The sequence below is a fragment of the Klebsiella sp. KPN54798 genome (assembly GCF_021184225.1).
Taxonomy (GTDB): Bacteria; Pseudomonadota; Gammaproteobacteria; order Enterobacterales; family Enterobacteriaceae; genus Klebsiella; species Klebsiella pneumoniae.
Genome location: NZ_CP089234.1, coordinates 3,534,591 through 3,592,261, shown reverse-complemented (window position 1 = coordinate 3,592,261; position 57,671 = coordinate 3,534,591). Strand labels below are relative to the sequence as shown.

Sequence of the window (57,671 nt, the reverse complement as noted above, 5' to 3'; positions counted from 1 at the left end):
CCCGCCAGAGCGGGTCTTTTCGCAGAGGTGCAGGATGAAAATTGCCATATTATCCCGGGATGGAACGCTTTATTCATGTCGGCGCCTGCGCGAAGCAGCGCAACAGCGCGGTCATCAGATCGAGATCCTCGATCCGCTTTCCTGTTATATGAACGTCAGCCCGGTGGCCTCGTCGATCCACTACAAAGGGCGTCAGCTGCCGCACTTTGATGCGGTGATCCCGCGCATTGGCTCGGCGATCACCTACTATGGCACCGCGGCCCTGCGCCAGTTTGAGCTCCTGGGAAGCTATCCGCTGAATGAGTCGGTCGCCATCACCCGCGCTCGCGATAAGCTGCGCTCGCTGCAGCTGCTGGCGCGCCAGGGCATCGATCTGCCATTGACCGGCATCGCTCACTCTCCGGATGACACCAGCGATCTGATCGCCATGGTGGGCGGCGCGCCGCTGGTGGTGAAGCTGGTGGAGGGCACCCAGGGGATCGGCGTGGTGCTGGCGGAGACCCGCCAGGCGGCGGAGAGCGTGATCGACGCCTTTCGCGGACTGAACGCTCATATTCTGGTGCAGGAATACATTGCCGAAGCGAAAGGGTGCGATATCCGCTGCCTGGTGGTCGGCAATGAGGTGGTGGCGGCGATCGAGCGGCGGGCGAAAGAGGGGGATTTCCGCTCTAACCTGCACCGCGGCGGCATGGCCACGGTGGCGCAGATTAGCGACGAGGAGCGGGCCATTGCCATCAAGGCAACGCAAACTCTCGGGCTGGACGCCGCCGGTGTCGATATTTTACGCGCCGCCCGCGGGCCGCTGGTGATGGAGGTGAATGCCTCGCCGGGGCTGGAAGGGGTGGAAACCACCACCGGCGTGGATGTCGCCGGCAAGATGATCGCCTGGATCGAGCGCCAGGCGACGCCGGAATTCTGTTTGAAAATAGGCGGCTAACCGCCGGATGCAAGACGGCCATGGTATGCGGCGCTTTTTTTGCGTAAGCTATGGCGTCGTTTTTCCACTGTAAGAGGTCACAGGCACTATGGATTCACTGGTCGTTCCAGGTCTGGATACGCTACGTCGCTGGCTGGACGAAATCGGCATCAGCTTTTTTGAGTGCGATTCCTGTCAGGCATTGCACCTGCCGCATATGCAGAATTTCGACGGTATTTTTGATGCCAAAATTGACCTGGTGGACAACGTGGTGCTCTTTTCCGCCCTGGCGGAGGTGAAGCCGTCTGCCCTGCTGGCGCTGTCGGCGGATCTCTCGGCCATCAACGCCAGCTCGTTAACCGTGAAGGCGTTTATCGACATTCAGGACGATAATTTGCCCAAGCTGGTGGTTTGCCAGTCGCTGTCTATCGGCCCAGGGGTGACCATGGAGCAGTTCGCCTGGTTCTTCCGCCAAAGCGAAGAGCAGATCTCGATGGTAATCCTCGAAGCCGGCGCAAATCAGCTGCTGTACAAAGGCGAAGAAGAAGAGCCTGCGGCGGAAAACGTGCAATACCATTTTCTTCACTAAACCGGCCTAAAATTAGCGCAGCCACTACCGCAGCGGCTGCGTATTACCCGCTTTTATTCTGCATTTAACCTTTCTTTAAAGCATTATTCACCGCCATTCAGGCCGTTTTGGCTTATCACGTAGACCGTTATTGCATAAAAATTTGATAAAAGGCGTTTTTTTACCTGGGCTATAGCCTCTTATTCTGGCTACAGTTATTCTGGCGATGCTTCCAGTTGCGAGCAACCACTCCGGGAGAGATCCGCTCTCCTTTTCTCAGGCAATGAAAAAATATGCATGATTTTTGCATGCGTAGAAATGCGTATATTTGAGCCCGTAAGTTAACGGGCGTTGAGAAGGAAAAGAGATATGACCGCCTTTGGTAAAAAATGGTTAACAGGTCTGGTTACGGGTGCGCTGATGGCCGTCTCTGCCGGTTCGCTCGCCGCCGAACAAAAAACCCTGCATGTTTATAACTGGTCTGATTATATCGCGCCGGACACGGTAGCGAATTTCGAAAAAGAGACCGGGATTAAAGTGGTGTATGACGTTTTTGATTCCAACGAAGTGCTGGAAGGCAAATTAATGGCGGGTAGCACCGGTTTCGACCTGGTGGTGCCGTCGGCAAGCTTCCTCGAACGCCAGCTGGCGGCGGGCGTGTTCCAGCCGCTGGATAAAAGTAAGCTGCCCAACTGGAAGAACCTTGACCCCGAAGTGCTGAAGCTGGTCGCCAAGCATGACCCGGAGAATAAATACGCCATGCCTTACCTGTGGGCGACGACGGGCATTGGCTACAACGTGGATAAGGTGAAAGCCGTTCTCGGCAAAGATGCGCCGGTGGACAGCTGGGATCTGGTGCTGAAGCCGGAGAACCTCGAAAAACTGAAAAGCTGCGGCGTCTCCTTCCTCGACGCGCCGGAAGAGATTTTCGCCACCGTGCTGAACTACCTCGGCAAAGATCCGAACAGCAGCAAAGCGGATGATTACACCGGCCCGGCGACCGATCTGCTGCTGAAGCTGCGGCCGAACATTCGCTACTTCCACTCTTCGCAATATATTAACGACCTTGCCAATGGCGACATCTGCGTGGCGATCGGCTGGGCAGGGGACGTCTGGCAGGCGGCCAACCGCGCGAAAGAGGCGAAGAACGGCGTCAATGTCTCCTACTTTATTCCGAAAGAAGGCGCGCTGGCGTTCTTTGACGTCTTTGCCATGCCGGCCGACGCGAAGAATAAAGATGAAGCCTATCAGTTCCTTAACTATCTGATGCGTCCGGACGTCATCGCCAAAATCAGCGACCAGGTGTTCTACGCCAACGGCAACAAGGCTTCCACGCCGCTGGTCAGCGAGACTATCCGTAACAACCCGGCGATTTATCCGCCAGCGGATGTGTTCGCCAAACTGTTCACGCTGAAGGTGCAGGATCCGAAGATTGACCGCGTGCGCACCCGCGCGTGGACCAAAGTGAAGAGCGGCAAATAATTCCTGACGGCCCGTCGAATACGGGCCAAATCAGATCTGCACTCGCCGGGAAATAGCAGCGCGCCCGGCGAGCAGAAGCACCAGGATGGTGCAAATGCACTGTTAAGCACGAAGTATGGCACCGGACCATATGGTGATCGTTTTTTTGCCGGAGAGCACCCGATTGAACGACGTAATGCCCCGCCCACAGGCGAAAGCCCCCAAAGCGCTGACCCCGCTACTGGAAATCCGTAACTTAACCAAGTCGTTTGATGGCCAGCATGCGGTCGACGACGTCAGTCTCACTATCTACAAAGGCGAAATTTTTGCTCTGCTGGGCGCGTCAGGCTGCGGGAAATCGACGCTGCTGCGCATGCTGGCGGGCTTTGAACAACCGACCGCCGGGCAGATTATGCTCGACGGCGTGGATCTGGCGCGCGTGCCGCCCTATCAGCGGCCTATTAATATGATGTTCCAGTCCTATGCCCTGTTTCCCCATATGACCGTTGAGCAGAATATTGCCTTCGGCCTGAAGCAGGACCGCCTGCCTAAGGCGGAAATCACCGCCCGGGTGCAGGAGATGCTGGCCCTGGTACATATGCAGGAGTTTGCCAAACGTAAGCCGCACCAACTCTCAGGCGGCCAGCGGCAGCGCGTCGCGTTGGCGCGCAGCCTGGCGAAACGGCCCAAGCTGCTGCTGCTTGATGAACCGATGGGGGCGCTGGATAAAAAGCTTCGCGATCGCATGCAGCTCGAGGTGGTGGATATTCTTGAGCGCGTTGGCGTGACCTGCGTGATGGTGACCCACGATCAGGAAGAGGCGATGACCATGGCGGGCCGTATCGCCATCATGAATCGCGGCAAGTTTGTGCAGATTGGCGAACCGGAAGAGATTTACGAGCACCCGACCACCCGCTACAGCGCCGAGTTTATCGGCTCGGTGAACGTCTTTGAAGGGCTGGTGAAGGAGCGTCTGGAAGACGGTCTGGTGCTAAGCTCCCCGGGACTGATGCATCCGCTGAAGGTCGACCCCGACGCCTCGGTGGTGGACAACGTGCCGGTCTGGGTGGCGCTGCGTCCGGAGAAGATCATGCTGTGCGATGAACCGCCGGCGGACGGCTACAATTTTGCCGTCGGCGAGGTGATTCATATCGCCTATCTGGGGGATCTCTCTATCTATCATGTGCGCCTGCAAAGCGGGCAGATGATCAGCGCCCAGCTGCAGAATGAACACCGCCATCGGAAAGGGACGCCCACCTGGGGCGATGAGGTGCGTTTATGCTGGGATGCTGACAGCTGCGTTGTGCTGACGGTGTGAGGAGAGGGCGATGAATACCGTTGAATCCCCGTCAGGGGCGAAAAAACCGGGCGGCTTCGCGCTGTGGGCGGCGCGCCTGCAGATGGCGCATGGCCGCAAGCTGGTGATTGCGCTGCCCTATCTGTGGCTGATCCTGTTGTTTATGCTGCCGTTCCTGATCGTGTTCAAGATAAGTCTTGCCGAGATGGCGCGGGCGATCCCTCCCTACACCGAGCTGATGGAGTGGGCGGACGGCCAGCTGACGCTGACGCTTAACTTTGCCAACTTCCTACAGTTGACTGACGATCCGCTCTATTTTGAAGCTTATCTCCAGTCGCTGCAGGTGGCGGGTATCTCGACGATCTGCTGCCTGCTGCTGGGCTATCCGCTGGCCTGGGCGGTGGCGCACAGCAAGCCGTCGACGCGTAATATTCTGCTGCTGTTGGTGATCCTCCCGTCGTGGACCTCGTTTTTGATCCGCGTCTATGCCTGGATGGGGCTGCTGAAGAGCAACGGGGTGTTGAATAACTTCCTGCTGTGGTTAGGGGTTATCGATCAGCCGCTGGAGATCCTGCACACCAACCTGGCGGTGTACATCGGTATCGTGTATGCCTATCTGCCGTTTATGGTGCTGCCTATCTACACCGCGCTGACCCGCATCGACTATTCGCTGGTGGAGGCCTCGCTGGATCTCGGCGCCCGGCCGCTGAAGACCTTCTTCCAGGTGATCGTCCCGCTCACCAAAGGCGGCATTATCGCCGGCTCCATGCTGGTGTTTATCCCGGCGGTAGGCGAGTTCGTGATCCCGGAACTGCTGGGCGGGCCGGACAGCATCATGATTGGCCGCGTGCTGTGGCAGGAGTTCTTTAACAACCGCGACTGGCCGGTCGCCTCGGCGGTGGCGATTGTCATGCTGCTGTTGCTGATCGTGCCGATCATGTGGTTCCACAAGCACCAGCAAAAGCAGATGGGAGAGCAGGGATGAACGACTTGCCGGTAGTACGCTCGCCGTGGCGCATTCTGATCCTCGTGCTCGGGTTCACCTTCCTCTACGCCCCGATGCTGATGCTGGTGATCTACTCGTTCAACAGCTCGAAGCTGGTAACGGTCTGGGCCGGATGGTCGACGCGCTGGTATAGCGAACTGTTCCACGATGATGCGATGATGAGCGCGGTAGGATTGAGCCTGACCATCGCCGCCTGCGCGGCGACGGCGGCGGCGATCCTCGGTACCATCGCCGCGGTGGTGATGGTGCGCTTTGGGCGTTTTCGCGGCTCCAACGGCTTCGCGTTTATGATCACCGCGCCGCTGGTCATGCCGGACGTGATCACCGGTCTCTCGCTGCTGCTGCTGTTCGTGGCGCTGGGACATGCCATCGGCTGGCCGTCGGACCGCGGCATGTTGACCATCTGGCTGGCGCATGTCACCTTCTGTACCGCCTACGTGGCGGTGGTGATCTCCTCGCGCCTGCGCGAGCTGGACCACTCCATTGAAGAGGCGGCGATGGATCTTGGCGCCGCGCCGCTGAAGGTCTTCTTCGTCATCACACTGCCGATGATTATGCCGGCGGTGATCTCCGGCTGGCTGCTGGCCTTCACGCTGTCGCTGGATGACCTGGTGATCGCCAGCTTTGTCTCCGGTCCCGGGGCCACGACCTTGCCGATGCTGGTCTTCTCCAGCGTGCGCATGGGGGTCAACCCGGAGATCAACGCCCTGGCGACGCTCATCCTCGGCGTGGTCGGTATTGTTGGTTTTATCGCCTGGTATTTGATGGCCCGCGCAGAAAAGCAGCGAGTGCGCGATATCCAGCGTGCAAGACAAGGCTGAACCACCTAAAATCGGTACAGCAGCCTCCGGTCGGCGCCACCCTGTGGCGCCGTTTTCATGGAAGACATTACGTTGGGATTGTTTACGAAAACTCGCTCATCGCATGCCCGCCTTAACGTCCCTGCGCTGGTGCAGGTGGCGGCCTTTGCTATTATTTTGATTCGTGGCCTGGATCTGCTGATGATCCTCAATCTGTTGGGCCTGCAGGGGCTGAACGAATTCATACACCGCAGCGTTCAGACATGGAACCTGACGCTGGTCTTTCTCGGCAGCCTGGCGCTGGTGTTTATCGAAATCTGGTGCGCCTTCTCGCTGGTGAAAGGGCGCAACTGGGCGCGCTGGATCTATCTGCTGACGCAGATTATCGCTGCCGGCTACCTGTGGGCGGCATCGCTGGGCTACGGGTATCCGGAGCTGTTCAGCATTCCCGGGGAATCAAAACGAGAAATTTTCCACTCGCTGGTGATGCAAAAACTGCCGGATCTGCTGGTTCTGACGCTGCTGTTCGTGCCGGCGAACTGCCGTCGCTTTTTCCGCCTGCAATAACGGTGATACAATCCCCGCCCCTGGATTTTTGAAGGTCAATTATGCATTGCGCACTCTACGACGCCGGCCGTTGCCGCTCCTGTCAATGGCTGGAGCGGCCGGTCCCGCAACAGCTCGCCGATAAAATGGCCGATCTGCGCACGCTGCTGGCGGCGATCCCGGTCGCAGCCTGGGGCGAGCCGGTCAGCGGGCCGGAGGCGGCTTTCCGTAACAAGGCTAAAATGGTGGTCAGCGGCAGCGTTGAGCGTCCGCTGCTGGGGATGCTGCACCGCGATGGCACTCCGGTGGACCTCACCGACTGCCCGCTCTATCCCGCCGGGTTTGCCCCGGTTTTTGCTGCCCTGAAGCCCTTTATCGCCCGCGCCGGGTTAACACCTTACAACGTCGCGCGCAAACGCGGGGAGCTGAAATACCTGCTGCTGACCGCCAGCCAGCAGGGGGAGATGATGCTGCGCTTCGTGCTGCGCTCAGAGGCCAAGGTGGCTCAGCTGCGCGCCGCGCTGCCGTGGCTACAGGCACAGCTGCCGCAGCTCAGCGTGATCACGGCGAATATCCAGCCGGTGCATATGGCAATCATGGAAGGTGAGCAGGAGATCTTCTTCACCGAACAGCAGGCGCTGGGGGAGGTCTTTAATGGGGTGCCGCTGTGGATCCGCCCGCAAAGCTTCTTTCAGACCAATCCGGCGGTAGCCAGCCGGCTGTACGCCACGGCCCGCGACTGGGTGCGCGCGCTGCCGGTCCAGCATATGTGGGATCTGTTTTGCGGCGTTGGGGGATTTGGCCTGCACTGCGCGACGCCGACGATGCGCCTGACCGGTATCGAGATCGCCCCGGAAGCCATCGCCTGCGCCAGACAGTCAGCCGCGCAGCTGGGGCTCAGCAATCTGCATTTTCAGGCGCTGGACTCGACGCAGTTCGCCACTCACGAAGCGGATGCCCCGCAGCTGGTGCTGGTTAACCCGCCGCGCCGCGGTATTGGCGCTGAACTATGCGACTATTTAAGCCGCATGGCGCCGCCCTATATTATCTATTCCAGCTGTAACGCCCGCACCATGGCGACCGATATCGCTCGTCTTAGCGGCTATCGCGTTGAGCGGGTCCAGCTGTTTGATATGTTCCCTCACACCGCCCACTACGAAGTGCTGACCCTGCTGGTCCGCGAAGTTTAAACAAAATGTGAAGGCTTTGCGCCGCTGAAATCGGGTAAGCTTGACGCAGCATGTTTTGTTATTGGTGGGGGGAATCTAATGGCCAAAACCATTCTGCTGGTGGAAGATGACGAGGATATAGCCACGCTGCTGCGGCTCAATCTTCAGGATGAGGGCTATCAGATCGTCCATGAAGCCGACGGCGGCCAGGCCCTCGCCCGGCTGGAGACGCAGGTCTGGGATGCGGTGATCCTCGATTTGATGCTGCCCGGCGTCGATGGTCTGGAGATCTGCCGGCGTATCCGCCAGATGACCCGCTACCTGCCGGTGATTATCATCAGCGCTCGCACCAGCGAAATGCACCGCGTGCTGGGCCTGGAGATGGGCGCCGACGACTATCTGGCGAAGCCCTTTTCATTGCTGGAGCTTATCGCCCGCGTCAAAGCGCTGTTTCGTCGCCAGGAGGCGATGGGGCAGAATCTGCTGATGGACGCCGGGCGCCTGTCCTGCCATGGCCTGAGCATCGACCCGCTGTCGCGCGAAGTGAAGCTGCGCGGCGAGACGGTGGACCTCACGCCGCGTGAATTCGACCTGCTGTATTACTTCGCCCGCCACCCCGGGGAAGTGTTTTCCCGGCTGGCGCTGCTGGAGCAGGTCTGGGGATATCAGCACGAGGGCTATGAGCATACCGTCAATACCCATATCAACCGCCTGCGCAGTAAAATCGAACGTGACCCGGCCGAGCCGGACATCATTCTTACCGTCTGGGGAAAAGGCTATAAGTTCGCCCCGGTGACGCAAGAGGCCGCCCCGTGATCCGCCGCCTGAGCCTCAGCCAGCGGCTGGCGCTGGTGGTGGTTTCCTTGCTGATGCTGTGCGCGGTGGCGGTATGCGCGGTCCAGTTACACAGCAGCGCGCAGTATGGCAACGCCATGGTGCAGCGTCTGTCGTCCGGGCTGGCTCAACAGATTGTCGCCCGCGAGCCGTTGCTGGACGCCCACGGCGAGGTCAACCGGCAAACCCTGAAGTCGCTGTTTGACCGACTGATGACCTTTAATCCCAGCGTGGAGCTCTATCTGCTGTCGCCGGATGGCGACCTGCTGGCCGATGCGGCGCCGCCGGGCCATATCCAGCGCCAGCGTATCGACATGGCGCCGGTGCAGGCTTTTCTCACCGGCAGTGCGTCGCCGGTGTATGGCGACGATCCGCGCAGTCCCGACGGACGAAAAGTCTTCAGCGCCGCCCCGCTGCGCGTCGACGGCCAACTGCGCGGCTACCTGTATATCATTTTGCAGGGGGAGACGTTTAATCAGCTGGCGGCCGACGCCTGGCAAAAAACGCTGTGGAGCATTGTTCTGTGGACGCTGCTGCTGGTGGCCCTGTTTGGCCTGCTGGCAGGGGGGCTGGCATGGTTCTGGGTCACCCGGCCGGTCCGCCTGCTCACCGCCCAGGTGGCGGCGAGCGGCCAGGACAGCATCAGCGCCATCAAAACCCTGGCGGCCCGCAGGCCGGAGCCCCGGCCTGGTAACGAGGTGGCGGTGCTCGAGAACCGCTTTATTGACCTTGCCCGGCAGATTGCCGATCAGTGGGATCGGCTGGCCGACAGCGATCGCCAGCGCCGTGAATTTGTGGCCAATATCTCTCACGATTTGCGCACGCCGCTGACTTCGCTGCTGGGGTATCTGGAAACGCTGACCCTGAAGGATGAATGGCTGACCGCCGAGGAGCGCAGGCAGTATCTCACCATCGCCCTGCGCCAGGGCAACAAAGTGCGCCATCTTTCGCAGCAGCTGTTTGAGCTGGCGCGACTGGAGCATGGAGGCATTAAGCCGCAGCGCGAGCGTTTCGCGATGGGGGAGCTGATTTCCGACGTGGCGCAGAAGTTTGAATTAACTGCCCGCACGCGCGAGGTGAACCTGCATATTGATGTACCGGGACCGCTGCCGCTGATTAACGCCGATGTGTCGATGATTGAGAGGGTGGTGACCAACCTGCTCGATAACGCGATGCGGCATACTCCCGTCGGCGGGGAGATCCGTCTGGCGGTCTGGCAGGAGAATCAACAGCTTCAGGTCGAAGTGGCAGACAACGGAGCGGGCGTCGATGCCGCGTTGCGCGACGATCTGTTCCAGCGGCCGTCGGCGTTGTCTACCCAGGCATCGCGGGAGGATCGCGGTGGGTTAGGGTTGCTGATTGTGAAACGAATGCTGGAGCTGCACGGGGGCGATATCAGACTGGTGGAGTCGGTAAGCGGGGCGCGGTTCAGGTTCTTCGTGCCACTTTGAGAAATCGCCGGGTGGCGGCTACGCCTTACCCGGCCAACGGGGAAGAGCGGTGGCCGGGTAAGCGCAGCGCCACCCGGCGAAAAAAGTTACTCCGGGAACCACTGGTTGCTAATTTTCTGGTAGGTACCGTCGGCCTTAATCGCTTTCAGCGCGGCGTTCAGTTTCTCCAGCAGCGCCTTGTTATCCGGGCGCACGGCAATGCCGAGTCCGGTGCCGAAGTATTGCGGGTCGGTCACTTTCGGCGTGGCTGCCCCCAGCTGCGGGTTAGTTTTCAGCCATTCGTTGACCACCGCGGTGTCGCCGAACACGCCGTCGATACGGCCATTTTTCAAATCGATAATCGCATTCTGGTAGCTGTCATAGGCGACGGTCTTCACCTCAGGATGCTTATCCTGCAGATATTTCTGGTGGGTGGTGCCGTTTTCCATGCCGATCCGTTTGCCTTTCAGGTCATCGAAAGAATGGAACGCATCTTTTTTGGCGATCACCAGCGCCGAGTTGGCGTAGTACGGGTCGGTGAAGGCCACCTGCTTGCTCCGCTCCGGCGTAATATCCATTCCGGAAATCACCGCATCATATTTCTTGAACTTCAGCGCCGGGATCAGGCTGTCAAACGCGTGGTTGGTAAAGGTACATTCTGCCTGCATTTGTTTGCACAGCGCGTGGGCCAGATCGATATCAAAGCCGACAATCTGATTATTAGCGTCCATCGATTCAAACGGCGGATAGGTTGCGGAGACGCCAAAGCTGATTTTTTCCGCGGCAGCGGCGCCGAACGCGAAAGAGGTGAGCAGTGCAGCCAGAACTAACTTTTTCATCGTGGAACTCCCGTCTGTCTATCTTATGATTATTCACCGTGTCTGCGGCATAGAGTGACAATGCCATTAAATGAATTTATATGCAATAAAAATGATTAAGTATTTCTATCGTCATAAAAAAAGACGGACAGGTGTTTGACTTGTCCGCCTTGCTGTTTGCTTTTTATGCAATATGCTCAGGTGCTAGCTACGTCGCTCGAAGGCCAGCGCTTTGCGTTCCACCAGGCGCATCAGCAGCGTCAGCAGTCCATTAACGATGAGATAGATAATCCCGGCGGCGCCGAACACCATCACGTCGTAGGTGCGTCCATACAGCAGCTGGCCGTGGCCCATCACTTCCATCAGCGTGATGGTGTAGGCCAGAGAGGTACTCTTGAAAACCAGCACCACTTCGTTGGAATAGGACGATAGCGCACGCTTAAAGGCGTACGGCAGCAGGATCGCTAGGGTATCCTTTTTACTCATTCCCAGCGCGCTACAGGACTGCCATTGCCCGTCGGGGATCGCCCGGATGGCGCCATAAAACAGCTGAGTGGTGTAGGCGGCGCTGTTGAGCGACAGAGCGATCAGGGCGCACAGCCACGGCTCGGAGATAAGATGCCACAGCCACGGATACTCCTGCAGCGAAGGGAACTGTCCCGGGCCGTAGTAGATCAGGAATATCTGCACCAGCAGCGGCGTACCGGTAAACAAGGTGATATAGCCGCGCACTATCCATACCAGCCCCGGCGTCTTCAGGGTCAGGATAATGGTGAGGATCAGCGACAGGATCAGCGCCACGATAATCGACGCCACGGTCAGCGTCAGGCTGGTATGCAGTCCTTTCAGCAGTTCGGGTAAATAGTCGAGCATCAGCCTGGTCTCCGTTCGAAGCGCGTCGCACGCTGGTCAATCCGCTTAAGGATGTATTGACTCAACAGGGTGATGACGAGATAGATTGCCGCCGCAATGATATACCAGTTAAAGGGTTCCTGAGTGCGGGTGGCGATGCTTTTGGTCTGCAGCATCAGATCGTTGACGCTGATCAGGCTCACCAGCGCGGTGTCCTTCAGCAGCACCAGCCACTGGTTACCGAGGCCGGGCAGGGCATGGCGCCACATCTGCGGCATCACCAGACGGAAGAATATGGCCGCTTTCGACAGCCCCAGCGCCTGGCCGGACTCCCACTGGCCCTGCGGAACCGCTTTCAGCGCGCCGCGCAGCGTTTGCGAGGCGTAAGCGGCATACAGCAGCGACAGGGCGATCGCCCCGCAGAGGAACGGGCTGACGTCAAAGTTCTCAATCTGCATCTGCACCGGGATCTGCGTGAACCCGAGCGGGATGGTGAAACCGTCAGAGAGCGTCAGCAGCAGCTGGGAAGAGCCGAAATAGATAAACAGCACCACCAGAATTTCCGGTAGCCCGCGCAGGATGGTCACTATGCCGGTTGCAAGCCAGGCTACCGGGCGCCATTTCACTGACTCCAGTACCGCAAAGAGCATCGCCAGGACCAGGCCGATGACGAGCGCGCAAACGGCAAGGCCGACGGTCATCCCGGCGGCGCTTGCTAATGGAAAAATTTCGTTCATTCAGTCTTACTTCTGGAACCATTTGTTATAGATGGTCTGGTAAGTGCCGTCTTTCTTCACTTTTTCCAGCGCAGCGTTAAATTTCTGCTGCAGGTCGGTGTTGCCCTGACGTACGGCAATGCCCAGCCCGGTGCCGAAATAGGCTTTGTCGGTCACTTTATCGCCCACGGCCGCCAGCTTCGGATTGCTCTTCAGCCATTCGGTCACCACGGCGGTGTCACCAAAGACCGCGTCGATACGACCGTTCTGCAGGTCCAGCTTCGCATTCTGGTAGCTGTCGTAAGGCACGGTAGTGATTTCCGGATGTTTATCGGTGATGAATTTCTGGTGGGTGGTGCCGTTCTGCACGCCCACTTTTTTGCCCTTCAGCTGGTCAATGCTGGTGAACTTACCCTGCTGGCCGACGAACAGCGCCGAGTTGTCATAATACGGGGTAGAGAACAGCACCTGCTTTTCACGCTCCGGCGTGATGTCCATCCCGGCCATGACCGCGTCGAAACGGCGGAATTTCAGTCCCGGGATCAGGCTGTCAAAGGCCTGATTGGTGAAGGTACAGGTGGCGTCGATCTCTTTACACAACGCGTTCGCCAGATCGACATCGAAACCGACGATCTGGTTGTTGGCGTCCACCAGCTCAAACGGAGGGTAAGAGGCCTCGGTGGCGAAACGAATGGTCTGCGCGGCGGAAGCGGAGAGGCTCATGCCTGCGAGCAGGGCGGCAATCAGTACTTTTTTCATCGTCATTTCCCCGAAAAACATCAATGTGAAAGATAGTTTTTAAACGCGTCAGTTTGCGGATGCGTGAAGCAGGAGGCATCCCCTTGCTCGACGATATGGCCATTTTCCATATACACCACCCGGCTGGCCGTCTTGCGCGCCACTTCAACTTCGTGGGTGACGATAACCTGGGTAATGCCGGTTTCAGCCAGCTCGCGGATGATGCTGACGATCTGGGCAGTGATTTCCGGGTCGAGCGCCGCGGTAGGCTCATCGAACAGCAGAACCTGCGGCTCCATCATCAGCGCGCGGGCGATAGCCACCCGCTGTTGTTGGCCGCCGGATAAATGCAGCGGGTAACGATCGCTGTACGGCTTCAGACGCAGGCGCTCCAGCAGCTTCTCTGCGCGAGCCAGCGCCTGATCCTTGCTTAACCCCAGTACGCGACAGGGGGCCTCGATCAGGTTCTGCTGTACCGTCAGGTGCGGCCACAGGTTGTATTGCTGAAAGACCATGCCGACGTTCTGACGCAGCTCGCGAATCGCTTTATCGGACGGCGCTCTGGTGAAGTCGAATTGGTTGCCGGCGATGGATAACGAACCGGACCGCGGCATCTCCAGCAGGTTGAGTACGCGCAGCAGCGAGCTCTTCCCGGCACCGCTGGGGCCGAGCAGCACCAGCGTTTCCCCCTGCGGGCAATCCAGCGTGATGTCGAACAGCGCCTGGTGTGCGCCGTAGAAGCAATTAATGCCGTTTAGTTTAATACTCATCTGGGCAGTCTGATACGAATAGCTATTGAGGCCGCAAATACTACCTTTGGCAGAATAGTTATGCAATATTTATGCGTTAAAAGTTAAATCTAAACCACGTTTAGCTTTAAAGTTAGCACAAAATATGGCCTGGTGGGTGAGGGGGGCGCAAATGTCGGCATTCCTGGGGCGAATACCGACATTTTACCGGGGTTATCGTTTCAGCGGCGTCGCTTCAACTCCGGAATCAGCGTTTCTCCAGACTCTGTCGCAGCGTCCCGGCTGGCGCATGGCTGTTGTTGCCGAGATAGCGAACGTCATCGACGGCCCAGCACTGGCCTTCCTGGATCATCAGCACTTCATCTTTCCAGCTCTGGGTGCCCTGTTTCAGATCGACGCGCAGCGGAATATTGCGCGCATCGCGGTTCGGGATGGTGGAGGCGCTGGCGACCACGGCGCTGTCTGCCGGGGTGCTGCTGCTGGAGAACGGATTAGCCTGCAGTAATTTGCTGTTGGCGGGATCCTGGCGGGCGTCATTGAGTAACTGCGCCAGGCCGTCGCTCAGATAGGGGCGCAGCGCCGCCGGATCCTGAGTACGATTCTGGATCTGGGTGTCGTAGAATTTTTGCGCTACGTCGTCAGGGCCGCCTTCGACGCAGGGGCCGCTGCGGGTGCCATTATCTTTATAGGCCGGGGTGACGGTCGTACAGGCGCTGAGCGCCAGCGCGCAAGGGAGAAGTACAGCAAAAAGTTTGTAGCGCATGATGATTTCCTTATAAGCGAACTACGTTTTCAGTTTCCGTTAAAGCATAGCGTATAGCGTGCGGATTGTACTTGACGCAAAGAGCTAAGACCTTGATGTGGCTACAGCCTTAGGGCGGGAAATCGGCACGGGGATGACAGAATTCCGTCAGGCGCTAAAAGGCAGGGCAGTATAAAAATAAACTTAATTTTCCCGTGAACAAGAAATATTACACCGTAAAATAGGGAAATGGCTCTTGAAAGATAAGGGTAATTATTTCTTCTTATAGATGCGAGTGGCGACGTGCATTTTTTTATCCGTATTACCGGAGGAGGGGACAATGACGCCCCCCTTGTTCATTTGTTTTTTTAATCAGCTCTTCACGGGCATCGTTGGATGCGGTTTGACCAGTAGAGGAAATGGCGCCGATTTTGGTATATTGCGTATGGACTTTATCAAAATCTGTTTTGTTAAAATTTCTGCGGAGACGGCATTGGCCGCTTAAAACAATGCTGTACCTGCCACTAAAGCTGCATATTTAATATTCTTAGCCCCTATTGTTTATCTTGCTATCATCATGCTCTTGTTTGCATTCACCAATGAATGATTTCAGATTGAACTCACATTGCTTTTTGTAAGCAAAATGCTGCAATTTAATGACGGTTAGTTAACACTTTTTAGCGAAAAGATGACGTATTTCGCAGTGCTGATGCTTGTTTTTTGAGCCGGTTACCCATCGGGAGCGGACCAGGCTAATTTCTTCAGTCGTTAGCTGAAAATCACCCTGAGAGGCCGGAGCTGAGGGGATAGGGCGCTGACAGACATTCCCGGTAACATGGTTTATCATATAGAAAAGCAGGGGCTGCGCCCATGGTCATGCAGGTCACCAGGGAGATAAGATGTTAACAAATAAGCGAGAGCGCGCCCGGCAGCAGCGAGCCGCGTTGTGGGCCACCAGAGATAATGTCCAGCGCCATGCGCTGTCCATGAGTATGCCCTGGCTGGCCTTTGTCAATATCGCTTTTGCGTTAATGATTTTCTTCCGCAATTTTATCTTTACCTATTTTGATAAGAGGCTACTGACGCACCGGGCGGTTATTCCTTATATCGAAGCGGCGTTGATTGCGGTTATTATCATTTCGGCCATTTTAGTGATTATTGCCCTCACGCCGCGACTGGCGCAGGGACGATATACGTTGAATATCATCACCGGGCTGCTGCTGGCGCTCAGTCTGTGCTGGTCCCTGAGTAATTATTGTTTTATTTTTTTCTGGACCTTGCCCTTTGCCTGGCCGCTGCTGGTGATATTAATGACTACCGGCCTCACCGCGCTGTATCACCATTGGCCCGGCATTACCGCTTTTATGCTGCCGCTATGGGTGACCGCCTTGCTGGCGGGAATACAGCTCCACTATCACACCGAGATCCGCTTTTTGATCCTCTGGGCCATTTTTACCGCGATTTTGCTGTATGGCCGACGTATTTTGCAGCGCTGGTATGACGAAGCCTGGGATACCCACCAGGAGAATATGCAGCTTATTCAGCGGCTGGAAAGTATCGCCAACCAGGATGCCTTAACCGGAACCGCTAACCGTCGGGCGCTCAATGCTTACCTGGCGGCGATCTGGCAGCAAAAAACGCCGCTGGCGCTGATGATGATCGATGTCGATTATTTTAAGCGCTATAACGATCGCTATGGCCATCAGGCTGGTGATGAGTGCTTATCTTCTGTCGCGCAGGTGCTTAAAATGGCGGTCCGGGCGGAGGGCGATCTGGTGGCTCGCTACGGCGGCGAAGAGTTTGTCGTCGTGTTGCCCGGGGTGTCCTTAGCGCATGCCACCGCTATTGCCGAGCGCATTCAGCAGAAGATCCGCGAGGCAGGCCTACCGCACGCCGCTTCGGCGGTGGCGTCGGAGGTCACCGTGAGTATCGGGATCGTCGCCTCCGATGGCACGGTCCCGATAGAGACGCTGATCGCCCGGGCGGACAGTGCGCTGTATCAGGCGAAAAATAATGGACGTAATCAATGGTCTTATTAACCCGGAGACGCTGCCGGGCAAGGGAGAAGGGATGAAACGGATGATGCGGATCGTGCTGCTGGCGCTGCTGCTGACCGGCTGCGCTGGGGAAAAGGGCATTATCGATCGCGACGGATACCAGCTGGACACCCGTCATCCGGCGCAGGCTGCCTATCCGCGAATAAAGGTGTTAGTGATCCACTATACGGCTGACAATTTTGATGTCTCGCTGGCCACGTTGACCGATAAAGAGGTCAGCTCCCACTATTTAATTCCTGAACAGCCCCCGCGTTATCAGCATAAACCGCGGATCTGGCAGCTGGTGCCGGAAGAGGATTTAGCCTGGCACGCCGGGGTAAGCTACTGGCGCGGCAGTACGCGCATTAACGATACCTCCATTGGCATTGAGCTGGAGAACCGCGGCTGGCAGAAGACGGTGGGCGTCAAAAGTTTTACCCCCTTTCATCCGGAACAGATTGCGGCTCTGATCCCGCTGGCGCGCGATATCATCGCCCGCTACCACATCGCGCCGCAGAATGTGGTCGCCCATGCGGATATCGCCCCGCAGCGCAAAGACGATCCGGGGCCGTTATTCCCCTGGCAACAGCTGGCGCAGCAGGGGATCGGCGCCTGGCCTGACGAGCAGCGGGTGGCCTTTTATCTCAACGGGCGGCCGGCCAGCGAGCCAGTGGACCCCGAAATCGTACTGGATTTGCTCTCGCGCTATGGCTATCAGGTGACGCCGGAGATGACCCCCGCGCAGAAGAAGCGGGTGATTATCGCCTTCCAGATGCACTTTCGTCCGCAGCGCTGGGATGGGGTAGCGGATGCGCAAACCGAAGCGATAGCCGAGGCGCTGTTAGAAAAATATGGCCAGGGTTAGCGGTGTAGTTTACCGTGGTCGCGAAGCCAGGCGGCGGTGCGCACGATGCCGTCGTCAAGCGTCACCACCGGCTGATAGCCCAGCTCGTCCTGCGCGCGGGTGATATCGAGCGTAAAATCAAAGTTAAGCTTGGAGACGCCGTAGTGGGTAAACGCGGGTTCTTTGGCGGTTTTATCGCCAAAGCGCTCCATGCTGCGGGCGATAATATCCAGCATCGGATAGGGAACTGAGCGGATCCGGCATTTGATACCGAGCTCGTCGATCAATTTCTGCACGATGCTCCGCAAGGTGCGCGGTTCGCCGTTGCTGATATTCCACGCGCGGGCGGAGGGAAGATGATCGCAGGCCGGCTGGCTCGCCAGCCACATCGCATGTACGGCGTTTTCATAATAGGTCATGTCGACCAGCGCGCTGCCGCCGCGCGGGAGCAGGACGCTGCCATAATGCTGCATCATTTGCGCCAGCCGGGGGATAAAGACTTTGTCGTGCGGCCCAAACAGGCTCTGCGGCCGCAGAATGGTAAAACGGGTATGCGGGTTAGCCTGCGCCAGCAGGTTGATCACCTCCTCGCTGGCCGCCTTGCTGCGGGCAAACTCGTTGGCGAAGCGGTGTGGACGGAAATCTTCCTGGATATCACGATGATGGTGATAATCAAAATAGAGCGATGGCGAAGAGATATGGACGAAATTGCGCACTCCCCATGCCACTGACCATTCGCCCAGACGACGGGTGGCGCGGACGTTAGCGAGATCGAAAGCCTGCTGAGTGCCCCATGGCGAGGTAAAGCTGGAGCAGTGCCATAGGGTATCGATACCGGCGAGCATCACTTTAGCCTGCGAAGAGACCAGCTCGGTTAAATCTGCCGGGATGAATTCCGCCCCCATTTTGCTCAGAAGCTTGCCCATCGCTTCGTTGCGCCCGGTCGCTCGCACGCTGATGCCCTTGTTGCGCAGATATTCCACTGCGTTGCGGCCTAATCCGCTGGTCGCACCGGTAACCAGTACCTTCATATCACTCTACTGTCCCAGAAAAGAATTTCGTGCGCATTTTTCCGTGATTCTCCCGACTATGCAATGAGAATCATGAAAGAATAACGCTTATCCTTCGACTCTGCCTGAGATTTGTTCGGCCAGCCGGGCGATGCGTTGCGCCATACCGCGGAAAATAAACAGGTGCGCCGGGATCATCAGCAGCCAGTAGATCAGGCCTGGCATACCGTGCGGGTGCCACCAGGCGCGCACGTCCAGTTCACGACGATCGCCTTTATCGTTAATGGTAAAGCTTAATCGGCCCAGCCCGGGCGCTTTCATACCGAATAGCAGGGTGAGCTGTTTTTCTTCCTCCACGATAATTACCTTCCAGCTGTCGACCGTATCGCCGGTTTGCAGATAAGCGCGCTGCGGCCGCCCTTTGGCCAGCCGGTGGCCGACCAGCAGATCCATCGCGCCGCGGGTTTTCCACAGCAGATTGCCGAAAAAATACCCCTCTTCACCGCCGATTTGGTTAACGACCTGCCACAGGGCCTGGCGGCTTGCCTGAGTGGCGACGGTGCAACCTGCCTGCTTCGGATAGTAGCCGTACTCCGGTCGCCAGCGGGCGAAAGCCTGAGCGTCGTAGCCCCAGTCGCTGGAGTTTACTAACTGCTCTTCTTCTTTCAGCGTGCGGCGAACCGCCTGATCGAAGGGGATCAGCGTTTGCGGGATCAGCGCCCGCAGCGCCCGATCGTCAGCGATTAGATCGTGCTTCAGCCCCTGAATCAGCGCCTTGGCGATGGTCGGCGGCACCGAGGTGATGACATTGAGGAACCACACCGAGATCCAGCGCGTCGGCAGGGGAATGGGAATGAGCGGGCGATGTTTACCGCTGACGGCCATAAAGCGAATGAACTGCTGCTGATAGCTTAACACCTCCGGACCGGCGGCTTCGAAGACGCGGTGCGCATCGGAGGGATGATTCAGCAGCTCAACCAGGTCAACGAGCAGGTTTTCCAGCGCGACAGGGGTAGTACGCGAACGTACCCAGCGCGGAGGGGTTAGCACCGGCAGGTTATAAACCATGTCGCGCATCACCTCGAAGGCGGCGGAGCCGGCGCCGACGATAATCCCGGCCCGCAGCTCGGTCACCGGCACGCCCGACTCACGCAGGAGATCGCCGGTAATCTGACGAGCGCGCAGATGGTCGGACTGCTCCTGCGCCGGGGCCTGCAGCGAACTGAGAAATATCACCTGGCGCACTGATGACTGACGCAGGGCATCGCGCACATACGTCGCCACCCGCCGCTCATGGGCGATAAAATCACCGCCTTCGCCCATGCCGTGGACCAGATAATAAAGGGTATCGATACCGGTGAGTAGCGCAGGCAGGTCCTGCGGCTGATTGAGATCGACTGACCGGCAGGTAACGCCGGGCAACGCGAGTTTTTGCAATCGGTCGATATGGCGTGCCGCCGCCAGCACCGGATAGCCCCGCGCGCTTAATGCGCGCACCAAATGCTGGCCAATATAACCGCTGGCGCCGAGCACCAGAACTGATTGCGACACGCCTGACTCCTTAGCGTTGTAAAAAAGCCTGCCAGTGGGCGACCACCTCGCTCAGCTGCTGACGGTTGACATCCAGGTGAGTGACCAGACGGACAACAGGCGAGGCGTTAATCAATACCCCCTGCGCCTGCATAAACTTGCCGAGCGCCGGGGCCTGCTCTTCGCCGACGCGAACGAACAGCATGTTGGTATCGTGACGGGTGACGTCGGCGCCGATAGCGCGCAGCTGCTCTGCCATCCACGCGGCGTTGTCATGATCCTCCTGCAGGCGCTGCACGTTATTTTTCAGCGCGTACAGCCCGGCGGCGGCCAGGATGCCCGCCTGGCGCATCCCGCCGCCGACCATTTTCCGCCAGCGGACGGCGCGGCGAATGTACGCCTCGCTGCCGAGCAGCAGCGAGCCTACCGGAGCGCCAAGCCCCTTTGACAGGCAGATGGTGAAGGAGTCGCAGTATTGGGCGATATCGCGTAACTCGCAGCCGTAGGCCACCACGGCGTTAAAGATGCGTGCGCCGTCGATGTGCAGCGCCAGATTGCGCTGGCGGGTAAACGCCCAGGCTTCCTGCAGATAGTCGCGCGGCAGCACCTTACCGTTATGGGTGTTTTCCAGGCTCAGCAGGCGGGTGGGGGCAAAATGGATATCGTCGGGTTTGATTTTCGCTGCCACTTTATCCAGAGGCAGCGAACCATCCGCCGCGGCGTCGATCGGCTGCGGCTGAATACTGCCGAGGACCGCCGCGCCGCCGGCTTCGTACAGATAGTTATGCGCCCCCTGGCCGACGATATACTCTTCGCCGCGCTGGCAATGGCTGAGCAGGCCAACGAGGTTGGCCTGGGTGCCGGTGGGTAGAAATAGCGCCGCTTCTTTGCCGGCCAGGTCGGCGGCATAGCGCTGCAGTTCATTGACGGTAGGGTCGTCGCCATACACATCGTCCCCGACCGGGGCGGCCATCATGGCCTCCAGCATGGCGCGCCCGGGACGGGTAACGGTATCACTGCGTAAATCGATCACGGCTTTTCCTTGGTCTGGTTCAACGTATTGCTTCTGTTTTACCTGAGCCAGTTGGTTTTCGCCAGTTCGATGACCTCATCGCCGCGCCCGCTGATGATCGCCCGCAGCATATACAGGCTAAAGCCTTTGGCCTGCTCCAGCTTGATCTGCGGCGGGATCGCCAGTTCCTCTTTGGCGACGACGACGTCGACCAGCACCGGACCGTCGGTGCGGAAGGCGGTCTGCAGCGCGTCATCCACCTCGGAGGCTTTTTCAACGCGTATACCTTTGATACCGCAGGCCTCGGCGATGCGGGCGAAGTTGGTATCGTGGAGCTCCGTACCGTCGGTGAGATAGCCCCCGGCCTTCATTTCCATCGCCACGAAGCCCAGCACGCTGTTGTTAAAGATGACAATCTTCACCGGCAGCTTCATCTGCGCCAGCGACAGAAAATCGCCCATCAGCATGCTGAACCCGCCGTCGCCGCACATGGCCACTACCTGCCGCTCCGGCGCAGTGGCCTTGGCGCCGATAGCCTGCGGCATGGCGTTGGCCATTGAGCCGTGGTTGAACGAGCCCAGCAGGCGGCGTTTACCATTCATTTTGAGATAGCGTGCCGCCCAGACGGTCGGGGTACCGACATCGCAGGTGAAAATGGCATCTTCATCGGCAAAATGACTGATCTGCTGCGCCAGATATTGCGGGTGAATGGCTTTATCGCTGGGTTTAGCCAGATCGTCGAGCCCTTTTCGCGCGTCGCGATAGTGCTCCAGCGCCTTATCGAGGAAGTGGCGATCGGTTTTCTCTTCCAGCAGCGGCAGCAGCGCCTTCAGCGTCGATTTAATATCGCCCACCAGCGCCATGTCGACCTTACTGTGTGCGCCGATGCTGCCGGGGTTGATGTCGATCTGGATAATTTTCGCGTCGGTTGGGTAGAAGGCGCGATAGGGGAACTGGGTGCCCAGCAGGATCAGGGTATCGGCGTTCATCATGGTGTGGAAGCCAGAGGAGAAGCCAATCAGCCCGGTCATGCCCACATCGTACGGGTTGTCGTACTCCACGTGCTCTTTGCCGCGCAGGGCGTGGACGATGGGGGCTTTAATTTTGGCTGCGAACTCCACCAGTTCCTGGTGGGCGCCGGCGCAACCGCTGCCGCACATGAGCGCGATATTGCTGGAGTAGCGAATAAGCTGCGCCAGCTTGCGCAGCTCTTCTTCCGCCGGGGTGACCGTCGGCAGCGGCGCATGATACCAGTGGCTGCTGGCGCTTTCCGGGGCGGCCTTCAGTGCCACATCGCCGGGTAGCACCACCACCGAGACGCCGCGGTTAATCACTGCCTTACGCATCGCCACTGCCAGCACCTGCGGGATCTGTTCCGGCGTGGAGACCAGTTCGCAGTAATGGCTGCACTCGCGGAACAGCTCCTGAGGATGGGTTTCCTGAAAATAGCCGCTGCCGATTTCGCTGGATGGGATGTGGGCGGCGATGGCCAGCACCGGGACATGGTTGCGATGACAGTCAAACAAACCGTTAATCAGATGCAGGTTGCCCGGTCCGCAGGAGCCGGCGCAGACCGCCAGCTCGCCGGTCAGCTGCGCTTCCGCGCCAGCGGCGAAAGCGGCGACCTCTTCGTGCCGGGTGGGCATCCAGTCGATGGTGCCCATGCGGTTAAGGCTATCGCTCAATCCATTGAGGGAATCTCCGGTGACGCCCCAGATACGTTTCACGCCGGCCTGTTCCAGCGTTTTGGCAATGTATGCCGCCACGGTCTGCTTCATGATCTCCATCTCCTTTTTTTGATAACGCCTTCAAGCTTAGATGAAACTGACCGCAATGTAACCGATTACCCCTGATTTTTTGCTGGTTTTATTCCTCTCCGGCTGCGCATACTCTGGAAGTACACAGGATGCAAAACAGGATGCACATCAAATGGTTAAAGGATTGTTAAACACAGTAAATCACAGGCTGTCGCATGATGACGTCGGTAAACTCTTGTTACGACTTGCCGTCGGCGGCTTAATGCTTTTCCATGGAATCCATAAGCTGATAGATGGTGTGGATGGCATTAGCGGGATGCTGGCGGCGCAGGGATTGCCCGGGTTTATCGCCTACGGTGTGCTGGTGGGGGAAGTGGTCGCTCCCTGCTTGTTAATTCTCGGCGTCCTGACCCGCCCGGCGGCGTTGGTGCTGGCGTTCACCATGGTGGTGGCGTGGCTGATGGTCGGCTTAGATAAGACGTTTGCGCTTGATGCGGTGGGAGCGTGGGCCATTGAGAATCTGGTCTATTTCTTTGTTGGCGCACTGGCGATTGCGCTACTCGGCGCGGGGCGTTATTCGCTGGCCGGTCAGTCGGCCTGGCGGTAAAAATGCCTCATTCGTCCTGGGGCGTAAAGTCGATACTGTTGGCGATTTGCAATTTTTTCAGTCCGGGAAAGCGTTTATCTCATGTCGCCTGAGCGTTTGTTTATTGTCGCCAGGGATTTTCCCGGAGGCGGCGCATTGCGCCTTCTCCGGGCTACCAAATCGCACAGCGCTGTAGCCCCGGTAAGCGGTAGCGCCACCGGGGATTTTGACCTCAGGCGAGAACCAGATCGCTCTGCGGATGACAGGAGCAGGCCAGCACATAGCCGTCGGCGATTTCGGCGTCGGTCAGCGTCATGGTGCTGGTGACGCTGTACTTCCCGGAAACCACTTTGGTTTTGCAGCAGCCGCAGACGCCGGCGCGGCAGGCGACGGTCACCGGCACTTTATTGCTCTCCAGCGCGTCGAGCAGCGTAGTGCCCACCGGCGCGTAAAACTCGCGCGCCGGCTGCAGTTTAGTAAATTTCAGCCCGCTGGTGGCGGCCTCAGCCACCGGGGTGAAGAATTTTTCCTTAAAGAAGCGGGTGACGCCCAGGGCGGCAACATCCTGCTCGACCTTCTCCATATAAGGCGCCGGGCCGCAGGTCATCACGGTGCGGCTGGCTAAATCCGGCACGCTCTGCAGCAGCTCCCGGGTCAGACGGCCGGCGACAAAACCGTGCGTCGCGTTGTGCTCCGCTACCAGGGTGACCGGGTAGTTGCGCCACTCTTCGGCAAAGATTACATCTTCCGGCGAACGCACGTTATAAATCACCTGTACGTCGGCCTGCGGTCGATGCTTAGCCAGCCAGCGGCGCATCGCCATGATCGGTGTCACGCCGCAACCGGCGGCCAGCAGCAGGAATTTATCTTCCGCTTTATCGTCGCAGGTAAACTCGCCCATCGCATCGGACAGCCAAAGGTAATCGCCGCGTTTGACCTCGCGGGTCAACCACTGCGAACCCGTACCCTCGTCAATACGGCGAACGGTCAGCGTAATGTATTCGCTGACCCCCGGCGTCGAGGAGAGGGTATAGGCGCGCAGCGTTTCCGCCGAGTTACGCACGCTAACCAGAGCGTACTGGCCAGCGCGGTACGGATAGTAATCGTGGCACAGCAGCGAAAGGGTCCACACGTCCGGGGTTTCCTGGTGAATGTGGTGAACCTGCATCCGCCACGGGCACTGGGAGGTTGGCATAGTCATCAGGGACTCCTTAAGCGCTCAGCAGCTGCTGCATATCTTGTTCCACGGTGGTCACGGAACGCAGACCAAACTTCTCATTGAGGACCGCCAGCAGATCCGGGGTGAAGAAACCAGGCGCCGTCGGACCGGTGACGATGTTTTTCACACCCAGCGACAGCAGCGTCAGCAGGATGACGATCGCTTTCTGTTCGAACCAGGAGAGCACCAGCGACAGTGGCAGATCGTTGACGCCACAGCCCAGTTTCTCCGCCAGCGTGACCGCCAGAATAATCGCCGAGTAAGCGTCATTACACTGCCCGGCGTCGACCAGGCGCGGCAGCCCTTCGATATCGCCAAAGTCCAGTTTGTTGAAGCGGTATTTGCCACAGGCCAGGGTCAGGATCAGGCAGTCATCCGGCACGCTGGTGGCGAAATCGGTGAAGTAGTTACGCTCCCCGCGGGCGCCGTCGCAGCCGCCGACGAGGAAGATATGGCGCAGTTTTTCACGACTGACCAGATCGATCAGCGTATCCGCCGCGCCAAGCAGGGTCTGACGGCCAAAGCCGACGGTGATCAGATGCGGGATTTCGCTGTATGGGAAGCCCGCCATCTGCTGCGCCTGGGCAATGACCGGGGAGAAGTCTTCACCTTCCAGATGGTTCACACCCGGCCAGCCGACGATGCTGCGAGTCCAGATGCGGTCGTCGTAGGCGCCGACGGTCGGGTCGATGATGCAGTTAGAGGTCATCACGATGGGGCCCGGGAAGCGGGCGAACTCCACCTGCTGGTTTTGCCAGCCGCTGCCGTAGTTGCCAATCAGATGTTTGAATTTACGCAGCTCCGGATAGCCGTGAGCCGGCAGCATTTCGCCATGAGTATAGACGTTGACGCCGGTGCCTTCCGTCTGCTCCAGCAGGTTATACAGATCCTTCAGATCGTGGCCGGAGATCAGGATGCACTTCCCTTCGGTGGCTTTAACGTTGACCTGAGTCGGCGTCGGATGGCCGTATTTGGTCGTTTCACCGGCGTCGAGGATGCTCATCACTTTGAAGTTCATCTGGCCGATTTCCATCGAACATTCGAGCAGCGCATTCATATCCGCAGGCCAGGTGCCCAGCCATGCCATGATTTTATGGTACTGGGCATAGATAGCGTTGTCGTACTGGCCGAGCACGTGGGCGTGCTCCATATAGGCCGCCGCACCCTTCAGACCGTACAGGCACAGCAGGCGCAGACCGAGAATATTTTCGCCGATGGCGGCTTTATCTTTATTCGGGGTATAGTCCGCCGCCTGACGCTGCAGGTCGCCCAGATCGTCGCTGACCAGCTGCAGGTCGGCGACCGGGCTGTCGACCGCGGCGCTGGCATCGATCGCCAGGCATTGCGCTTTCAGCGCCTCACGCAGGGCAATTGCCTGGCGGGCGTAGCCGACTATGCGCGGGGAATCGAAGTTAACGTTAGTCAGGGTGGAGAAGAAGGCGCGAGGGGCAAAGCTGTCGACCTGATGATCGATAATGCCATATTCGCGCGCTTTAAGCGCCCAGGCGGACAGGCCTTGCAGTGACGCAATCAGCAGATCCTGCAGGTCCGAGGTTTCCGCTGTTTTACCGCACATCCCCTGCGCGTAAGAGCAGCCGTTGCCGGCTGGGGTACGAATGGTTTGTTCACATTGCACACAAAACATGGTCACACCTTTAAAGTTATATTTGATATACATGTTTAAGGTTATGCCGCGCGGCAACGGGTGAAAAGGTATTTCTAAGACAACTTAAAGGGAGATTGATTTAGCGCAAATTTGGCGGCAGGAGGGCTGCCGCCAACGGGTGCTCAGGCGGTAAAAAAGGCGATCAGGATCGGGACCAGCAAACTAAGCAGAAAACCGTGCACGATGGCGGCAGGGACGATTTCGACGCCGCCGGAACGCTGCAGTACCGGTAAGGTGAAGTCCATCGAGGTGGCGCCGCACAGCCCCAGCGCCGTGGAGCGGCTGCGGCGAATAAGGCCTGGAATTAACATGATGGCCAGCAGCTCGCGACAGAGATCGTTAAAGAACGCCGCGCTACCGATGACCGGGCCAAAGGATTCGGTGAGTAAAATACCGGAGAGCGAATACCAGCCGAAACCGCTGGCCATTGCCAGACCGGTCTTTAACGGCAGACCGAGAATAAAGGCGTTAAGTATCCCGCCGAGTAATGAACTGGCCGTAACCACCACGGCGACGATCATTCCCCGGCGGTTAAGGACTATTTGTCGCAGACTCATTCCATTATTGCGTAATTGGATACCAACGAGGAACAGGAGAAAAATCAACGTATATTCGCTGGCTTCTGTCGCGTGCTGTAAAAAAGGCAGTCTGGTCAGACCGAGCAGAAAACCGAGCACGACCACACCGCACAGCTGCAGCGATTCCAGGGCCATGGCCAGGCGCGAGGGTAATTTCTCCTGACGATGCTGACTGCGCCATGGCATTTTACTTTCCAGCCACAGCAGGGCGGCGATATTACACAGTAAAATGATAACCACGCTCACCGCGGCGTAATGCAATATTGCCAGCAGGTTGCTGGCCAGATTGTCGAGGAACGCCAGGCTGATACCCATAAAAAAAAGGATTACATAGACAATCCAGCTGAGCATGCGGTTTATCAGCTTTAGCGCGGAGGAGTGACGAAGAGGCAGTAAATAGCCGACGACCAGCGGCAACAGAATAATAAAGAGTCCCGAAAACATGAACGATGCAGCCCTTGCATGATGAGAATAGCGCCCATGACACTACCCAAATCACCGGGCCGAGTAAAGCTGTCGCCAGAAAGAAAAAGCCCGGAGACCCGGGCTTTGAAAAGCGTTAATCGCGTTTTTCCAGCAGGGTGCGATACAGCACGCCGCCGAGGATCCCGCCGACGATTGGCATGACCCAGAACAGCCACAGCTGCTGCAGCGCCCAGCCGCCCTGGAAAATTGCCACCGCGGTGCTGCGCGCCGGGTTGACCGAGGTGTTGGTGACTGGAATGCTGATCAAATGGATGAGGGTCAGCGCCAGGCCGATGGCGATGGGGGCAAAGCCCGCCGGCGCATGTTTATCGGTCGCGCCATGAATAACCAGCAGGAAGCCGCAGGTCAGGACAATTTCAATGACGATAGCCGACAGCATGGAGAAGCCGCCCGGGGAGTGTTCGCCATAGCCGTTGGAGGCGAAGCCGCTGGCGGCGGCATCAAAGCCGGCTTTACCGCTGGCAACCACGTACAGCACCGCCGCGGCAATAATTCCGCCGACCACCTGAGCGATAATATAGCCAATGACCTCTTTTGCCGGAAAACGGCCGCCGGCCCACAGGCCTAAGGTGACCGCCGGGTTGAAATGCCCCCCGGAAATATGGCCGACCGCAAACGCCATGGTTAATACCGTTAAGCCAAATGCCAGCGCGACGCCGGCAAAACCAATACCCAGCTCGGGGAAAGCCGCGGCGAGCACGGCGCTACCGCAGCCGCCAAATACAAGCCAGAAGGTGCCGAAGCATTCGGCTGCTAATTTTCTGAACATAACCACCTCAATTAAATTGTTTACGCGCACGAGCGGACCGTGCCGGTCTTTATTTATCGTGATAAGGGATGACGATAAAAATAAAGCGGCGTTATTCTAGAGATAATCGCCATCCCGGAGCCAGTTAAATATATTGATATTATTTGATTTAGGGCAAGGTGAGTGGATTCCTTTTGCCAGTTTAGCCTTTCCTTTATCCATGGAAGATTATCAATAGTGTAGATCATAACGCCTGAAATAAAACTATTTTGTTTGATGAATAATCAACGGCCGGTAATAGGCGATAAGTGAGTAATTTTATGAATATATTTAATCCGCTGAATATGAGCCACGGATGCGATTAAGCAGAGTGTCATCTTGCCTCCGCCCTCGCTATACTGTTGATTACTGAAGGAGAGTGGTGGTGTAGCGGAGGGGATATGCTTCTTGAGCGCGTAGAAATCGTCGGTTTTCGCGGTATCAATCGTTTGTCGTTGATGCTGGAGCAAAATAACGTCCTGATCGGGGAGAACGCGTGGGGGAAGTCCAGTCTGCTTGATGCGCTGACCCTGCTTTTGTCGCCGGAGTTCGATCTTTATCACTTTGTTCGCGATGATTTCTGGTTTCCCCCGGGCGACATCCAGGGGCGCGAACACCATTTGCATATTATCCTGACCTTCCGCGAAACGGAGCCAGGCCGCCATCGGGTCCGGCGTTTCCGTCCGCTTCAGCGCTGCTGGGTGCCTTGCGATGACGGGTATCACCGGGTGTTCTATCGCCTGGAGGGCGAGCTCGCCGAAGATGACAGCGTGATGACCCTGCGGAGCTTTATCGATGGTGAAGGCGAAGCGTTGGTGCTGGAGGAGATTGATGAGCTGGCCCGACACCTGGTGCGTTTGATGCCGGTGCTGCGCCTGCGCGATGCGCGCTTTATGCGCCGCATCCATAACGGGACGGTACCGCACTCGCCGCAGATAGAGATCACCGCCCGTCAGCTGGATTTTCTCTCCCGCGAACTGGTCAGCCATCCGCAAAATTTATCGGACGGTCAGATCCGTCAGGGGCTATCGGCCATGGTGCAACTGCTTGAGCATTACTTTGCCGAGCAAAGCAGCGCTCAGACGCGGCATCGCCTGATGCGGCGGCGCTCCCATGATGAACAGCGCAGTTGGCGTTATCTGGATATTATCAACCGGATGATCGACAAGCCCGGCGGGCGCAGCCATCGGGTGATCCTGCTGGGGCTGTTTGCCACCCTCCTGCAGGCGAAAGGGACGGTGCGCCTCGATCGCGACGCGCGACCGCTGCTGTTGATTGAAGATCCCGAGACCCGTCTGCATCCGATCATGCTTTCCGTCGCCTGGCACCTGCTGAATTTGTTGCCGCTGCAGCGTGTGACCACCACCAACTCCGGAGAGCTGCTGTCCCTGACGCCGGTAGAGCAGGTCTGCCGGCTGGTGCGTGAGTCGACGCGGGTATCGGCGTGGCGGTTGGGGCCGGGCGGAATGAATGCCGAAGAGAGCCGGCGTATTGCTTTTCACATTCGCTTCAATCGCGCCTCATCGCTCTTCGCCCGCTGCTGGCTGCTGGTGGAGGGAGAGACGGAAACCTGGGTTATCAACGAACTGGCCCGGCAGTGCGGTCATCATTTTGATGCTGAAGGGGTTAAGGTGATCGAGTTCGCCCAGTCCGGCCTGAAGCCATTGATCAAATTTGCCCGCCGGATGGGGATCCAGTGGCACGTGCTGGTGGACGGCGATGAGGCGGGGAAAAAATATGCCGCGACGGTACGAGGTCTGCTTAATAACGATCGCGAGCTGGAGCGCGACCATCTGACCAGTCTGCCGGCGCTGGATATGGAACACTTTATGTATCGTCAGGGATTTGATGACGTTTATCATCGGGTGGCGCAGATCCCGGATAATGTCCCGATGAATATGCGGCGGGTGATCACCAAAGCCATCCATCGCTCATCCAAGCCGGACCTGGCGATTGAGGTGGCGATGGAGGCCGGCCGCCGTGGCGTGGACGCTGTGCCGACGCTGCTGAAGAAAATGTTCTCACGGGTGCTGTGGTTAGCCCGCGGTCGTGCCGATTAATCTCACCGCCGTCGTCATTTACGGCGGCACAAAGCTCTCCGGCAGCTAAACAAAACGTCATTGACGAGAAAAATGGGTGTCCTGTTGCCAACGGGTTTCGATAGAATCACCGCCTGGAGCGGCAGGGAAACAGCAGGAATCGGAATATGAAAGTGAAGGGAAAACGCAGGACCGTCTGGTGGCTGTTGGCGATCGTTGTGCTGGGGCTGGCTATCTGGGGATGGCGGATCCTCAATGCGCCGCTGCCGAACTACCAGACGCTGGTAGTTCGCAAAGGGGATCTCCAGCAGAGCGTGCTGGCCACCGGCAAACTGGATGCCCTGCGAAAAGTTGACGTCGGCGCCCAGGTCAGCGGACAGCTGAAAACGCTGCACGTCAATATTGGCGATAAGGTTAAAAAGGATCAGTTGCTGGGGGTTATCGATCCGGAGCAGGCGCAAAACCAGATTAAAGAGGTGGAAGCGACGCTCATGGAGCTGCGCGCCCAGCTCAATCAGGCGCGCGCGGAGAGCAAACTGGCGCAAGTGACTCTGGCCCGTCAGCAGCAGCTGGCGCAGCGCCAGCTGGTCTCGCGGCAGGACCTTGATACCGCGGCCACCGATTTGGCGGTGAAACAGGCGCAGATCGGCACTATTGAAGCGCAAATAAAGCGTAACCAGGCGACGCTCGATACGGCGAAGACCAACCTCGATTACACGCGGATCCTGGCGCCGATGGCCGGCGAAGTGACGCAAATTACCACCCTGCAGGGACAGACAGTGATCGCCGCCCAGCAGGCGCCTAACATTCTGACGCTGGCGGATCTCAGCACCATGCTGGTTAAAGCGCAGGTCTCTGAAGCAGATGTCATCCACCTCAGACCGGGGCAAAAAGCGTGGTTTACCGTGCTGGGCGACCCGCTTACCCGTTATGAAGGTAAACTGAAAGACATTCTGCCGACGCCGGAAAAAGTGAATGACGCCATCTTCTATTATGCCCGCTTCGAGGTACCGAACCCGCAGGGGATCCTGCGCCTCGACATGACCGCGCAGGTGCACATTCAGCTGGCTGAGGTGAAGAACGTGATTACTATCCCGCTGAGCGCCCTGGGCGACGCGGTAGGCGATAACCGCTACCACGTTCGACTGTTGCGCACCGGTGAGGTCAAAGAGCGTGAGGTTATCATTGGCGCCCGCAATGATACCGACGTCGCAGTGGTGCAAGGTCTGGAAGAGGGCGACGAAGTGATCGTCGGCGAGAGCGCGAGCGGGGCGGCAAAATGACGGCGCTGCTTGAGCTGCGAGATATACGTCGCAGCTATCCTTCCGGCGACGGCAGCGTTGAGGTCCTGAAGGGGATCACCCTCAGCATCCATGCGGGTGAGATGGTGGCGATCGTCGGGGCCTCCGGCTCGGGAAAATCGACGCTGATGAATATCCTTGGCTGCCTCGACAAACCCACCAGCGGCACCTATCGGGTGGCGGGAACCGATATCGCGCAGCTGGATGGCGATGCGCTGGCCCGTCTGCGGCGGGAACACTTTGGCTTTATCTTTCAACGCTACCATTTGCTGTCCCATCTGACCGCCGCGCAGAATGTCGAAGTGCCGGCGGTGTATGCCGGCAGTGAACGGCGCGCGCGCCTGGCGCGCGCTCATGAGCTGCTGGTGCGGCTGGGGCTGGGCGAGCGCGCCGACTATCAACCGTCACAGTTGTCCGGCGGTCAGCAGCAGCGGGTCAGTATCGCCCGCGCCCTGATGAATGGCGGGGAGGTGATCCTCGCTGATGAACCGACCGGCGCGCTGGACAGCCATTCCGGCGAAGAGGTAATGGCGATCCTGCACCAGCTAAAAGCGCAGGGGCACACGGTCATCATTGTGACCCACGATCCGCAGGTCGCCGCTCAAGCGGAGCGGATCGTCGAGATCCGCGATGGCGAGATCGTCCGCAACCCGCCCGCCAGCCGCCAGGGCGGCGGACTGCGCGCCCGTCCGCAGGCGGAGCCTTCGGCGTGGCGTCAGTTTACCAGCGGCTTTCGCGAAGCGCTGGTGATGGCCTGGCGAGCGATGGCGGCGAATAAAATGCGTACCCTGCTGACCATGCTCGGGATTATTATCGGTATTGCCTCGGTGGTGTCGATCGTGGTGGTGGGGGATGCCGCCAAGCAGATGGTGCTGGCGGATATTCGCGCCATCGGCACCAATACCATTGATGTGTATCCTGGTAAGGATTTTGGCGACGACGACCCGCGCTATCAGCAGGCGCTGAAGTATGACGATTTGCTGGCGATCCAGAAGCAGCCGTGGGTGCGCTCCGCCACGCCGGCGGTTTCAAAAAGCCTGCGCCTGCGCGCCAACAATATTGACGTTGCCGCCAGCGCGGAGGGGGTCGGTCCGCAGTATTTTAATGTCTACGGCATGACCTTTAGCGAAGGTAATACCTTCAATGAACTGCAGCTCAACAGTCGGGCACAGGTGGTAGTGCTCGACAGCAATACCCGTCGGCAGCTGTTTCCCAATAAAGCGAAAGTGGTGGGAGAGGTGATTCTGGTGGGCAATATGCCGGCCACGGTGATTGGCGTTGCGGATGAAAAGCAGTCGATGTTCGGCAGCAGCAAAATTCTCCGCGTCTGGTTGCCCTACACCACCATGGCGGGAAGAGTAATGGGCCAGTCGTGGCTGAACTCCATCACTGTGCGCGTTCATGAAGGCTACGACAGTGAAACCGCAGAGAAACAGCTGCTGCGTCTGCTGGAGCTGCGGCATGGTAAAAAAGATGTATTCACCTGGAATATGGACAGCGTCTTGAAAACCGCCGAAAGGACCATACATACCTTACAGCTGTTCCTGACATTGGTGGCGGTGATTGCCCTGGTGGTCGGCGGGATTGGCGTAATGAATATTATGCTGGTGTCGGTGACCGAACGAACCCGGGAGATCGGCATCCGCATGGCGGTTGGCGCCCGGGCCAGCGATGTGCTGCAGCAGTTTCTCATTGAAGCGGTGCTGGTTTGCCTGGTCGGTGGCGCGCTGGGCGTAGCATTGTCGCTGATGATCGCCTTTATTTTACAGCTGTTTCTCCCCGGCTGGGAGATTGGTTTTTCTCCGCTGGCGCTGCTGACGGCGTTTCTCTGTTCGACGCTGACCGGGGTGCTGTTTGGTTGGCTGCCTGCGCGCAACGCGGCGCGGCTCGATCCGGTGGATGCCCTGGCGCGAGAATAGGCGGGGCGAGAAATAAAAATGCCAGTCAGAAGGACTGGCATTTTATTAGCAGGATGTACACAATGAAGCAAAAGAGTTATGCAGCCGTTTCCGCTTCCACAGGGACGATCACGCTGGCGTGGTTGCCTTTTGGCCCCTGGTGAACATCAAACCGAACGGCTTGTCCGGCTTTTAGCGTTCTGTAACCATCCATCTGGATGGTGGAGTAATGGGCGAAAATGTCTTCGCCGCCGCCCTCAGGGCAGATAAAACCGAACCCTTTGGCATTGTTGAACCACTTAACAGTACCCATTTCCATACTTCGACATCCTTCGTAAATCTTTATTAGTAAGATGGAATGAACCGGTGGTGGAGTGACGAGTTGTTCAATTGCTCGCCAACTCTCGCCACTACAATTTAGAGAAATACGAAAACGCGTCAAGCGATTGAGGAGGGGGAACGGCGAAAAATGCGTCAAAATTTGAAGCAGTTAACGCTATTGCCGGGGAATGTGACAGCCGTCGCGGATAGAAGCGATAGATGATAGTTATCTATGATCTATTGTAGATTTGTGATGAGCATAACCTCTGGTCATCGACAGGCCTCCGCCTGTTGGCAACAGCAACCGATGATGAACACTGACGATGAGTAAGAGAGATTGGCTGGACTTCGAGCACCTGGTTGACGACGAAGTTCGTGATGCGATTAAACCGCCATCTATGTATAAAGTGATATTGGTCAATGATGACTACACTCCGATGGAGTTTGTTATTGACGTGTTACAAAAATTCTTTTCTTATGATGTTGAACGTGCAACGCAACTGATGCTCACGGTTCACTATGAAGGTAAGGCGATTTGTGGCGTGTTTACCGCGGAAGTGGCGGAGACCAAAGTCGCTATGGTGAATCAGTACGCGAGGGAGAACGAGCATCCATTGCTGTGTACGCTGGAAAAAGCCTGAATACAGGCATGAAAATTGGGGGAGGTGCCTATGCTCAATCAAGAACTGGAACTCAGTTTAAATATGGCTTTCGCCAGAGCGCGCGAGCACCGTCATGAGTTTATGACCGTCGAGCACTTGCTGCTGGCTCTGCTAAGCAACCCCTCGGCCCGTGAGGCCCTGGAAGCGTGTTCAGTGGACCTGGTGGCATTGCGTCAGGAACTTGAAGCCTTCATCGAACAAACCACACCCGTTCTGCCAGCCACGGAAGAAGAGCGCGACACCCAGCCGACGCTAAGCTTCCAGCGTGTGCTGCAGCGCGCCGTCTTCCACGTACAATCTTCTGGCCGCAGCGAAGTGACCGGCGCCAACGTGCTGGTGGCGATTTTCAGCGAGCAGGAGTCGCAGGCCGCCTACCTGCTGCGTAAACATGAAGTGAGCCGTCTTGATGTGGTGAACTTCATTTCTCATGGTACACGCAAAGACGAGCCGAGCCAGTCTTCCGATAACAGCGGAAGCCAGCCTGGCAATGAAGAGCAAGCCGGCGGGGAGGAACGTATGGAAAACTTCACCACCAACCTCAATCAGCTTGCTCGCGTCGGCGGCATTGATCCTCTGATCGGCCGTGAAAAAGAGCTGGAGCGCGCGATTCAGGTCCTGTGCCGTCGGCGGAAAAATAACCCGCTGCTGGTGGGGGAATCCGGCGTCGGTAAAACCGCGATCGCCGAAGGCCTTGCCTGGCGTATTGTGCAGGGCGATGTGCCGGAAGTGATGGCCGACTGCACTATCTACTCGCTCGACATTGGCTCTTTGCTGGCAGGGACCAAATATCGTGGCGATTTTGAAAAACGCTTCAAAGCGTTGCTCAAACAGCTGGAGCAGGATACCAACAGCATCCTGTTTATTGATGAAATCCACACCATTATCGGTGCGGGGGCGGCGTCTGGCGGCCAGGTCGATGCGGCTAACCTGATCAAACCGCTGCTTTCCAGCGGCAAGATCCGGGTGATCGGCTCCACCACTTACCAGGAGTTCAGCAACATCTTTGAAAAAGATCGTGCGCTGGCCCGCCGTTTCCAGAAGATCGATATTACCGAACCGTCGGTGGAAGAGACGGTCCAGATTATCAACGGCCTGAAGCCGAAGTACGAAGCGCACCATGATGTGCGTTATACCGCCAAAGCGGTGCGTGCGGCGGTTGAACTGGCGGTGAAATACATTAACGATCGTCATCTGCCGGATAAGGCGATTGACGTCATTGACGAAGCGGGCGCGCTTAATGCCGGTCAGCAAGCGTAAGAAAACGGTTAACGTGGCGGATATCGAATCAGTGGTGGCGCGCATTGCGCGGATCCCTGAGAAGAGCGTCTCCCGCAGCGATCGCGACACGCTGAAAAACCTGGGCGACCGTCTGAAAATGCTGGTCTTTGGACAGGATAAAGCCATCGAGGCGCTGACCGAGGCTATTAAAATGGCGCGCGCCGGGCTGGGCCATGAGCACAAGCCGGTGGGATCGTTCCTGTTCGCCGGGCCGACCGGGGTCGGGAAAACCGAAGTGACCGTCCAGCTGGCGAAGGCGTTAGGGATTGAGCTGCTGCGCTTTGACATGTCCGAATATATGGAACGTCATACCGTCAGCCGTTTGATCGGGGCGCCTCCGGGCTACGTCGGCTTCGATCAGGGCGGGCTGCTGACCGATGCGGTGATTAAACATCCGCACGCGGTATTGCTGCTTGATGAGATCGAAAAAGCGCATCCGGACGTGTTCAACCTGCTGCTGCAGGTGATGGATAACGGGACGCTGACCGATAATAACGGCCGTAAAGCGGACTTCCGCAACGTGGTGCTGGTGATGACCACCAACGCCGGGGTGCGGGAAACCGAGCGTAAATCGATTGGCCTTATTCAGCAGGACAACAGTCCGGATGCGATGGATGAGATCAAAAAGATCTTTACGCCGGAGTTCCGTAACCGCCTCGACAACATCATCTGGTTCGATCATTTGTCTACCACGGTGATCCATCAGGTTGTCGACAAGTTTATCGTCGAGCTGCAGGTCCAGCTGGACCAGAAAGGCGTCTCCCTGGAAGTGAGTCAGGAAGCGCGCGACTGGCTGGCGACGAAAGGCTACGATCGGGCGATGGGGGCACGTCCAATGGGACGCGTCATTCAGGACAACCTGAAAAAACCGCTGGCGAACGAACTGCTGTTTGGCTCGCTGGTCGACGGTGGTCAGGTCACTGTCTCTCTGGACAGCGACAAAAATACGCTGACTTACGACTTCCAGAGCGCTCCGAAGCACAAACCGGAAGCGGCCCACTAAGGCGATATCTTCAATGTAAAAAAACCGGCCAGGGGCCGGTTTTTTTTTGCTGACGGCAGAAATGAAAAGACCGGGAATTATCCCGGCCTTCAGCATCTGACGCCTTAAGGGCGAAAACAATCAGCGACTACGGAAGACAATGCGGCCTTTGCTCAGGTCGTACGGGGTCAGCTCAACAGTCACTTTGTCGCCCGTCAGAATGCGGATGTAGTTTTTACGCATTTTACCGGAGATATGCGCGGTTACCACGTGACCGTTTTCCAGTTCTACGCGGAACATAGTGTTAGGCAACGTTTCAAGTACGGTGCCCTGCATTTCAATATTGTCTTCTTTGGCCATCTAGTCCTCTGGGGTATCACTACCGTAGTTTTGAACCGGCAAGATAATGCCGAAGTTCATCATGTAAGTAAAGTTTTACGTATCTACCCTGAATCATTCACCTTGCCGCAAGGCGCATAGTCAGCGCAGCGGCTACGGAAATATGACGGGTATGAATCGCCGAAGTAGTTTTGGCGCATTGCCCGGGACACACACGGCCATGCCGCGTGACAGGCGCAAACGTAAAGGGGAGTGACAGAACGATGGGCGTTATCTGACTCTTATTATTCCCAAACGGCGGCGGGGCAACAGGCAGAAGCTACTCTACCGCGCAATTATACCATCCTGACGCAAAATGTGCTGAAAACATTTTATTATCCGCCAGGAAATAGCACCCGCGGCACCCAAAATCGCTCGGGCAGTCGGTAGCCGCGTAATACCGACAGATAGTCCAGATAATCGCGGCGGGGAATATCCACTGCGCCTAATGACGCGGTATGGTTGTTCAGTACCTGACAGTCAATTAATTTACCGCCGCTGTGCGCAAAGTCCTGGCAAAATACCAGCAGCGCGGTTTTGGAGGCATTTTCCGCCCGGCTAAACATCGATTCGCCGCAAAACAGCGCCCCCTGCGCTACGCCGTACATTCCTCCCACCAGGGTATTCTCCTGCCAGACTTCAATGGAGTGGGCATGACCCAGCTCATGCAGCTGGTGATAGGCGCGAACGATACTGCTGGTTATCCAGGTGCCTTCGTCACGATCGCTGGCGCAGCCCTCAATCACTTCGCCAAAGGCGTGGTTGAGCGTGACCCGGTAGGGCGAACGCTGATGAAAGCGCTTCATGCTGCGGCTGAGATGGAATTGCTCTGGCCAAAGTACCGCCCGGGGGTCGGGCGACCACCAGAGGATCGGGTCGCCAGGGGAAAACCAGGGAAAAATACCACGCTGATAGGCCATCAGCAGCCGCGCGGGGCTCAGATCGCCGCCGAGCGCCAGCAGGCCATTAGGTTCTCGCAAGGCGCCTTCCGGAGAGGGGAAGGCGATAGAGTGCCGGGAGAGCTGAACCAGACGCATTTTAACCTCAATACGCATCAGCAAAAATTAGATAATAGAATAGCCTACAGACGCTGTTTAAACTGGAAGTACCGGCCCTGTTTAGCGAGCAGCTCCACGTGACTACCTTGCTCAATTATCTGGCCGTTGTCCATGACTATTATCTGATTAAAACCCGCCAGGCCCCGCAGACGATGGGTCACCATCAGCACGGTTTTGTCGCGCATGACATCTGCCAGTAGATGCAGGATCTGGCTTTCGGTGGCCGCATCCAGACCTTCTGTCGGTTCATCGAGCAGCATCAGCGGCGCATCGTGGAGCAGCGCGCGGGCAATGGCCAGTCGGCGCAGTTCGCCGCCGGAGAGCTGACGCCCGCCTTCGCCCAGCCAGCCGTTAAGACCACCATCTTGCAGCAGTTTTTCGAGACCCACCTTCTCAAGGGTAGCGCTGAGATGAGCGTCATCCGCTTCAGGCGCCGCCAGCAGCAGGTTGTCGCGCAGGGTGGCGCTGAACAGGTGCACGCGCTGCGGCACTACGCTCATTGCCTGCCGCAGAGTGGCTTCGCTGAGGCCGGAGAGCGGCTGATTGTTGAGCAGAATCTCTCCCTGTGACGGGTCCCAGGCGCGGGTAAGCAACTGCAACAGCGTCGATTTTCCGCAGCCGGTCCGGCCAAGAATGGCGATGTGCTCTCCGGCGGCAATCTGCAGGGAAATATTCTCCAGGGCAGGGGAGGGCTGCTGAGGATAGCGGAAGGTGACCTCCTGAAGCGTTAGGGCCACCTGCGCTGGCGGACTGGCTTCATCTTCGACAAAGGTGACCTCCGGCTGCTGGTCGGTAATCTGCGAGATCCGCCGCGCGGAGGCGATCACCTGGCCTAAATGCTGGAAAGCGCCAGTAACCGGCGCCAGGGCTTCAAAAGCCGCCAGCGCGCAGAATACGAATAGCGCGATCAGCGCCCCGGGCTGACTATTGCCGCCGACGCCGTCTGAGGCCAGCCAGAGCATGGCCACCACGGCGATGCCACCGATTAACAGCATTACCGCCTGCGAAAGCGCGGTCAGCTCGGCCTGGCGCCGCTGTGCATCCTGCCAGCTCAGCTCGGTCTTTTCCATTTGTGCGCGGTAGCGGTCGCTGGCGTTAAATACCATCAGCTCCGCCTGACCCTGCAGCCAGGCGGTGAGCTGTTGGCGATACTGGCCGCGCAGCTGCGTCATACTTTCGCCGGCTGGCTTACCTGCGCGATAGAACAGCGGCGGCATAACCAGCAGGGTCGCCAGCATGATACCGCCGAGCGTCAGCGCGAGGGTGACGTCGAGCAGACTTAATCCGCAGGTGACGACCACAATTACCACCAGCGCGCCGACCAGCGGCGAAATGACCCGCAGGTAGAGATGATCCAGGGTGTCAACGTCGGCCACCACCCGGTTGAGCAGCTCACCCTGGCGAAAGCGCGCCAGCCCCGCCGGAGAGAGGGGGAGCAGTTTGCTGAAGGTGAAAACGCGCAGGTGCTGCAGCACGCGAAAGGTAGCGTCGTGGCTGACCAGGCGCTCAAAGTAGCGCCCGGCGGTACGGATAATTGCCGCGCCGCGAACGCCCGCGGCAGGCAGCATATAGTTAAAACTGTAGATCCCGGCGACGCCCACCACCGCTGAAGCGGAGAGGAACCAGCCGGAGAGCGTCAGCAGGCCGATGCTGGCCAGCAGGGTCACAATGGCCAGCACGACGCCAAGCAGCAGCATCCATTTATGGCGTTTATAGAGCGCCAGATAGGGTAAAAGTGCGCGCATTTAAATCTCCTCCTGACGATGGGCCAGCAGCGCCGAGAAGACCCCACCAGCACGGGCCAGCGTGGCGTAGTCGCCTTGTTCGATAATCTGTCCGTCCTGCATCACCCAGACGTCGTCCCAGTCGGCCAGCCCCTCGAGCTGGTGGGTGACCAGCAGCGTGGTTTGCTCACTGGAGGCGTGGGTCAGGGCCTGCATGACTCGCTGTTCGCTATGGGCGTCAAGGCTGGCGGCAGGTTCATCCAGCAGCAGCAGGCGGCACGGCACCAACAGCGCGCGGGCGACCGCGATACGCTGCGCCTGGCCTACCGACAGACGCCCCGCCTGATCGCCTACGGCGGTATGGATCCCCTGCGGCAGCAGGGCGATAAACTCGCTGACCCAGGCCTTGTCCAGCGCCAGCCTAAGCTGTGCTTCGCTAGCTTCGGGCCACGCCAGCAGCACGTTTTCCCGCAGCGTGGCGGCAGGCAACTGCGGATTCTGTCCTACCCAGCTCAGCAGGCGGCGCCAGCGCTCAGCGTCCAGCTCGCGCAGCTCTACGCCGTTGACCATCAGCGACCCCTCATAGGGCAGAAAGCCGAGCAGTGTATTCAGCAAAGAGCTTTTCCCGGATCCGCTCTGGCCGACCAGCACCACGCGAGCGCCGGCGGGCAGCGCAAAATTAAGCGGCCCCGCCAGAACTTTACCTTCCGGAGATTTGATCACCAGGTCGCGCGCTTCCACGCTAATCAGATCGTTGTCATTTAACGTTTTCTCGCCACGCTCTACCTGGGTCAGCGGCGTTTCCATAAACGTTTTCAGGCTGTCTGCGGCGCCCACGGCCTGAGCTTTGGCATGGTAGAAGGTACCCAGGTCACGTAACGGCTGGAAAAATTCCGGGGCGAGGATCAGCGTCAGGAATCCCGCCATCAGCGTGACGCCCGCGCCATAGTGGCCGAAGTTCAGCTCGCCAAGGTAAGAAAAGCCAAAATACACCGCTACCAGCGCAATGGAGAGGGAGGTGAAAAACTCCAGAACCCCGGAGGAGAGGAAGGCCAGACGCAGGACTTCCATGGTGCGTTGGCGAAAATCCTGCGAGGCGTCGCGAATATTATCGGTTTCTGCCTGACCGCGATGAAAAATACGCAGGGTTTCCATGCCGCGCAGGCGGTCGAGGAAGTGGCCGCTGAGGCGGGCCAGCGCCTGGAAGTTACGCCGGTTGGCGTCGGCGGCGCCCATCCCGACCAGCGCCATGAAAAGCGGGATCAGCGGGGCGGTGCCGAGAAGGATTAGCGCGGCGGCCCAGTTAATCGGAAAAATAGTAATAACGATCAGCAGCGGTACGCAGGCCGCCAGCGTCATCTGGGGCAGGTAGCGGGCATAATAGTCGTGCATGTCGTCGATTTGCTCAAGAATAAGCGTTGCCCAGCTGCCGGCCGGTTTGCCCTGGATCCACGCCGGGCCTGCCTGCTGGAGGCGGTCAAGAACCTGGCGGCGAATTTCATAGCGAATATGCTGCCCGGCCTGAAAGCCGACCCGCTCACGCAGCCAGACCACCCAGGCGCGTAGTACAAAGATCAGCACCAGCAGCGTGAGCGGCAGCAGCAGGGCGGTCGCTGGAATATTCTCCATTACCATCCGGTGCAGGATCCGCGCCAGGAACCAGGCCTGCGCCACGATCAGCAGACCGCTCGCCACGCCAAGCAGGCGGGAAATCATCAACCAGCGACGGGAGATAATGCTTTGCTGTTTTAACCAGCGGGTTAACTCTTGTTGACGGGTTTTATTCATTGCGCGCTTTGCAGGTGTCGTTATCGGAGTATTGGGCACGGCAATGTTACATCGCAGCAAAAATAAAGGCGACTTTTCGTCGCCTTCTTTACCTTTGTTACTGACTTGTAAAGATTATTTGCAAGCGTCAGCCAAACCGTCGAGGTAACGCTCCGCATCCAGCGCCGCCATGCAGCCGGTGCCCGCAGAAGTGATGGCCTGACGATAGATATGGTCCATGACATCGCCGGCGGCGAACACGCCCGGGATGCTGGTCTGGGTCGCATTGCCGTGGATACCGGACTGCACTTTGATGTAGCCGTTCTCCAGCTCCAGCTGGCCTTCAAAGATGGCGGTGTTCGGGCTGTGGCCGATGGCGACAAATAAACCAGCCACTTCCAGGGACTCGACATTGTCGCTGTTTTTGGTATCGCGCAGGCGCAGGCCGCTGACGCCCATCTGGTCGCCGGTCACCTCTTCGAGAGTACGATCGGTATGCAGCACGATGTTGCCGCTTGCCACTTTATCCATCAGGCGTTTGATGAGGATTTTTTCCGCACGGAAGGAATCGCGACGGTGGATCAGGTGTACCTCAGAGGCGATATTCGACAGATACAGAGCCTCTTCCACTGCGGTGTTGCCGCCGCCGATCACCGCCACTTTCTGGTTGCGATAGAAGAATCCGTCGCAGGTAGCGCACGCGGAAACGCCGCGGCCTTTGAAGGCTTCTTCGGAAGGCAGGCCCAGGTAACGGGCGGAAGCGCCGGTGGCGATGATCAGCGCGTCACAGGTGTACTCGCCGCTGTCGCCTGTCAGACGGAACGGGCGGTTTTGCAAATCGACGCGGCTGATATGGTCGAAAATGATCTCGGTTTCAAATTTTGCGGCATGCTCGTGCATGCGCTCCATCAGCAGCGGACCGGTGAGATCGTTCGGATCGCCTGGCCAGTTTTCCACTTCCGTCGTGGTGGTCAGCTGACCGCCTTTTTCCATCCCGGTGATCAGCACCGGCTGCAGGTTGGCGCGTGCGGCATAGACCGCCGCGGTGTATCCCGCAGGTCCAGAACCAAGGATAAGCAGTTTACTGTGTTTGGCTGTGCCCATGAGATCCCCATAATAATTGGCATACATTGGGCTGGGATTGTAGGGAATTTGTTGTCGTAAAAAAAGAGCACAGCGATTTTGTTAACGATGTGTGCAATAGAAGCTGCCAATGAATTGGTGATTTTCCCGGCAAGGAATATAACTATTTCTACTGTCGGCGGGACAATTATAAGACGAAAAAATGAGAATCAACCAGGGCGGATGATGAATATCTGGCATCTTGTACTAAAAATCGATGTTTTGCTTTGACAATCACCTGTGCTTTTGCGAAAACATTCAAGGAAGAAGAAAAGCAGTATTTAGCGTGCGGCGAATTTTCATGCACGCAAATGCCATTTTTATCCGGGTTAACGAAATCTACGCATGGTGTGGACAGACGCCATGCGTGATGTCGGTGACTGCCGTCAGGCAACGGGCTTCTCACGTACCCCTGGGTTACCCAATGTCGTACGGGTGATAACAGGATGGGCTCTGGCAGTGAAGGCTCAGAGCCGGAACAGGAGTAGGGAAGGAATACAGAGAGACAATAATAATGGTAGATAGCAAGAAGCGCCCTGGCAAAGATCTCGACCGCATTGATCGTAACATCCTGAATGAATTGCAAAAAGATGGGCGAATTTCTAACGTCGAGCTTTCTAAACGGGTGGGACTTTCTCCGACGCCTTGCCTTGAGCGTGTGCGTCGTCTTGAAAGACAGGGTTTTATTCAGGGCTATACGGCGCTGCTCAACCCGCATTATCTGGATGCATCACTTCTGGTATTTGTTGAGATTACTCTGAATCGTGGCGCACCGGATGTGTTTGAGCAATTTAACGCCGCAGTGCAAAAACTTGAAGAAATTCAAGAGTGTCATCTGGTTTCCGGTGATTTCGACTATCTGTTGAAAACCCGCGTACCGGATATGTCAGCGTATCGTAAATTACTGGGCGAGACCTTGCTGCGCCTGCCGGGCGTTAACGACACCCGTACCTACGTGGTAATGGAAGAAGTCAAGCAAAGTAATCGTCTGGTTATTAAGACGCGCTAACACGGAACAGGTGCAAACTCGACGTAGTTTGATTACACTCCTGTTAATCCATACAGCAACAGTGCCGGGGAGACCCGGCGCTGTTGTCCGTTTTAGCAGCAGGCAGGAAACAGCCTGATACCTGGAGAGCCTTTCTTGAGCCAGGAATACACCGAAGACAAAGAAGTCAAACTAACCAAACTCAGCAGCGGGCGCCGACTCCTTGAGGCGATGCTCATCCTTTGCTCCCTCTTCGCCATCTGGCTGATGGCGGCACTACTGAGCTTTAACCCCTCGGACCCCAGCTGGTCGCAAACGGCATGGCATGAGCCTATTCATAATTTAGGCGGCGCCCCCGGCGCGTGGCTTGCCGATACCCTCTTTTTCATTTTTGGCGTCATGGCCTACACCATCCCGGTGATCATCATCGGCGGATGCTGGTTTGCCTGGCGGCATCAGGAAAACGACGAATACATTGATTATTTTGCCGTTTCCCTTCGCCTCATCGGTGCGTTAGCCCTGATCCTGACCTCCTGTGGTCTGGCGGCGATTAACGCCGATGATATCTGGTACTTCGCCTCCGGCGGGGTGATCGGCAGCCTGCTGAGCACCACGCTGCAACCCCTGCTGCACAGCAGCGGCGGCACCATCGCCCTGTTGTGTATCTGGGCGGCCGGGCTGACGCTGTTCACCGGCTGGTCGTGGGTCAGCATTGCGGAAAAGCTGGGCGGCGGCATCCTGTCCGTTCTCACCTTTGCCAGCAACCGTACCCGTCGGGATGATACCTGGGTCGATGAAGGCGAATATGAAGACGACGAGGAAGAGTACGACGACGAAGAGGCGGCCAGGCCGCAGGAATCGCGTCGCGCCCGTATCTTACGCAGCGCGCTGGCGCGGCGTAAGCGTCTGGCCGAGAAGTTTACCAACCCTATGGGGCGTAAAACCGACGCTGCGCTTTTCTCCGGCAAACGGATGGATGACGGCGAAGAGGTGGTGCAATACAGCGCCAGCGGGGCGCCTGTTGCCGCCGACGATGTACTGTTTTCCGGCGCCAGCGCCGCGCGTCCCGCAGAGGATGATGTGCTGTTCTCCGGCGCCAGCGCCGTGCGCCCGGGCGATTTCGACCCTTACGATCCGTTGTTGAATGGCCACAGTATCGCTGAGCCGGTAAGCGCAGCGGCGGCGGCTACAGCCGCGCCGCAGGCGTGGGCAGAATCACCGGTGGGCCATCACGGCGCTGCGCCAGCTTATCAGCCGGAAGCCAGCTATCCGCCGCAGCAGGCCTATCAGCCTGAACCCGCTCCGTTCCAGCAGGCCTATCAGCCTGAACCCGCTCCGTTCCAGCAGGCTGCTTATCAGCCGCCAGCGGGGCAAACCGCACCGCAGGCGTATCAGCCTGAGCCAGCGCCGTATCAACAGCCGGTTTACGATCCGCGTGCCGGTCAACCTGCGCCGCAGGCCTATCAGCCTGAGCCAGCGCCGTATCAGCAGCCGGCTTACGATCCGTATGCCGGTCAACCTGCGCCGCAGGCCTATCAGCCTGAACCTGCGCCGTATCAGCAGCCGGCTTACGATCCGCATGCCGGTCAACCTGCACCGCAGGCCTATCAGCCTGAGCCAGCGCCGTATCAGCAGCCGGCTTACGATCCCTATGCCGGTCAACCTGCGCCGCAGGCCTATCAGCCGGAGCCAGCGCCGTATCAGCAGCCAACTTACGATCCCTATGCCGGTCAGCCTGCGCCTCAGACCTATCAGCAGCCGGCTTACGATCCGAATGCCGGTCAGCCCGCGCCGCAGCCGTATCAGCCGGAGCCAGCGGCGTATCAGCCGCAAAGCGCGCCAGTTCCCCCACCGGAGCCAGAGCCCGAGGTCGTGCAGGAGGAAGTGAAACGTCCGCCGCTCTATTATTTCGAGGAAGTGGAAGAGAAGCGGGCGCGCGAACGCGAGCTGTTGGCCTCCTGGTATCAGCCAATTCCTGAGCCGGAAAGTCCGATTGCCACTAAACCGCTGACGCCGCCGACCACTGCGTCCAAACCGCCAGTGGAGACAACCGTAGTCTCTGCGGTAGCGGCTGGGGTGCATCAGGCTACCGCCGCCAGCGGCGGCGCGGCGGCAGCAACCTCGTCCACTGCCGCATCCGCTGCGGCTACGCCATTGTTCAGCCCGGCGTCCAGCGGCCCAAGGGTTCAGGTGAAAGAGGGCATCGGTCCAAAACTACCGCGGCCCAATCGCGTGCGTGTTCCTACGCGTCGGGAACTGGCCTCCTACGGCATCAAGCTACCGTCGCAGCGGGAGGCGGAACAGCGCGCGCGGCAGGCGGAGCGCGATCCGCATTATGATGATGAGCTGCTCTCGGATGAGGAAGCGGATGCTATGGAGCAGGATGAACTGGCTCGCCAGTTCGCCGCCACCCAGCAGCAGCGCTACGGTCATCGCTGGGAAGACGATAACGCGACTGATGACGATGAGGCCGACGCCGCGGCGGAAGCGGAGCTGGCGCGTCAGTTTGCCGCTACCCAGCAGCAGCGGTACGCTACCGAGCAGCCGCCGGGCGCCAACCCGTTCTCGCCGGCAGATTATGAATTCTCGCCGATGAAAACGTTGGTCAATGACGGCCCGAGCGAACCGCTGTTTACGCCGACGCCGGAAGTCCAGCCGCAGCAGCCGGCCCAGCGCTATCAACAACCGGCGGCCGCTCCGCAGCAGGGTTATCAACCTGCGCAGCATCAGCCGATACACCATCAGCCTGTGCCGCCACAGCCGCAGTCCTATCCGACTGCGTCGCAGCCCGTACAGCCGCAACAACCGGTTGCCCCGCAGGGGCATCAGCCTGCCGCCCCTGCGCCGCAGGAGAGCCTGATCCACCCGCTGCTGATGCGCAATGGCGATAGTCGACCGCTGCAAAAGCCGACCACGCCACTGCCGTCGCTGGATCTGCTTACCCCGCCGCCGAGTGAAGTCGAGCCGGTGGATACCTTTGCTCTCGAGCAGATGGCACGCCTGGTGGAAGCGCGACTCGCTGATTTCCGCATTAAAGCGGATGTGGTGAACTACTCACCGGGGCCGGTGATCACCCGCTTCGAACTGAATCTGGCGCCTGGCGTTAAGGCCGCACGGATCTCTAACCTGTCACGGGACCTGGCGCGATCGCTGTCAACGGTCGCCGTGCGCGTGGTGGAGGTGATCCCGGGCAAACCGTATGTCGGGCTTGAGCTGCCGAATAAAAAACGCCAGACCGTCTACCTGCGTGAAGTGCTCGACAACGCCAAGTTCCGTGATAACCCATCTCCGCTCACCGTGGTGTTGGGTAAAGACATCGCTGGCGATCCGGTAGTAGCCGATCTGGCGAAAATGCCGCATCTGCTGGTGGCCGGTACCACCGGTTCCGGTAAGTCTGTTGGCGTCAACGCCATGATCCTCAGCATGCTCTACAAGGCGCAGCCGGAAGATGTGCGTTTCATTATGATCGACCCGAAAATGCTCGAGCTGTCGGTCTACGAAGGAATTCCGCACCTGCTGACGGAAGTGGTCACCGACATGAAAGACGCCGCCAATGCGCTGCGCTGGAGCGTCAATGAGATGGAGCGCCGCTACAAGCTGATGTCGGCGCTGGGCGTGCGTAACCTCGCGGGCTACAACGAGAAGATCGCCGAAGCCGCGCGCATGGGACGTCCGATCCCGGATCCGTACTGGAAGCCTGGCGACAGCATGGACGCCGTACATCCGGTGCTGGAAAAACTGCCGTACATCGTGGTGCTGGTGGATGAATTCGCCGATCTGATGATGACCGTCGGCAAAAAGGTGGAAGAGCTGATCGCTCGCCTGGCGCAGAAAGCGCGCGCGGCGGGGATCCACCTGGTGCTGGCGACACAGCGTCCGTCGGTAGATGTTATTACCGGCCTGATTAAGGCCAACATCCCGACGCGCATCGCCTTTACCGTGTCGAGTAAAATTGACTCACGTACCATTCTCGATCAGGGCGGCGCGGAATCGCTGCTGGGTATGGGGGATATGCTTTACTCCGGGCCGAACTCTACCACGCCGGTGCGTGTCCACGGGGCGTTTGTGCGCGACCAGGAAGTCCACGCCGTGGTTCAGGACTGGAAAGCCCGCGGTCGCCCGCAATATGTGGATGGCATTACCTCCGACAGCGAAAGCGAAGGCGGCGGTGGCGGCTTCGACGGCGGGGAAGAGTTGGATCCGTTGTTCGATCAGGCAGTCAACTTTGTGACCGAGAAGCGCAAAGCGTCGATTTCCGGGGTTCAGCGTCAGTTCCGCATCGGCTATAACCGTGCCGCGCGTATTATCGAACAGATGGAAGCGCAGGGTATCGTCAGCGAGCAGGGCCATAACGGTAACCGCGAAGTGCTGGCGCCGCCGCCCTTTGAATGAGTGCAAAGTTGGGTAAATAAGCGCAAAATCAGCCAATTCTTCTGTCCCGCCGCCGCCGGCGGTCCTACAGTAGGGGCAGAAGAGGCTCCCGCGTCGGGAGTGACGCACATTAAGGAAGAACAATGAAAAAACTCGCAATCACCTGTGCATTACTGTCTGGTATGGTCGTCAGCCAGGTCTGGGCAGATGCGGCCAGCGACTTAAAAAGCCGTCTTGATAAAGTGAGCAGCTTCCATGCCAGCTTCACGCAAAAAGTCACCGACGGCAGCGGTAACGCCGTGCAGGACGGGCAGGGAGACCTGTGGGTGAAACGCCCGAACCTGTTTAACTGGCATATGACCCAGCCGGATGAGAGCGTCCTCGTTTCGGATGGTAAAACGCTGTGGTTCTATAACCCGTTCGTCGAGCAGGCCACGGCGACCTGGCTGAAAGACGCTACCAGCAACACGCCGTTTATGCTGATTGCCCGCAACCAGTCCAGCGACTGGCAGCAATATAATATCAAGCAAAATGGCGATGATTTTGTGCTGACGCCAAAAAGCGGCAGCGGCAACCTCAAGCAGTTCACGATCAACGTCGGTCGGGACGGCACTATCCATCAGTTCAGCGCCGTCGAGCAGGATGATCAGCGCAGCAGCTATCAGCTGAAATCGCAGCAGAACGGCGCCGTCGACGCAGCTAAGTTCACCTTTACGCCGCCGAAAGGGGTGACGGTGGACGATCAACGTAAGTAGAGGCGAAAGTGAGCAATCTGTCGCTCGATTTTTCCGACAACGCGTTTCAACCTCTGGCCGCTCGCATGCGGCCAGAAAATTTAGCGCAGTATATTGGCCAGCAGCACCTGCTGGCGCCGGGTAAACCCTGCCGCGGGCCATTGAGGCCGGGCACCTGCATTCGATGATCCTCTGGGGCCGCCGGGTACCGGCAAGACCACTCTGGCGGAAGTGATTGCCCGCTACGCCAGCGCCGATGTCGAACGGATCTCAGCGGTAACCTCCGGGGTGAAAGAGATTCGCGAGGCTATTGAGCGCGCGCGGCAAAATCGCAACGCCGGCCGGCGGACCATCCTGTTTGTTGACGAAGTGCATCGCTTTAATAAAAGCCAGCAGGATGCCTTTCTGCCGCATATTGAAGACGGCACCATTACTTTTATTGGCGCGACCACCGAAAACCCCTCCTTTGAGCTTAACTCGGCGCTGCTCTCCCGCGCCCGCGTCTACTTACTGAAATCACTGACCACCGACGATATCGAGCAGGTGCTTGACCAGGCGATGAACGATAAAACCCGCGGCTACGGCGGCCAGGATATCGTTTTGCCGGATGAGACCCGCAGGGCCATTGCCGAGCTAGTGAACGGCGACGCGCGGCGAGCGCTGAATACCCTGGAAATGATGGCCGATATGGCCGAAAGCGATGACTCGGGCAAGCGGGTGCTGAAGGCGGAACTGCTGACCGAGATCGCCGGCGAGCGAAGCGCGCGCTTTGATAATAAAGGCGACCGGTTCTACGATTTGATTTCCGCCCTGCATAAGTCGGTGCGCGGTAGCGCGCCGGATGCGGCACTTTACTGGTACGCGCGGATCATCACCGCCGGAGGCGATCCGCTGTATGTTGCCCGCCGCTGTCTGGCGATTGCCTCGGAAGATGTCGGCAACGCCGACCCGCGGGCGATGCAGGTCGCCATTTCGGCGTGGGACTGCTTTACCCGCGTCGGGCCGGCGGAAGGCGAACGGGCGATTGCCCAGGCCATTGTCTATCTGGCCTGCGCGCCGAAAAGCAACGCGGTGTACACCGCCTTCAAAGCGGCGCTGGCCGACGCGCGGGATCGTCCTGACTACGACGTTCCGGTGCATCTGCGCAATGCGCCGACGAAGCTGATGAAAGAGATGGGCTACGGCCAGGAGTATCGTTACGCTCATGACGAACCCAACGCCTACGCCGCCGGCGAGCAGTACTTCCCGCAGGAAATGGCGCAAACGCGCTATTATCACCCGACAAACCGGGGGCTTGAGGGCAAAATTGGCGAAAAGCTCGCCTGGCTCGCTGAACAGGATCAAAATAGCCCGATAAAACGCTACCGCTAATTGAGGCGTTGCGGTAAGGTTATTACACTATTTCCGTGGTCGTAGTCTGCGGCCACTTTTCTTTTTTAATTCGATAAGCACAGGATAAGCATGCTCGATCCCAATCTGCTGCGTACCGAGCCAGACGCAGTCGCAGAAAAACTGGCACGCCGGGGCTTTAAGCTGGATGTAGATAAACTTCGCGCGCTTGAAGAGCGTCGTAAAGTTCTGCAGGTGCAAACGGAAAACCTGCAGGCGGAGCGTAACTCCCGATCGAAATCCATTGGCCAGGCGAAAGCGCGCGGGGAAGACATCGAGCCATTACGCCTGGAAGTTAACAAGCTTGGCGAACAACTGGATGCTGCAAAATCCGAGCTGGAAACGCTGCTGGCGGAAATTCGCGATATCGCGCTGGCGATCCCGAATATTCCTCATGATGATGTGCCGGTTGGTCGCGACGAAAACGACAACGTTGAAGTTAGCCGCTGGGGTACGCCGCGTCAGTTCGATTTTGAGGTGCGCGATCATGTGACGCTGGGTGAAATGCACGGGGGGCTGGATTTTGCCGCCGCTGTTAAGCTCACCGGCTCGCGCTTCGTGGTGATGAAAGGGCAGCTGGCCCGTCTGCACCGCGCCCTGGCGCAGTTCATGCTGGATCTGCACACCGAACAGCATGGCTACAGCGAAAACTATGTCCCGTACCTGGTAAACCAGGACACCCTGTATGGCACTGGCCAGCTGCCGAAATTCGCCGGCGACCTGTTCCATACCCGTCCGCTGGAAGAAGAGGCTGACAGCAGCAACTACGCGCTGATCCCGACGGCGGAAGTGCCGCTGACCAACCTGGTGCGCGATGAAATCATCGACGAAGACGACCTACCGATCAAAATGACCGCCCATACGCCGTGCTTCCGCTCTGAAGCCGGTTCCTATGGCCGCGACACCCGCGGTCTGATCCGTATGCACCAGTTCGATAAAGTTGAAATGGTGCAGATCGTCCGCCCGGAAGACTCTATGGCCGCGCTGGAAGAGATGACCGGTCACGCCGAGAAAGTGCTGCAGCTGCTGGGCCTGCCGTACCGTAAGGTCGCGCTGTGCACCGGCGATATGGGCTTCAGCGCCTGCAAAACCTATGACCTCGAAGTGTGGGTTCCGGCGCAAAACACTTATCGTGAGATCTCCTCCTGCTCCAACGTCTGGGATTTCCAGGCGCGTCGTATGCAGGCTCGCTGCCGCAGCAAGTCCGATAAGAAGACCCGTCTCGTTCATACCCTGAATGGTTCTGGCCTGGCAGTAGGTCGTACCCTGGTGGCGCTGATGGAAAACTATCAGCAGGCTGATGGCCGTATCGAGATCCCGGAAGTGCTGCGCCCGTATATGCGCGGCCTCGAATATATCGGCTAAACTTCTCACTCCTTCTTTTAAAAGCGCCTGCGGGCGCTTTTTTTACGCCCTTATTGATACCGGGCAATAATCCTTGCCGCGAATGCAGTGATACTCCCTTTGGATTAAACCAGCATAAAAAACCAATAATATCGCAAAGCATTATATATATGTCTATATAACGCTTGTCAGTTTATTGTGAGCAACCAAAGCGAGTATCCATGAAAATTAAAGCCCCTGATGCTTTACTGGCTGCTGAGGTAAGCCGCCGTGGTCTGATGAAAACCACGGCAATAGGCGGCCTGGCGCTGGCCAGCAACGCACTAACGTTACCCTTTACCCGACTGTCGCATGCTGCCGATACGCCGGCGCCCGCCAGTGAGAAGGTGGTCTGGAGCGCCTGCACCGTCAACTGCGGTAGCCGTTGCCCGCTGCGCATGCACGTGGTGGATGGCGCGATTAAATACGTCGAAACCGATAATACCGGTGACGATAACTATGACGGTTTGCACCAGGTCCGCGCCTGCCTGCGTGGGCGTTCAATGCGCCGCCGAGTCTATAATCCGGACCGTCTGAAGTACCCGATGAAGCGCGTTGGTAAACGCGGTGAGGGCAAGTTCGAGCAAATCAGCTGGGAAGAGGCGTTGGATACCATCGCCAGCAATATGCAGCGGCTGATTAAAGAGTACGGCAATGAATCCATCTATCTGAACTACGGCACCGGCACGCTCGGCGGGACGCTGACCCGCTCCTGGCCGCCGGGGAAAACGCTGATTGCCCGTCTGATGAACTGCTGCGGCGGCTATCTCAACCATTATGGCGACTATTCATCAGCGCAGATTGCTGCCGGTCTGAATTACACCTACGGCGGCTGGGCGGACGGCAACAGCCCATCGGATATTGAAAACAGTCAGCTGGTGGTGCTGTTCGGCAATAACCCCGGCGAAACGCGGATGAGCGGCGGCGGGGTGACGTACTACCTTGAACAGGCGCGGCAGAAATCCAATGCCCGGATGATAATCATCGATCCGCGCTATACCGACACCGGCGCCGGGCGTGAAGATGAATGGATCCCGATTCGTCCTGGGACCGATGCGGCACTGGTTTCGGGCCTCGCGTGGGTGATGATCACCGAGAATCTGGTCGATCAGCCGTTCCTCGATAAATACTGCGTGGGATACGACGAGAAGACGCTGCCCGCCGGTGCGCCAGCCAATGGTCATTACAAAGCTTACATTCTTGGCCAGGGCACTGACGGTATCGCCAAAACGCCGGAGTGGGCCTCGACGATTACCGGTATTCCGCGCGAACGCATTGTTAAACTGGCGCGCGAAATTGCCACCGCCAAACCGGCCTATATTAGCCAGGGCTGGGGTCCGCAGCGTCACGCCAACGGTGAGATCGCCACCCGCGCCATCTCAATGCTCGCCATTCTGACGGGTAACGTCGGGATCAACGGCGGCAATAGCGGGGCGCGCGAGGGCTCGTATAGTTTGCCTTTTGAGCGTATGCCGACGCTGGAGAATCCGGTTGAGACCAGTATCTCGATGTTTATGTGGACCGATGCGATTGAGCGCGGCCCGGAAATGACCGCTCTGCGCGACGGCGTACGCGGTAAAGATAAGCTCGACGTGCCGATCAAAATGATCTGGAACTATGCGGGCAACTGTCTGATTAACCAGCATTCTGAGATCAACCGGACCCACGAAATCCTGCAGGACGACAAGAAATGCGAGATGATTGTGGTCATTGACTGCCATATGACCTCCTCGGCGAAATACGCTGATATTCTGCTGCCGGACTGTACCGCCTCCGAGCAGATGGATTTCGCGCTGGATGCCTCCTGCGGCAACATGTCCTACGTTATCTTTGCCGATCAGGCCATCAAGCCGCGCTTTGAATGCAAAACCATCTATGAGATGACCAGCGAACTGGCAAAGCGTCTGGGCGTCGAAGAGCAGTTTACCGAGGGCCGTACCCAGGAAGGCTGGATGCGCTATCTGTATGAGCAGTCGCGCAAAGCGATTCCCGACCTGCCGGATTTCGACACCTTCCGTCAGCAGGGCATCTATAAGCAGCGCGATCCGCAAGGTCATCATGTGGCCTACAAAGCCTTCCGTGAGGATCCGCAGGCTAATCCGCTGACCACGCCTTCGGGCAAGATCGAAATTTACTCGCAGGATCTGGCGAAAATCGCGGCTACCTGGGAGCTGCCGGAAGGGGATGTTATCGATCCGCTGCCGATCTACACCCCGGGTTTCGAAAACTACAACGATCCGCTGACAGCGAAATACCCGCTACAGCTCACCGGCTTCCACTATAAATCTCGCGTCCACTCGACCTACGGCAACGTCGATGTGCTGAAGGCCGCCTGTCGGCAGGAGATGTGGATTAACCCGATCGACGCCCGCAAGCGCGGCATTGCCAACGGCGATCGTATTCGCATCTTCAACGATCGGGGTGAAGTGCATATCGAAGCGAAGGTGACGCCGCGCATGATGCCGGGCGTCGTCGCGCTGGGGGAAGGGGCCTGGTACAACCCGGACGCCTCGCGTGTGGATCAGGCGGGCAGCATCAACGTGCTGACCACCCAGCGTCCGTCGCCGCTGGCGAAGGGAAACCCGTCGCATACCAACCTTGTTCAGGTTGAGAAGCTGTAAGGAGTAACCGATGACAACTCAGTATGGATTTTTTATTGATTCCGCCCGTTGCACCGGTTGCAAAACCTGCGAACTGGCCTGTAAGGACTACAAGAACCTGACCCCGGAGGTCAGCTTCCGCCGCATCTATGAATATACCGGCGGCGACTGGCAGGAGGACAACGGCGTCTGGCAGCAGAACGTGTTTGCCTATTACCTCTCCATCGCCTGTAACCACTGTGAAGATCCGGCCTGCACCAAGGTCTGTCCGAGCGGCGCGATGCATAAGCGCGAAGACGGTTTTGTGGTGGTCAACGAAGAGGTGTGCATTGGCTGCCGCTACTGCCATATGGCCTGCCCGTACGGCGCCCACAGTACAACGCCGACAAAGGCCATATGACCAAGTGCGATGGCTGTCACGAGCGCGTCGCCGAGGGGAAAAAGCCGATCTGCGTCGAGTCCTGCCCGCTGCGGGCGTTGGATTTCGGGCCGATTGCCGAACTGCGCGCTAAGCACGGCCAGCTGGCCGCGGTAGCGCCGCTGCCGTCGGCGCACTTTACCCGGCCGAGTATCGTTATCAAACCTAACGCCAATGCCCGGCCGTGTGGCGATACCACCGGTTACCTGGCGAACCCGAAGGAGGTGTGAGATGGGAAACGGATGGCATGAATGGCCGCTGATGGTCTTTACGGTCTTCGGCCAGTGCGTCGTAGGCGGCTTTATTGTTCTGGCGCTGGCGCTGATGACAGGCAAGCTTTCCCGTGAGCAGGAGCAGCGCGTGGTGGGCAGCATGTTCGGCCTGTGGGTATTGATGGGGATCGGGTTTATTGCCTCGACGATGCACCTTGGCTCGCCGCTGCGGGCCTTTAATTCGCTGAATCGCGTGGGAGCCTCGTCGCTGAGTAATGAAATCGCCAGCGGGGCGATCTTCTTCGCCGTCGGCGGAATTGGCTGGCTGCTGGCCGTGTGCAAAAAGCTGCCTGCCGGCCTGCGGAGCCTGTGGCTGGTGGTGACCATGGTGCTGGGCGTGATTTTCGTGTGGATGATGGTGCGGGTATACAACACCATCGACACGGTGCCGACCTGGTACACCGTTTGGACGCCGCTGAGCTTCTTCCTGACGCTGTTTATCGGCGGTCCACTGCTGGGCTACCTGCTGCTGCGCGTCGCAGGCGTCGATGGTTGGGCGCTGCGCCTGCTGCCGGTGGTTAGTTTGCTGGCGCTGCTGGTCAGTATTATGGTGGTCGTGATGCAGGGAAGTGAACTTGCCACCATCCGCAGCTCAGTTCAGCAGGCCTCCGCCCTGGTGCCGGATTACGGGTTGCTTATGGCCTGGCGCGTGGTGCTGCTGGCCCTGGCCCTGGCCTGCTGGTGCGTGCCGCAGATTCGCGGCCGCAAACCGGCGGTCTCGCTGCTCGGCCTGGCCTTTGTTCTGATACTGGCGGGAGAGATGATCGGCCGCGGCGTATTCTATGGCCTGCATATGACCGTTGGGATGGCTGTCGCCAGTTAACTACCTCCATCATGCCGGTGCCTAACCACCGGCATGATGAAAACGTGCTGTCGATAGATGAAATTTTTCAACTGAAATTAACTTCGGCATTTATTAATAAACCAGCAAAAACAATAGCGTATTATCTGTTGTCTCACCTTTTTCCATCCTCTGGATAAAAAACTTCTATCGTAGCCGACAAAACCGCGTCACGCCTGATTTCAGGTGGATTGACAATGTTTTTAGCAGTGGCATGATGCGCTCGCGATCTGAACATTCCTCACGGTTTTTACCCATGACCATCTACACCCGGCCAGTGCAAATGCTGCTCTGTGGCCTGCTTTTATTGACCCTGGCGATAGCGGTGCTGAATACGCTCGTCCCGCTCTGGCTCGCCCATGAAAACATGCCAACCTGGCAGGTCGGCATGGTGGGGTCATCCTATTTTACCGGCAACCTGGCCGGTACGTTGCTGGCCGGCTGGGTGATCAAGCGCCTGGGGTTTAACCGTAGCTATTATCTCGCATCGTTAATTTTCGCCGTCGGCTGCGTAGGGCTGGGGATCACCGTTGGCTTCTGGACATGGCTGAGCTGGCGTTTTATCGCCGGTGTAGGTTGCGCGATGATCTGGGTGGTGGTGGAAAGCGCGCTGGTTTGCAGCGGCACTTCCCGCAGTCGCGGTCGTCTGCTGGCGGCGTACATGATGGTCTATTACGTCGGTACCGTACTGGGCCAGCTGATGGTCAGTAAATTACCCACCGATTTAATGAGCGTCCTGCCGTGGGTGACCGGCCTGGCGCTGGCGGCGATCCTGCCGTTGCTGTTTACCCGCATTATGGGGCAGGCAGAAGAGCCGCATGAAACGGTACGTATCTGGCCGATGCTGAAGCTACGCCAGGCGCGCCACGGGGTCAATGGCTGTATTATTTCGGGGATTGTCCTCGGCTCGCTGTATGGCCTGATGCCGCTGTGGCTGAACCATCAGGGCGTCAGCGACTCCGGCATCGGCTTCTGGATGGCGGTGATGGTGAGTGCGGGGATCCTCGGCCAGTGGCCGGTAGGGCGCCTGGCAGACCGCTACGGTCGCCTGCTGGTGCTGCGGGTACAGGTCTTTGTGGTCATTCTGGGATGTCTGGCGATGCTTAGTCAGGCGGCAATGGCCCCGGCGCTGTTTGTGCTTGGGGCATCTGGTTTCACGCTGTATCCGGTGGCGATGGCCTGGGCCTGTGAAAAAGTGGAGCACCATCAGCTGGTGGCGATGAATCAGGCGCTGCTGATGAGCTATACCATCGGCAGCCTGCTGGGCCCGACCCTGACGGCGATGCTGATGCAGAACTTCTCAGACAACCTGCTGTTTATCATGATCGCCAGCGTGTCGTTTATCTATCTGCTGACCCTGTTGCGCAAAGCCGGGCATCATCCGACGCCGGTGGCGCACGCCTGACCCTGCAACGCGCAGCGCATGCTGCGCGTCATCTGCTGCAATCGCATAGGCTTACTGCCGCAAAGAGGACAAGTCGTTTTTCATGAGAATGAAACGGCGGGGCGGACACAGCTTCCCACGCCGTTGCAGGCCGGCATAAGCGCATCACCGGCCCGGGCGGGATTAGTACATTACTTTGTGACCATACTGCTCAAGGATGCCTTTTACCCGCTCCATGGTCTCTTTCTTCGGCGGATGGACGCCGTCCAGCTTGTACTCTTCGCCCATCGCTACCCATTTGTGTTTACCCAGCTCATGGTAGGGCAGCAGCTCGATTTTTTCGACATTGCCCATATCGCGGGTAAATTCGCCCAGGCGGTGCGCGGAATCATCATCGTCTGACCAGCCGGGAACCACCACGTAGCGGATCCAGACATTGATATTCTTCTTCGCCAGATACTGGGCGAATTCCAGCGTACGATGGTTAGAGACGCCCACCAGGTTCTGGTGAATCTCATCGTTCATCTGCTTGAGATCCAGCATCACCAGGTCTGTTACCTCCAGCAGCTCGTCGATAACCGGATCGTAGCGACGTACGAAGCCGTTGG

Annotated in this window: 45 protein-coding genes and 3 pseudogenes (1 of these 48 only partly in view); 27 read left to right on the top strand and 21 right to left on the bottom strand. The window is 58.1% G+C overall.

Features of this window, described 5'->3' with window-relative positions; translation table 11 throughout:
* Positions 1–34 precede the first annotated feature (34 nt).
* From rimK to LPQ25_RS17295, 10 genes are all read left to right on the top strand, one after another.
* Positions 35–937 carry a 30S ribosomal protein S6--L-glutamate ligase gene (gene rimK / locus LPQ25_RS17340; protein ID WP_002896363.1) on the top strand — a complete coding sequence of 301 codons (903 nt, stop codon included), beginning with the start codon at positions 35–37 and terminating at the stop codon, positions 935–937.
* An 88-nt stretch (positions 938–1,025) separates the two neighbouring features.
* Positions 1,026–1,505 carry a type III secretion system chaperone family protein gene (locus tag LPQ25_RS17335; RefSeq protein WP_002896365.1) on the top strand — a complete coding sequence of 160 codons (480 nt, stop codon included), beginning with the start codon at positions 1,026–1,028 and terminating at the stop codon, positions 1,503–1,505.
* Between the two features lie 348 nt (positions 1,506–1,853).
* A complete protein-coding gene (gene potF, locus LPQ25_RS17330) occupies positions 1,854–2,966 on the top strand; it encodes a spermidine/putrescine ABC transporter substrate-binding protein PotF (protein ID WP_002896368.1) in 1,113 nt (370 codons plus the stop codon).
* A 163-nt stretch (positions 2,967–3,129) separates the two neighbouring features.
* Entirely contained in the window at positions 3,130–4,263 is a 1,134-nt protein-coding gene (gene potG / locus LPQ25_RS17325; RefSeq protein ID WP_002896370.1) for a putrescine ABC transporter ATP-binding subunit PotG, read from the top strand.
* A gap of 10 nt (positions 4,264–4,273) precedes the next feature.
* Positions 4,274–5,227, top strand: coding sequence for a putrescine ABC transporter permease PotH (gene potH / locus LPQ25_RS17320; protein WP_002896371.1), 954 nt, complete (start codon positions 4,274–4,276; stop codon positions 5,225–5,227).
* On the top strand, positions 5,224–6,069 hold the full coding sequence (potI, locus tag LPQ25_RS17315; protein ID WP_002896372.1) for a putrescine ABC transporter permease PotI: 846 nt from the start codon (positions 5,224–5,226) through the stop codon (positions 6,067–6,069). Before potH ends, potI begins: the two co-directional genes overlap by 4 nt.
* A gap of 57 nt (positions 6,070–6,126) precedes the next feature.
* Entirely contained in the window at positions 6,127–6,615 is a 489-nt protein-coding gene (locus LPQ25_RS17310; protein WP_002896376.1) for a YbjO family protein, read from the top strand.
* A 41-nt stretch (positions 6,616–6,656) separates the two neighbouring features.
* Entirely contained in the window at positions 6,657–7,784 is a 1,128-nt protein-coding gene (gene rlmC / locus LPQ25_RS17305; RefSeq protein WP_012737712.1) for a 23S rRNA (uracil(747)-C(5))-methyltransferase RlmC, read from the top strand.
* 78 nt (positions 7,785–7,862) lie between these two features.
* The gene (locus LPQ25_RS17300) at positions 7,863–8,579 is read left to right on the top strand and encodes a response regulator transcription factor (RefSeq protein WP_002896380.1); all 717 of its coding nucleotides are present in this window, start codon (positions 7,863–7,865) and stop codon (positions 8,577–8,579) included.
* Positions 8,576–10,048: a sensor histidine kinase gene (locus LPQ25_RS17295; RefSeq protein ID WP_002896382.1), complete on the top strand. Its 1,473-nt coding sequence runs from the start codon at positions 8,576–8,578 to the stop codon at positions 10,046–10,048. Before LPQ25_RS17300 ends, LPQ25_RS17295 begins: the two co-directional genes overlap by 4 nt.
* An 86-nt stretch (positions 10,049–10,134) precedes the next feature.
* Here LPQ25_RS17295 and artJ read toward each other — a convergent pair whose 3' ends face one another.
* From artJ to LPQ25_RS17265, 6 genes are all read right to left on the bottom strand, one after another.
* Positions 10,135–10,866 (bottom strand): arginine ABC transporter substrate-binding protein ArtJ, encoded by a 732-nt coding sequence (gene artJ / locus LPQ25_RS17290; RefSeq protein ID WP_002896384.1) that lies wholly within the window; start codon positions 10,864–10,866, stop codon positions 10,135–10,137.
* Between the two features lie 183 nt (positions 10,867–11,049).
* Positions 11,050–11,718: an arginine ABC transporter permease ArtM gene (artM, locus tag LPQ25_RS17285; RefSeq protein WP_004191163.1), complete on the bottom strand. Its 669-nt coding sequence runs from the start codon at positions 11,716–11,718 to the stop codon at positions 11,050–11,052.
* Positions 11,718–12,434 carry an arginine ABC transporter permease ArtQ gene (artQ, locus tag LPQ25_RS17280; RefSeq protein WP_002896386.1) on the bottom strand — a complete coding sequence of 239 codons (717 nt, stop codon included), beginning with the start codon at positions 12,432–12,434 and terminating at the stop codon, positions 11,718–11,720. Before artQ ends, artM begins: the two co-directional genes overlap by 1 nt.
* A 6-nt stretch (positions 12,435–12,440) precedes the next feature.
* A complete protein-coding gene (artI, locus tag LPQ25_RS17275) occupies positions 12,441–13,172 on the bottom strand; it encodes an arginine ABC transporter substrate-binding protein ArtI (RefSeq protein ID WP_002896390.1) in 732 nt (243 codons plus the stop codon).
* Between the two features lie 20 nt (positions 13,173–13,192).
* Complete coding sequence (gene artP, locus LPQ25_RS17270) at positions 13,193–13,921, bottom strand: arginine ABC transporter ATP-binding protein ArtP (protein ID WP_002896392.1); 729 nt, start codon at positions 13,919–13,921, stop codon at positions 13,193–13,195.
* Positions 13,922–14,147: 226 nt separating this feature from the next.
* Positions 14,148–14,663, bottom strand: a complete 516-nt coding sequence (locus tag LPQ25_RS17265) for a lipoprotein (protein WP_002896394.1) — start codon at positions 14,661–14,663, stop codon at positions 14,148–14,150.
* An 878-nt stretch (positions 14,664–15,541) separates the two neighbouring features.
* On the opposite strand from LPQ25_RS17265, the gene LPQ25_RS17260 reads away from it, so the two are divergent.
* On the top strand, positions 15,542–16,681 hold the full coding sequence (locus LPQ25_RS17260) for a GGDEF domain-containing protein (protein WP_004183512.1): 1,140 nt from the start codon (positions 15,542–15,544) through the stop codon (positions 16,679–16,681).
* A gap of 31 nt (positions 16,682–16,712) precedes the next feature.
* Positions 16,713–17,543: an N-acetylmuramoyl-L-alanine amidase gene (locus tag LPQ25_RS17255; RefSeq protein ID WP_012737713.1), complete on the top strand. Its 831-nt coding sequence runs from the start codon at positions 16,713–16,715 to the stop codon at positions 17,541–17,543.
* Here the strand turns inward: LPQ25_RS17255 and LPQ25_RS17250 are convergent.
* From LPQ25_RS17250 to poxB, 4 genes are all read right to left on the bottom strand, one after another.
* Positions 17,540–18,553, bottom strand: a complete 1,014-nt coding sequence (locus LPQ25_RS17250) for an NAD-dependent epimerase/dehydratase family protein (protein ID WP_002896399.1) — start codon at positions 18,551–18,553, stop codon at positions 17,540–17,542. The two genes, LPQ25_RS17255 and LPQ25_RS17250, sit on opposite strands and share 4 nt — an antisense overlap.
* Before the next feature lie 87 nt (positions 18,554–18,640).
* Complete coding sequence (locus LPQ25_RS17245; protein ID WP_002896401.1) at positions 18,641–20,083, bottom strand: SDR family oxidoreductase; 1,443 nt, start codon at positions 20,081–20,083, stop codon at positions 18,641–18,643.
* A 10-nt stretch (positions 20,084–20,093) separates the two neighbouring features.
* Positions 20,094–21,095: a low-specificity L-threonine aldolase gene (gene ltaE / locus LPQ25_RS17240; RefSeq protein ID WP_012737714.1), complete on the bottom strand. Its 1,002-nt coding sequence runs from the start codon at positions 21,093–21,095 to the stop codon at positions 20,094–20,096.
* 38 nt (positions 21,096–21,133) lie between these two features.
* The gene (gene poxB / locus LPQ25_RS17235) at positions 21,134–22,852 is read right to left on the bottom strand and encodes a ubiquinone-dependent pyruvate dehydrogenase (RefSeq protein ID WP_004183516.1); all 1,719 of its coding nucleotides are present in this window, start codon (positions 22,850–22,852) and stop codon (positions 21,134–21,136) included.
* A 151-nt stretch (positions 22,853–23,003) separates the two neighbouring features.
* Between poxB and LPQ25_RS17230 the strand changes: the two genes are divergently transcribed.
* Positions 23,004–23,438, top strand: a complete 435-nt coding sequence (locus LPQ25_RS17230; protein WP_004893208.1) for a DoxX family protein — start codon at positions 23,004–23,006, stop codon at positions 23,436–23,438.
* Between the two features lie 211 nt (positions 23,439–23,649).
* Here LPQ25_RS17230 and hcr read toward each other — a convergent pair whose 3' ends face one another.
* From hcr to aqpZ, 4 genes are all read right to left on the bottom strand, one after another.
* The gene (gene hcr / locus LPQ25_RS17225; protein ID WP_004147771.1) at positions 23,650–24,618 is read right to left on the bottom strand and encodes an NADH oxidoreductase; all 969 of its coding nucleotides are present in this window, start codon (positions 24,616–24,618) and stop codon (positions 23,650–23,652) included.
* Positions 24,619–24,628: 10 nt separating this feature from the next.
* A complete protein-coding gene (gene hcp, locus LPQ25_RS17220) occupies positions 24,629–26,281 on the bottom strand; it encodes a hydroxylamine reductase (protein WP_004176696.1) in 1,653 nt (550 codons plus the stop codon).
* Between the two features lie 143 nt (positions 26,282–26,424).
* The gene (locus LPQ25_RS17215) at positions 26,425–27,324 is read right to left on the bottom strand and encodes a LysO family transporter (RefSeq protein WP_004147773.1); all 900 of its coding nucleotides are present in this window, start codon (positions 27,322–27,324) and stop codon (positions 26,425–26,427) included.
* A gap of 115 nt (positions 27,325–27,439) precedes the next feature.
* On the bottom strand, positions 27,440–28,135 hold the full coding sequence (gene aqpZ / locus LPQ25_RS17210; RefSeq protein WP_002896434.1) for an aquaporin Z: 696 nt from the start codon (positions 28,133–28,135) through the stop codon (positions 27,440–27,442).
* A 419-nt stretch (positions 28,136–28,554) separates the two neighbouring features.
* On the opposite strand from aqpZ, the gene LPQ25_RS17205 reads away from it, so the two are divergent.
* The 3 genes from LPQ25_RS17205 (at position 28,555) to macB (ending at position 33,412) form a co-directional block, all read left to right on the top strand.
* The gene (locus LPQ25_RS17205; RefSeq protein WP_004176693.1) at positions 28,555–30,213 is read left to right on the top strand and encodes an ATP-dependent endonuclease; all 1,659 of its coding nucleotides are present in this window, start codon (positions 28,555–28,557) and stop codon (positions 30,211–30,213) included.
* A 146-nt stretch (positions 30,214–30,359) separates the two neighbouring features.
* Complete coding sequence (macA, locus tag LPQ25_RS17200) at positions 30,360–31,475, top strand: macrolide transporter subunit MacA (RefSeq protein ID WP_002896440.1); 1,116 nt, start codon at positions 30,360–30,362, stop codon at positions 31,473–31,475.
* On the top strand, positions 31,472–33,412 hold the full coding sequence (macB, locus tag LPQ25_RS17195; RefSeq protein ID WP_234599481.1) for a macrolide ABC transporter ATP-binding protein/permease MacB: 1,941 nt from the start codon (positions 31,472–31,474) through the stop codon (positions 33,410–33,412). Before macA ends, macB begins: the two co-directional genes overlap by 4 nt.
* Positions 33,413–33,488: 76 nt before the next feature.
* Here the strand turns inward: macB and cspD are convergent, their stop codons facing one another.
* On the bottom strand, positions 33,489–33,710 hold the full coding sequence (cspD, locus tag LPQ25_RS17190) for a cold shock-like protein CspD (RefSeq protein WP_002896516.1): 222 nt from the start codon (positions 33,708–33,710) through the stop codon (positions 33,489–33,491).
* Positions 33,711–34,035: 325 nt separating this feature from the next.
* On the opposite strand from cspD, the gene clpS reads away from it, so the two are divergent.
* Together clpS and clpA are read left to right on the top strand one after the other, a co-directional pair.
* Positions 34,036–34,353 (top strand): ATP-dependent Clp protease adapter ClpS, encoded by a 318-nt coding sequence (clpS, locus tag LPQ25_RS17185; protein WP_002896520.1) that lies wholly within the window; start codon positions 34,036–34,038, stop codon positions 34,351–34,353.
* Between the two features lie 30 nt (positions 34,354–34,383).
* A pseudogene (clpA, locus tag LPQ25_RS17180) lies at positions 34,384–36,655 on the top strand (ATP-dependent Clp protease ATP-binding subunit ClpA).
* A 120-nt stretch (positions 36,656–36,775) separates the two neighbouring features.
* On the opposite strand, the gene infA reads toward clpA, so the two are convergent.
* From infA to trxB, 5 genes are all read right to left on the bottom strand, one after another.
* Positions 36,776–36,994 (bottom strand): translation initiation factor IF-1, encoded by a 219-nt coding sequence (infA, locus tag LPQ25_RS17175; protein ID WP_001040187.1) that lies wholly within the window; start codon positions 36,992–36,994, stop codon positions 36,776–36,778.
* Between the two features lie 353 nt (positions 36,995–37,347).
* Positions 37,348–38,049, bottom strand: coding sequence for a leucyl/phenylalanyl-tRNA--protein transferase (gene aat / locus LPQ25_RS17170; protein ID WP_002898014.1), 702 nt, complete (start codon positions 38,047–38,049; stop codon positions 37,348–37,350).
* 44 nt (positions 38,050–38,093) lie between these two features.
* Positions 38,094–39,815 (bottom strand): heme ABC transporter ATP-binding protein/permease CydC, encoded by a 1,722-nt coding sequence (cydC, locus tag LPQ25_RS17165; RefSeq protein WP_012737718.1) that lies wholly within the window; start codon positions 39,813–39,815, stop codon positions 38,094–38,096.
* Positions 39,816–41,582, bottom strand: coding sequence for a heme ABC transporter permease/ATP-binding protein CydD (cydD, locus tag LPQ25_RS17160; RefSeq protein WP_002898017.1), 1,767 nt, complete (start codon positions 41,580–41,582; stop codon positions 39,816–39,818).
* 114 nt (positions 41,583–41,696) lie between these two features.
* Positions 41,697–42,665 (bottom strand): thioredoxin-disulfide reductase, encoded by a 969-nt coding sequence (gene trxB, locus LPQ25_RS17155; RefSeq protein WP_002898019.1) that lies wholly within the window; start codon positions 42,663–42,665, stop codon positions 41,697–41,699.
* Positions 42,666–43,197: 532 nt separating this feature from the next.
* Between trxB and lrp the strand changes: the two genes are divergently transcribed.
* From lrp to LPQ25_RS17110, 9 genes and pseudogenes are all read left to right on the top strand, one after another.
* Positions 43,198–43,692 (top strand): leucine-responsive transcriptional regulator Lrp, encoded by a 495-nt coding sequence (lrp, locus tag LPQ25_RS17150; protein WP_000228469.1) that lies wholly within the window; start codon positions 43,198–43,200, stop codon positions 43,690–43,692.
* 135 nt (positions 43,693–43,827) lie between these two features.
* On the top strand, positions 43,828–48,063 hold the full coding sequence (gene ftsK / locus LPQ25_RS17145; RefSeq protein WP_012737719.1) for a DNA translocase FtsK: 4,236 nt from the start codon (positions 43,828–43,830) through the stop codon (positions 48,061–48,063).
* Between the two features lie 122 nt (positions 48,064–48,185).
* Positions 48,186–48,797, top strand: a complete 612-nt coding sequence (gene lolA / locus LPQ25_RS17140; protein ID WP_002898132.1) for an outer membrane lipoprotein periplasmic chaperone LolA — start codon at positions 48,186–48,188, stop codon at positions 48,795–48,797.
* Positions 48,798–48,805: 8 nt separating this feature from the next.
* Positions 48,806–50,147: pseudogene (gene rarA, locus LPQ25_RS17135) on the top strand (replication-associated recombination protein RarA).
* A 90-nt stretch (positions 50,148–50,237) separates the two neighbouring features.
* Positions 50,238–51,530 (top strand): serine--tRNA ligase, encoded by a 1,293-nt coding sequence (gene serS / locus LPQ25_RS17130; protein WP_002898139.1) that lies wholly within the window; start codon positions 50,238–50,240, stop codon positions 51,528–51,530.
* Positions 51,531–51,730: 200 nt separating this feature from the next.
* On the top strand, positions 51,731–54,169 hold the full coding sequence (dmsA, locus tag LPQ25_RS17125) for a dimethylsulfoxide reductase subunit A (RefSeq protein WP_004147794.1): 2,439 nt from the start codon (positions 51,731–51,733) through the stop codon (positions 54,167–54,169).
* 10 nt (positions 54,170–54,179) lie between these two features.
* A pseudogene (locus tag LPQ25_RS17120) lies at positions 54,180–54,796 on the top strand (DMSO/selenate family reductase complex B subunit).
* Between the two features lies 1 nt (position 54,797).
* On the top strand, positions 54,798–55,661 hold the full coding sequence (locus LPQ25_RS17115) for a dimethyl sulfoxide reductase anchor subunit family protein (protein ID WP_004150844.1): 864 nt from the start codon (positions 54,798–54,800) through the stop codon (positions 55,659–55,661).
* A gap of 274 nt (positions 55,662–55,935) precedes the next feature.
* Positions 55,936–57,084 carry an MFS transporter gene (locus tag LPQ25_RS17110; protein WP_004150843.1) on the top strand — a complete coding sequence of 383 codons (1,149 nt, stop codon included), beginning with the start codon at positions 55,936–55,938 and terminating at the stop codon, positions 57,082–57,084.
* Between the two features lie 162 nt (positions 57,085–57,246).
* On the opposite strand, the gene pflA is transcribed toward LPQ25_RS17110, so the two are convergent.
* Positions 57,247–57,671 carry the 3' portion of a pyruvate formate lyase 1-activating protein gene (gene pflA / locus LPQ25_RS17105; protein WP_002898145.1) on the bottom strand. Its footprint extends 316 nt past the window's final position, so 425 of the gene's 741 nt are visible here — the last part of the coding sequence; its start codon lies beyond the right edge, outside the window; its stop codon occupies positions 57,247–57,249.

Coding starts and splice junctions, on each gene's coding strand:
- artM (WP_004191163.1), bottom strand. CDS start 11,718: ATGCTCGACTATTTACCCGAACTGCTGAAAGGACTGCATACCAGCCTG.
- poxB (WP_004183516.1), bottom strand. CDS start 22,852: ATGAAGCAGACCGTGGCGGCATACATTGCCAAAACGCTGGAACAGGCC.
- clpS (WP_002896520.1), top strand. CDS start 34,036: ATGAGTAAGAGAGATTGGCTGGACTTCGAGCACCTGGTTGACGACGAA.
- LPQ25_RS17110 (WP_004150843.1), top strand. CDS start 55,936: ATGACCATCTACACCCGGCCAGTGCAAATGCTGCTCTGTGGCCTGCTT.
- LPQ25_RS17115 (WP_004150844.1), top strand. CDS start 54,798: ATGGGAAACGGATGGCATGAATGGCCGCTGATGGTCTTTACGGTCTTC.
- rlmC (WP_012737712.1), top strand. CDS start 6,657: ATGCATTGCGCACTCTACGACGCCGGCCGTTGCCGCTCCTGTCAATGG.
- aqpZ (WP_002896434.1), bottom strand. CDS start 28,135: ATGTTCAGAAAATTAGCAGCCGAATGCTTCGGCACCTTCTGGCTTGTA.
- LPQ25_RS17230 (WP_004893208.1), top strand. CDS start 23,004: ATGGTTAAAGGATTGTTAAACACAGTAAATCACAGGCTGTCGCATGAT.
- hcr (WP_004147771.1), bottom strand. CDS start 24,618: ATGACTATGCCAACCTCCCAGTGCCCGTGGCGGATGCAGGTTCACCAC.
- LPQ25_RS17250 (WP_002896399.1), bottom strand. CDS start 18,553: ATGAAGGTACTGGTTACCGGTGCGACCAGCGGATTAGGCCGCAACGCA.
- cydD (WP_002898017.1), bottom strand. CDS start 41,582: ATGAATAAAACCCGTCAACAAGAGTTAACCCGCTGGTTAAAACAGCAA.
- hcp (WP_004176696.1), bottom strand. CDS start 26,281: ATGTTTTGTGTGCAATGTGAACAAACCATTCGTACCCCAGCCGGCAAC.
- LPQ25_RS17255 (WP_012737713.1), top strand. CDS start 16,713: ATGAAACGGATGATGCGGATCGTGCTGCTGGCGCTGCTGCTGACCGGC.
- aat (WP_002898014.1), bottom strand. CDS start 38,049: ATGCGTCTGGTTCAGCTCTCCCGGCACTCTATCGCCTTCCCCTCTCCG.
- serS (WP_002898139.1), top strand. CDS start 50,238: ATGCTCGATCCCAATCTGCTGCGTACCGAGCCAGACGCAGTCGCAGAA.
- artI (WP_002896390.1), bottom strand. CDS start 13,172: ATGAAAAAAGTACTGATTGCCGCCCTGCTCGCAGGCATGAGCCTCTCC.
- artP (WP_002896392.1), bottom strand. CDS start 13,921: ATGAGTATTAAACTAAACGGCATTAATTGCTTCTACGGCGCACACCAG.
- LPQ25_RS17205 (WP_004176693.1), top strand. CDS start 28,555: ATGCTTCTTGAGCGCGTAGAAATCGTCGGTTTTCGCGGTATCAATCGT.
- potH (WP_002896371.1), top strand. CDS start 4,274: ATGAATACCGTTGAATCCCCGTCAGGGGCGAAAAAACCGGGCGGCTTC.
- LPQ25_RS17260 (WP_004183512.1), top strand. CDS start 15,542: ATGTTAACAAATAAGCGAGAGCGCGCCCGGCAGCAGCGAGCCGCGTTG.
- potI (WP_002896372.1), top strand. CDS start 5,224: ATGAACGACTTGCCGGTAGTACGCTCGCCGTGGCGCATTCTGATCCTC.
- LPQ25_RS17265 (WP_002896394.1), bottom strand. CDS start 14,663: ATGCGCTACAAACTTTTTGCTGTACTTCTCCCTTGCGCGCTGGCGCTC.
- dmsA (WP_004147794.1), top strand. CDS start 51,731: ATGAAAATTAAAGCCCCTGATGCTTTACTGGCTGCTGAGGTAAGCCGC.
- LPQ25_RS17335 (WP_002896365.1), top strand. CDS start 1,026: ATGGATTCACTGGTCGTTCCAGGTCTGGATACGCTACGTCGCTGGCTG.
- lrp (WP_000228469.1), top strand. CDS start 43,198: ATGGTAGATAGCAAGAAGCGCCCTGGCAAAGATCTCGACCGCATTGAT.
- trxB (WP_002898019.1), bottom strand. CDS start 42,665: ATGGGCACAGCCAAACACAGTAAACTGCTTATCCTTGGTTCTGGACCT.
- LPQ25_RS17215 (WP_004147773.1), bottom strand. CDS start 27,324: ATGTTTTCGGGACTCTTTATTATTCTGTTGCCGCTGGTCGTCGGCTAT.
- cydC (WP_012737718.1), bottom strand. CDS start 39,815: ATGCGCGCACTTTTACCCTATCTGGCGCTCTATAAACGCCATAAATGG.
- macB (WP_234599481.1), top strand. CDS start 31,472: ATGACGGCGCTGCTTGAGCTGCGAGATATACGTCGCAGCTATCCTTCC.
- cspD (WP_002896516.1), bottom strand. CDS start 33,710: ATGGAAATGGGTACTGTTAAGTGGTTCAACAATGCCAAAGGGTTCGGT.
- LPQ25_RS17300 (WP_002896380.1), top strand. CDS start 7,863: ATGGCCAAAACCATTCTGCTGGTGGAAGATGACGAGGATATAGCCACG.
- macA (WP_002896440.1), top strand. CDS start 30,360: ATGAAAGTGAAGGGAAAACGCAGGACCGTCTGGTGGCTGTTGGCGATC.
- rimK (WP_002896363.1), top strand. CDS start 35: ATGAAAATTGCCATATTATCCCGGGATGGAACGCTTTATTCATGTCGG.
- artQ (WP_002896386.1), bottom strand. CDS start 12,434: ATGAACGAAATTTTTCCATTAGCAAGCGCCGCCGGGATGACCGTCGGC.
- infA (WP_001040187.1), bottom strand. CDS start 36,994: ATGGCCAAAGAAGACAATATTGAAATGCAGGGCACCGTACTTGAAACG.
- lolA (WP_002898132.1), top strand. CDS start 48,186: ATGAAAAAACTCGCAATCACCTGTGCATTACTGTCTGGTATGGTCGTC.
- artJ (WP_002896384.1), bottom strand. CDS start 10,866: ATGAAAAAGTTAGTTCTGGCTGCACTGCTCACCTCTTTCGCGTTCGGC.
- potF (WP_002896368.1), top strand. CDS start 1,854: ATGACCGCCTTTGGTAAAAAATGGTTAACAGGTCTGGTTACGGGTGCG.
- LPQ25_RS17310 (WP_002896376.1), top strand. CDS start 6,127: ATGGAAGACATTACGTTGGGATTGTTTACGAAAACTCGCTCATCGCAT.